Source organism: Rhodococcus sp. PSBB066 (genome assembly GCF_017068255.1).
Taxonomy (GTDB): domain Bacteria; phylum Actinomycetota; class Actinomycetes; order Mycobacteriales; family Mycobacteriaceae; genus Rhodococcus; species Rhodococcus aetherivorans.
In genome coordinates this window covers 5,945,302-6,002,113 of record NZ_CP070859.1, presented here as the reverse complement: position 1 = coordinate 6,002,113, position 56,812 = coordinate 5,945,302, and the positions used below count along the sequence as shown (strand labels likewise).

At 71.6% G+C, this 56,812-nt stretch carries 55 protein-coding genes (2 of these 55 running past the window's edge); 34 read left to right on the top strand and 21 right to left on the bottom strand.

The window, feature by feature from the left end:
- Together JYA75_RS27385 and JYA75_RS27380 are read right to left on the bottom strand one after the other, a co-directional pair.
- Window positions 1–85, bottom strand: the 5' portion of a protein-coding gene (locus JYA75_RS27385) for a hypothetical protein (protein ID WP_006942989.1). The gene continues 122 nt to the left of window position 1, outside the view; the window shows 85 of its 207 coding nt (coding positions 1–85); the start codon lies at window positions 83–85; its stop codon lies off the left edge, out of view.
- A 91-nt stretch (window positions 86–176) separates the two neighbouring features.
- A complete protein-coding gene (locus JYA75_RS27380) occupies window positions 177–1,361 on the bottom strand; it encodes an Ig-like domain-containing protein (RefSeq protein ID WP_006942990.1) in 1,185 nt (394 codons plus the stop codon).
- 139 nt (window positions 1,362–1,500) lie between these two features.
- Between JYA75_RS27380 and JYA75_RS27375 the strand changes: the two genes are divergently transcribed.
- The 3 genes from JYA75_RS27375 to JYA75_RS27365 are packed head-to-tail and all read left to right on the top strand — an operon-like array spanning window position 1,501 to window position 4,771.
- Window positions 1,501–2,208: a response regulator transcription factor gene (locus JYA75_RS27375; protein ID WP_006942991.1), complete on the top strand. Its 708-nt coding sequence runs from the start codon at window positions 1,501–1,503 to the stop codon at window positions 2,206–2,208.
- On the top strand, window positions 2,205–3,614 hold the full coding sequence (locus tag JYA75_RS27370; RefSeq protein WP_161996382.1) for a HAMP domain-containing sensor histidine kinase: 1,410 nt from the start codon (window positions 2,205–2,207) through the stop codon (window positions 3,612–3,614). The genes JYA75_RS27375 and JYA75_RS27370 overlap by 4 nt, the downstream gene beginning before the upstream one ends.
- Window positions 3,615–3,667: 53 nt before the next feature.
- The gene (locus JYA75_RS27365; protein WP_168579158.1) at window positions 3,668–4,771 is read left to right on the top strand and encodes an alpha/beta hydrolase; all 1,104 of its coding nucleotides are present in this window, start codon (window positions 3,668–3,670) and stop codon (window positions 4,769–4,771) included.
- On the opposite strand, the gene JYA75_RS27360 is transcribed toward JYA75_RS27365, so the two are convergent.
- The gene (locus JYA75_RS27360; RefSeq protein ID WP_029541228.1) at window positions 4,733–5,158 is read right to left on the bottom strand and encodes an HIT family protein; all 426 of its coding nucleotides are present in this window, start codon (window positions 5,156–5,158) and stop codon (window positions 4,733–4,735) included. The two genes, JYA75_RS27365 and JYA75_RS27360, sit on opposite strands and share 39 nt — an antisense overlap.
- 53 nt (window positions 5,159–5,211) lie before the next feature.
- Between JYA75_RS27360 and JYA75_RS27355 the strand changes: the two genes are divergently transcribed.
- The 7 genes from JYA75_RS27355 (at window position 5,212) to JYA75_RS27325 (ending at window position 11,705) form a co-directional block, all read left to right on the top strand.
- On the top strand, window positions 5,212–5,952 hold the full coding sequence (locus JYA75_RS27355) for a nucleoside/nucleotide kinase family protein (RefSeq protein WP_050034606.1): 741 nt from the start codon (window positions 5,212–5,214) through the stop codon (window positions 5,950–5,952).
- A gap of 10 nt (window positions 5,953–5,962) precedes the next feature.
- Window positions 5,963–7,213 carry a phosphoribosylamine--glycine ligase gene (purD, locus tag JYA75_RS27350; RefSeq protein ID WP_029541231.1) on the top strand — a complete coding sequence of 417 codons (1,251 nt, stop codon included), beginning with the start codon at window positions 5,963–5,965 and terminating at the stop codon, window positions 7,211–7,213.
- A gap of 50 nt (window positions 7,214–7,263) precedes the next feature.
- Complete coding sequence (locus tag JYA75_RS27345; RefSeq protein ID WP_203329550.1) at window positions 7,264–8,442, top strand: pyridoxal phosphate-dependent aminotransferase; 1,179 nt, start codon at window positions 7,264–7,266, stop codon at window positions 8,440–8,442.
- Between the two features lie 84 nt (window positions 8,443–8,526).
- Window positions 8,527–9,144, top strand: coding sequence for a TetR family transcriptional regulator (locus tag JYA75_RS27340; protein ID WP_029541237.1), 618 nt, complete (start codon window positions 8,527–8,529; stop codon window positions 9,142–9,144).
- A gap of 24 nt (window positions 9,145–9,168) precedes the next feature.
- A complete protein-coding gene (purB, locus tag JYA75_RS27335) occupies window positions 9,169–10,590 on the top strand; it encodes an adenylosuccinate lyase (protein ID WP_161996379.1) in 1,422 nt (473 codons plus the stop codon).
- A 111-nt stretch (window positions 10,591–10,701) separates the two neighbouring features.
- On the top strand, window positions 10,702–11,280 hold the full coding sequence (locus JYA75_RS27330; RefSeq protein ID WP_006931853.1) for a TetR/AcrR family transcriptional regulator: 579 nt from the start codon (window positions 10,702–10,704) through the stop codon (window positions 11,278–11,280).
- Entirely contained in the window at window positions 11,277–11,705 is a 429-nt protein-coding gene (locus JYA75_RS27325; RefSeq protein WP_006931860.1) for an HIT family protein, read from the top strand. The genes JYA75_RS27330 and JYA75_RS27325 overlap by 4 nt, the downstream gene beginning before the upstream one ends.
- Before the next feature lie 21 nt (window positions 11,706–11,726).
- Here JYA75_RS27325 and JYA75_RS27320 read toward each other — a convergent pair whose 3' ends face one another.
- On the bottom strand, window positions 11,727–11,915 hold the full coding sequence (locus tag JYA75_RS27320; protein WP_029541253.1) for a hypothetical protein: 189 nt from the start codon (window positions 11,913–11,915) through the stop codon (window positions 11,727–11,729).
- A 36-nt stretch (window positions 11,916–11,951) separates the two neighbouring features.
- Between JYA75_RS27320 and JYA75_RS29165 the strand changes: the two genes are divergently transcribed.
- Entirely contained in the window at window positions 11,952–12,278 is a 327-nt protein-coding gene (locus JYA75_RS29165) for an adenosine-specific kinase (protein WP_338020987.1), read from the top strand.
- 59 nt (window positions 12,279–12,337) lie between these two features.
- On the top strand, window positions 12,338–13,537 hold the full coding sequence (locus JYA75_RS27310; protein WP_161996378.1) for a serine hydrolase domain-containing protein: 1,200 nt from the start codon (window positions 12,338–12,340) through the stop codon (window positions 13,535–13,537).
- Window positions 13,538–13,609: 72 nt separating this feature from the next.
- Here JYA75_RS27310 and JYA75_RS27305 read toward each other — a convergent pair whose 3' ends face one another.
- On the bottom strand, window positions 13,610–14,896 hold the full coding sequence (locus JYA75_RS27305; protein ID WP_202917287.1) for an MFS transporter: 1,287 nt from the start codon (window positions 14,894–14,896) through the stop codon (window positions 13,610–13,612).
- 249 nt (window positions 14,897–15,145) lie between these two features.
- Window positions 15,146–15,652 carry a MarR family transcriptional regulator gene (locus tag JYA75_RS27300; protein WP_029541264.1) on the bottom strand — a complete coding sequence of 169 codons (507 nt, stop codon included), beginning with the start codon at window positions 15,650–15,652 and terminating at the stop codon, window positions 15,146–15,148.
- 245 nt (window positions 15,653–15,897) lie between these two features.
- On the opposite strand from JYA75_RS27300, the gene JYA75_RS27295 reads away from it, so the two are divergent.
- From JYA75_RS27295 to JYA75_RS27260, 8 genes are read left to right on the top strand one after another with little or no spacing between them, the layout of a single operon-like run.
- A complete protein-coding gene (locus tag JYA75_RS27295; RefSeq protein WP_006931869.1) occupies window positions 15,898–16,422 on the top strand; it encodes an MSMEG_0572/Sll0783 family nitrogen starvation response protein in 525 nt (174 codons plus the stop codon).
- An 11-nt stretch (window positions 16,423–16,433) separates the two neighbouring features.
- A complete protein-coding gene (locus JYA75_RS27290) occupies window positions 16,434–17,495 on the top strand; it encodes an MSMEG_0568 family radical SAM protein (RefSeq protein WP_161996376.1) in 1,062 nt (353 codons plus the stop codon).
- 1 nt (window position 17,496) lies between these two features.
- Entirely contained in the window at window positions 17,497–18,930 is a 1,434-nt protein-coding gene (locus JYA75_RS27285; protein ID WP_029541271.1) for an MSMEG_0567/sll0787 family protein, read from the top strand.
- Window positions 18,927–19,874 carry a carbon-nitrogen hydrolase family protein gene (locus tag JYA75_RS27280; protein WP_006931873.1) on the top strand — a complete coding sequence of 316 codons (948 nt, stop codon included), beginning with the start codon at window positions 18,927–18,929 and terminating at the stop codon, window positions 19,872–19,874. Before JYA75_RS27285 ends, JYA75_RS27280 begins: the two co-directional genes overlap by 4 nt.
- Window positions 19,867–20,211, top strand: a complete 345-nt coding sequence (locus JYA75_RS27275) for an MSMEG_0570 family nitrogen starvation response protein (protein ID WP_044475640.1) — start codon at window positions 19,867–19,869, stop codon at window positions 20,209–20,211. Before JYA75_RS27280 ends, JYA75_RS27275 begins: the two co-directional genes overlap by 8 nt.
- A complete protein-coding gene (locus JYA75_RS27270; protein ID WP_029541279.1) occupies window positions 20,208–21,464 on the top strand; it encodes an MSMEG_0569 family flavin-dependent oxidoreductase in 1,257 nt (418 codons plus the stop codon). The genes JYA75_RS27275 and JYA75_RS27270 overlap by 4 nt, the downstream gene beginning before the upstream one ends.
- A 10-nt stretch (window positions 21,465–21,474) precedes the next feature.
- Window positions 21,475–22,323: a carbon-nitrogen hydrolase family protein gene (locus JYA75_RS27265; RefSeq protein WP_006931879.1), complete on the top strand. Its 849-nt coding sequence runs from the start codon at window positions 21,475–21,477 to the stop codon at window positions 22,321–22,323.
- Window positions 22,320–23,453: an MSMEG_0565 family glycosyltransferase gene (locus JYA75_RS27260; protein ID WP_065923012.1), complete on the top strand. Its 1,134-nt coding sequence runs from the start codon at window positions 22,320–22,322 to the stop codon at window positions 23,451–23,453. Before JYA75_RS27265 ends, JYA75_RS27260 begins: the two co-directional genes overlap by 4 nt.
- On the opposite strand, the gene JYA75_RS27255 is transcribed toward JYA75_RS27260, so the two are convergent.
- Both JYA75_RS27255 and JYA75_RS27250 read right to left on the bottom strand, forming a co-directional pair.
- Window positions 23,432–24,139 (bottom strand): response regulator, encoded by a 708-nt coding sequence (locus tag JYA75_RS27255; protein ID WP_029541286.1) that lies wholly within the window; start codon window positions 24,137–24,139, stop codon window positions 23,432–23,434. The two genes, JYA75_RS27260 and JYA75_RS27255, sit on opposite strands and share 22 nt — an antisense overlap.
- A 2-nt stretch (window positions 24,140–24,141) precedes the next feature.
- Entirely contained in the window at window positions 24,142–25,767 is a 1,626-nt protein-coding gene (locus JYA75_RS27250) for an ATP-binding protein (protein WP_065923011.1), read from the bottom strand.
- A 67-nt stretch (window positions 25,768–25,834) separates the two neighbouring features.
- Here JYA75_RS27250 and JYA75_RS27245 point away from each other — a divergent pair, with 67 nt between their 5' ends.
- From JYA75_RS27245 to JYA75_RS27230, 4 genes are read left to right on the top strand one after another with little or no spacing between them, the layout of a single operon-like run.
- Window positions 25,835–26,824 carry a tripartite tricarboxylate transporter substrate-binding protein gene (locus tag JYA75_RS27245; protein WP_006931886.1) on the top strand — a complete coding sequence of 330 codons (990 nt, stop codon included), beginning with the start codon at window positions 25,835–25,837 and terminating at the stop codon, window positions 26,822–26,824.
- Window positions 26,821–27,345 carry a tripartite tricarboxylate transporter TctB family protein gene (locus JYA75_RS27240; RefSeq protein WP_006931888.1) on the top strand — a complete coding sequence of 175 codons (525 nt, stop codon included), beginning with the start codon at window positions 26,821–26,823 and terminating at the stop codon, window positions 27,343–27,345. The genes JYA75_RS27245 and JYA75_RS27240 overlap by 4 nt, the downstream gene beginning before the upstream one ends.
- Before the next feature lies 1 nt (window position 27,346).
- Window positions 27,347–28,897: a tripartite tricarboxylate transporter permease gene (locus tag JYA75_RS27235; protein ID WP_006931890.1), complete on the top strand. Its 1,551-nt coding sequence runs from the start codon at window positions 27,347–27,349 to the stop codon at window positions 28,895–28,897.
- Window positions 28,894–29,286: a universal stress protein gene (locus tag JYA75_RS27230; RefSeq protein ID WP_029541295.1), complete on the top strand. Its 393-nt coding sequence runs from the start codon at window positions 28,894–28,896 to the stop codon at window positions 29,284–29,286. The genes JYA75_RS27235 and JYA75_RS27230 overlap by 4 nt, the downstream gene beginning before the upstream one ends.
- A 23-nt stretch (window positions 29,287–29,309) precedes the next feature.
- On the opposite strand, the gene JYA75_RS27225 is transcribed toward JYA75_RS27230, so the two are convergent.
- The 4 genes from JYA75_RS27225 to JYA75_RS27210 form a co-directional block, all read right to left on the bottom strand.
- Window positions 29,310–29,999: an alpha-ketoglutarate-dependent dioxygenase AlkB gene (locus JYA75_RS27225; protein ID WP_161996680.1), complete on the bottom strand. Its 690-nt coding sequence runs from the start codon at window positions 29,997–29,999 to the stop codon at window positions 29,310–29,312.
- A complete protein-coding gene (locus tag JYA75_RS27220; RefSeq protein WP_006931895.1) occupies window positions 29,975–30,235 on the bottom strand; it encodes an Ada metal-binding domain-containing protein in 261 nt (86 codons plus the stop codon). The genes JYA75_RS27225 and JYA75_RS27220 overlap by 25 nt, the downstream gene beginning before the upstream one ends.
- Window positions 30,232–30,960, bottom strand: coding sequence for a 2OG-Fe(II) oxygenase (locus JYA75_RS27215; RefSeq protein ID WP_161996681.1), 729 nt, complete (start codon window positions 30,958–30,960; stop codon window positions 30,232–30,234). The genes JYA75_RS27220 and JYA75_RS27215 overlap by 4 nt, the downstream gene beginning before the upstream one ends.
- A gap of 158 nt (window positions 30,961–31,118) precedes the next feature.
- Window positions 31,119–31,556, bottom strand: a complete 438-nt coding sequence (locus JYA75_RS27210; protein ID WP_006931898.1) for a winged helix DNA-binding protein — start codon at window positions 31,554–31,556, stop codon at window positions 31,119–31,121.
- A 76-nt stretch (window positions 31,557–31,632) separates the two neighbouring features.
- Here JYA75_RS27210 and JYA75_RS27205 point away from each other — a divergent pair, with 76 nt between their 5' ends.
- Window positions 31,633–33,468, top strand: coding sequence for an ABC transporter ATP-binding protein (locus JYA75_RS27205; protein ID WP_180987026.1), 1,836 nt, complete (start codon window positions 31,633–31,635; stop codon window positions 33,466–33,468).
- A 17-nt stretch (window positions 33,469–33,485) separates the two neighbouring features.
- Here JYA75_RS27205 and JYA75_RS27200 read toward each other — a convergent pair whose 3' ends face one another.
- The 4 genes from JYA75_RS27200 to JYA75_RS27185 are packed head-to-tail and all read right to left on the bottom strand — an operon-like array spanning window position 33,486 to window position 37,783.
- Window positions 33,486–34,139, bottom strand: coding sequence for an isochorismatase family protein (locus tag JYA75_RS27200; RefSeq protein WP_203329549.1), 654 nt, complete (start codon window positions 34,137–34,139; stop codon window positions 33,486–33,488).
- 37 nt (window positions 34,140–34,176) lie between these two features.
- The gene (locus JYA75_RS27195) at window positions 34,177–35,826 is read right to left on the bottom strand and encodes a (2,3-dihydroxybenzoyl)adenylate synthase (protein WP_006931905.1); all 1,650 of its coding nucleotides are present in this window, start codon (window positions 35,824–35,826) and stop codon (window positions 34,177–34,179) included.
- Window positions 35,827–35,846: 20 nt separating this feature from the next.
- Window positions 35,847–36,617, bottom strand: coding sequence for a 2,3-dihydro-2,3-dihydroxybenzoate dehydrogenase (locus tag JYA75_RS27190; protein WP_006931907.1), 771 nt, complete (start codon window positions 36,615–36,617; stop codon window positions 35,847–35,849).
- Window positions 36,614–37,783: an isochorismate synthase gene (locus JYA75_RS27185; RefSeq protein ID WP_029541313.1), complete on the bottom strand. Its 1,170-nt coding sequence runs from the start codon at window positions 37,781–37,783 to the stop codon at window positions 36,614–36,616. The genes JYA75_RS27190 and JYA75_RS27185 overlap by 4 nt, the downstream gene beginning before the upstream one ends.
- Window positions 37,784–37,958: 175 nt before the next feature.
- Between JYA75_RS27185 and JYA75_RS27180 the strand changes: the two genes are divergently transcribed.
- On the top strand, window positions 37,959–45,701 hold the full coding sequence (locus JYA75_RS27180) for a non-ribosomal peptide synthetase (RefSeq protein ID WP_185713842.1): 7,743 nt from the start codon (window positions 37,959–37,961) through the stop codon (window positions 45,699–45,701).
- Between the two features lie 159 nt (window positions 45,702–45,860).
- Here JYA75_RS27180 and JYA75_RS27175 read toward each other — a convergent pair whose 3' ends face one another.
- A complete protein-coding gene (locus tag JYA75_RS27175; RefSeq protein WP_006931915.1) occupies window positions 45,861–46,313 on the bottom strand; it encodes an Lrp/AsnC family transcriptional regulator in 453 nt (150 codons plus the stop codon).
- Between the two features lie 122 nt (window positions 46,314–46,435).
- Between JYA75_RS27175 and JYA75_RS27170 the strand changes: the two genes are divergently transcribed.
- Window positions 46,436–47,068: a LysE family translocator gene (locus JYA75_RS27170; RefSeq protein ID WP_308936531.1), complete on the top strand. Its 633-nt coding sequence runs from the start codon at window positions 46,436–46,438 to the stop codon at window positions 47,066–47,068.
- Window positions 47,069–47,088: 20 nt separating this feature from the next.
- Here JYA75_RS27170 and JYA75_RS27165 read toward each other — a convergent pair whose 3' ends face one another.
- From JYA75_RS27165 to JYA75_RS27150, 4 genes are read right to left on the bottom strand one after another with little or no spacing between them, the layout of a single operon-like run.
- A complete protein-coding gene (locus tag JYA75_RS27165) occupies window positions 47,089–47,523 on the bottom strand; it encodes a hypothetical protein (protein ID WP_198163317.1) in 435 nt (144 codons plus the stop codon).
- Complete coding sequence (locus tag JYA75_RS27160; RefSeq protein WP_198163315.1) at window positions 47,520–48,101, bottom strand: MBL fold metallo-hydrolase; 582 nt, start codon at window positions 48,099–48,101, stop codon at window positions 47,520–47,522. Before JYA75_RS27160 ends, JYA75_RS27165 begins: the two co-directional genes overlap by 4 nt.
- Window positions 48,095–48,877 carry an enoyl-CoA hydratase/isomerase family protein gene (locus JYA75_RS27155; RefSeq protein WP_065923007.1) on the bottom strand — a complete coding sequence of 261 codons (783 nt, stop codon included), beginning with the start codon at window positions 48,875–48,877 and terminating at the stop codon, window positions 48,095–48,097. Before JYA75_RS27155 ends, JYA75_RS27160 begins: the two co-directional genes overlap by 7 nt.
- Before the next feature lie 46 nt (window positions 48,878–48,923).
- Window positions 48,924–50,546, bottom strand: coding sequence for an AMP-binding protein (locus tag JYA75_RS27150; protein ID WP_065923006.1), 1,623 nt, complete (start codon window positions 50,544–50,546; stop codon window positions 48,924–48,926).
- 164 nt (window positions 50,547–50,710) lie between these two features.
- On the opposite strand from JYA75_RS27150, the gene JYA75_RS27145 reads away from it, so the two are divergent.
- The 7 genes from JYA75_RS27145 to JYA75_RS27120 all read left to right on the top strand — a co-directional run.
- Window positions 50,711–51,571, top strand: a complete 861-nt coding sequence (locus JYA75_RS27145) for a LuxR C-terminal-related transcriptional regulator (RefSeq protein ID WP_065923005.1) — start codon at window positions 50,711–50,713, stop codon at window positions 51,569–51,571.
- 186 nt (window positions 51,572–51,757) lie between these two features.
- Window positions 51,758–53,119: an MFS transporter gene (locus JYA75_RS27140; RefSeq protein WP_065923004.1), complete on the top strand. Its 1,362-nt coding sequence runs from the start codon at window positions 51,758–51,760 to the stop codon at window positions 53,117–53,119.
- A 32-nt stretch (window positions 53,120–53,151) separates the two neighbouring features.
- Window positions 53,152–53,322 (top strand): hypothetical protein, encoded by a 171-nt coding sequence (locus JYA75_RS29005; protein WP_232334113.1) that lies wholly within the window; start codon window positions 53,152–53,154, stop codon window positions 53,320–53,322.
- A 78-nt stretch (window positions 53,323–53,400) separates the two neighbouring features.
- Window positions 53,401–53,685 (top strand): amidohydrolase family protein, encoded by a 285-nt coding sequence (locus JYA75_RS29000; protein ID WP_065923003.1) that lies wholly within the window; start codon window positions 53,401–53,403, stop codon window positions 53,683–53,685.
- A gap of 68 nt (window positions 53,686–53,753) precedes the next feature.
- A complete protein-coding gene (locus JYA75_RS27130) occupies window positions 53,754–54,734 on the top strand; it encodes a nitronate monooxygenase (RefSeq protein WP_203329548.1) in 981 nt (326 codons plus the stop codon).
- A gap of 272 nt (window positions 54,735–55,006) precedes the next feature.
- Complete coding sequence (locus JYA75_RS27125; protein WP_006931919.1) at window positions 55,007–56,023, top strand: ABC transporter substrate-binding protein; 1,017 nt, start codon at window positions 55,007–55,009, stop codon at window positions 56,021–56,023.
- Between the two features lie 81 nt (window positions 56,024–56,104).
- On the top strand, window positions 56,105–56,812 hold the beginning of the coding sequence (locus JYA75_RS27120) for a non-ribosomal peptide synthetase (protein ID WP_203329547.1). Its footprint extends 8,565 nt past the window's final position; the window shows 708 of its 9,273 coding nt (coding positions 1–708); the start codon lies at window positions 56,105–56,107; the stop codon falls past the right edge of the window.

The window sequence follows — 56,812 nt, the reverse complement described above, 5'->3', positions numbered from 1 at the left end:
CGGTGCATTCCACGGGCACCGTCGCGTGCACGACGAGGGTGCCGTGACAGTGGTCGAGATCGGATCGGCACGCCCGGCACGTCATGGGCGGGACCTCCTTCGCGGTGGCTGTCTTCGTCCCGTAATAGCATCACGCGCCGACAAGGTGGTGGACGTGCGGGGCGTGTTACGCCGGATCAGCGCCGCCTGCGCCGGGCGACGAGGGCGACGGCCAGCGCGCCGGCGATCACCCCGATCCCGGCTGCGACCCACCAGCCGGGTGTGCTGTCGGATCCGGGAACCGTCACGGCGACGGGTTCGGATGTCGCGCCCGCCGCGCCGGGCGCGCCCGAGTAGACCGCCGTGATCGTGTGGCTCCCGGCGCCGGAGACGCGGTGCTCGGTGGTGGCGCGGCCGTCGACGACCGCCACCGGTGGACCCAGGTCGGTGCCGCCGTCCCGGAACAGGATCGTGCCGCCGTCGACGTCCGGTGACACCGTCGCCGTGAGCGTGACGACCGTCCCGTCGTCGACCACGTCCGGGGCGTCGACGGTGACCGTGGCGGGCACCTCGGCGGTGTCGGAGATGGTGATGGTCGCCAGCGGGCCGGCGCCGGCGTTGAGCGGACCGGTCATGGTGTCCCGCGGCGAGCAGCGGGTCGGTCCCCACTGGTTGGTGCCGAGGAACGTGGCCTGGGTGAGCGAGGTGTTGTAGTTGGCGTCGTCGTCGACCAGGCCCGCGGCACCGGCCGTGCGGAGCATCGGCGTGATCACGCCCGCGTCGCCCGCGATCATGGTCACCTCCACCGCCGGCAGCCGGAACCAGCTGTCGCCGACGGGGCTGGGGGAGCCGTCGAGCTGCAGCTGCGTCTTCGGCGCCCGGATCCCGGCCTCGCTGTCGGCACCGGACGTGGGGCTGTTGCCGATGACCTCGTTGTTTCCGGACAGGCGCAGGATCGTGCCCGCCGGGTCGGGGACGCCGTCCTCGTTCACCCGCAGCACACCGGGCGGCACGTTGTCCAGGTTGAAGGCGGTGCCGGGCACGACAGCGGCGTCGACGAACGTCGCGTTGGCGGGAATGGCGAAGTCGTTCTTCAGGCGGGAGACGCTGCGGGTGGTGGCGCCGCGGCTCGAGTCGGGGTACGCGACGGGCGCCGTCTGGATGCGGTAGGTGAACCGCTCGCCGGGACGAACCCGGGCGGGCGCGTCCACCGTGGCCGACGACCCGAGCAGCTCGTCGACGTCGATCACCGACCGCACCCGGCACGCGATGCCGAACGAGACCTCGACCGCCTCCGCGGCCGCGGGCGGGCAGACCGCGATCAGGGACACGGCGACGGCTGCGGCCGACGCCGCCCCGCGGCGCACCCACTTCGGCGACACGGCGGCTCCTCCCGGTGCGGACACGTCCATGATCCCCGATCGCCGTACTCCGACGGCCCGAATTCGGCAGGGCCGGCATACAGGAAGTTCCCAGGATTCTCGCAGCGGCATGCCAGAGCCCTCCGGGAGAATCGACGCCGTGACCGACAAGACCCCCGAAGCGCGGATCCTGATCGTCGACGACGAGCCGAGCATCGTCGAACTGCTCTCGGTGAGCCTGAAGTTCCAGGGTTTCGAGGTCGAGACGGCGGGAAACGGCGCCGAGGGACTCGACCGGGCCCGGGCCTTCCGGCCGGACGCGGTGATCCTCGACGTCATGATGCCCGGGATGGACGGGTTCGGGATGCTGCGCCGGCTCCGGGCCGACGGTTCGGACGCGCCGGTGTTGTTCCTGACGGCGAAGGACGCCGTGGAGGACAAGGTGTCCGGCCTGACCCTGGGTGCGGACGACTACGTCACCAAGCCGTTCAGCCTCGAGGAGGTCATCGCCCGGCTGCGGGTGATCCTGCGGCGGGCCGGCAAGGTGTCCGAGGACGAACGCTCGTCCCGTATCACCTTCGCCGACATCGAACTCGACGACGACACCCACGAGGTGTGGAAGGCCGGCAGGCCGGTGTCGCTCTCACCCACCGAGTTCACCCTGCTGCGGTACTTCATGGTCAACGCGGGCACGGTGCTCAGCAAGCCGCGGATCCTCGACCACGTGTGGAGCTATGACTTCGGCGGGGAGGTCGGCGTCGTGGAGTCGTACGTCTCCTACCTCCGCCGCAAGGTCGACACCGGGGACAAGCCGCTGATCCACACCCTGCGCGGGGTCGGGTACGTCATGCGGGAACCCCGCGAGTGAGCCGCATGCGGGCGCTGCCGCTGCGGTTGGCGCTGGTCGCGGCGCTGGTGTCGTTGTCGGGGCTGGGGCTGCTGGCGTCCGGGGTGGCGGTGACGTCCGCTTTGCAGGGTTCGCTCCTCGCCCGCACCGATCAGGATCTGCGCACCGCGGCGCAGACGTGGGCCAAGCCGCCCGGTGCCGGCCGCGAGCTGCCGCCGCCGGACGCCCCGAGTTCGAATCGCCCGCCGAGCCCGTTCTATGTGCGGGTCGTCGGCCCCGACGGGGTGGAGCGGTTCGTCGTCAACGACGAGTCCACGTCGCCGGCGCTGCCCGGCGAGCCGGCGGGGGAGCCGGTGACCGTGGGTTCCGTCGACGGTTCCGACGTGCGCTGGCGGGTGGTGTCGACCCGCAGCACCGCGGGCATCGTGACCACCGTCGGGGTCACGCTGACCTCGATCGAGGAGACCGTGGATCGGCTCGTCGTGCTGCAGGTCGGCATCGGCGCCGCGGTGCTGCTCGTTCTCGGGGTGGCCGGCTACTTCGTGGTGCGGCGCAGCCTGCGGCCCCTGGTGGAGGTCGAGCGCACCGCCGTGGCGATCGCGGGCGGGGATCTGCACCGGCGGGTTCCCGAACGGGATCCGCGCACCGAGGTCGGCCGGCTGTCGGTGGCGCTGAACGTCATGCTCAGCCAGATCCAGTCTGCGTTCGCGGCGACGGCGTCGTCGGAGGAATCCGCGCGCAGATCCGAGGAGAGGATGCGACGGTTCGTCGCCGACGCCAGCCACGAGCTGCGCACCCCGCTCACCACGATCCGAGGATTCGCCGAGCTCTACCGCCAGGGCGCGAGCAGCGACATCGCGATGCTGATGGACCGCATCGAGAGCGAGTCCCGGCGCATGGGGCTCCTCGTCGAGGATCTGCTCATGCTGGCCCGCCTCGATGCGCAGCGGCCGCTCGAGCGGAAGCCGGTGGACCTGCTGGCCCTGGCCGCCGACGCCGTGCACGATGCGCGGGCCGTCGCGCCCGATCGCGCCGTCGGGCTCGAGGTGTTCGACGGTCCCGGTACCCCGGAGGTGCTCGGCGACGACGCGCGGCTGCGGCAGGTCCTCGGCAATCTCGTCACCAACGCCCTCACCCATACCCCGGCCGACGCCCGCATCACCGTACGGGTGGGCACGATCGGATCCGATGCGGTGCTCGAGGTTCTCGACACCGGCCCCGGCCTGAGCGAGGCCGACCGTGCCCGGGTCTTCGAGCGGTTCTATCGCGCCGACACGTCGCGCACCCGATCGTCGGGCGGCAGCGGTCTCGGACTGTCGATCGTCGCGGCGCTGGTGGCGGCCCACGGCGGCCACGTGGAGGTGGAGTCGGCCGTGGGCGCCGGTTCCACGTTCCGGGTGCTCATCCCGCGGATGCCGGTGGAGTGACGATCCAGCCCTCGGCTACGGTGACGTAACTGACTTTCGAGTAAGGAGACGTCGTGGGACTGTCGGGGACGGCGCAGCGCGCCCTGCGCAACGCCTGGGCGCTGTTCGTCGGCGACGGAATCGAACCGCCGCACGCCACCGCGTCGGCCGTCGTCGCCGACGGACCGCACCGTACCCTGCGCCGCTACGGCGAGCCCGACGCGGGTGCCCCCGTCCTGCTCGTGCCCCCGCTCGCCGCGCCCGCACGCTGCTACGACCTGCGGCCCGGGCAGAGCCTCGTGCAGCACCTCGTCGACGCCGGCCGCAGCGTCCACGTCCTCGACTTCGGCACCATGGACCGTTCCGACCGGCATCTCGGCTTCGAGCACTGGGTCGACGACATCGTGCCCGAGGCGATCGCGCGGGTCTCCGAACTGTGCGGCGGCCGCGACGTCGACCTGGGCGCCTGGAGCCTCGGTGGGACCCTGTGCCTGCTCACCGCGGCCGCCCACCCCGGGCTGCCGATCCGCTCGATCACCGCGTTCGGCACGCCGATCGACTACGCGCGCATCCCCTTCCTGGGGCCGGCCCGCCACCTCGGACGCGCCGTGGGCGAGCCCGCCCTCACCGCCGTGACCCACCTGCTCGGCGGCGTGCCCGCCCCGCTGGTGCAGATCGGCTACCGGGCCACCGCCCTCGAACGCGAACTGACCCGGCCGTGGTTCGTCGCCTGCAACCTCGCCGACGCCGACACCCTGGCCCGGATGGAGGCGATCGACCGGTTCCAGGCCGACATGCCCGGCTACCCCGGCAGGCTGTTCCATCAGATGGCGATGCGCATCACGGTCGCGAACGATCTCGCGACGGGCCGGGTCCGCTTCGACGACCGGACGATCGACCTCGCCGACGTCTCCGTGCCCGTGCTCGCACTCGGCGGCAGCGACGACGTGCTCGCGCCCGTCCCGGCGGTCGAGGCGATCCGCCGGGTGCTGCCCGGCTCGCCCCACGTGCGGTTCGAGGTCGTGCCCGGCAGTCACCTCGGGCTGCTCGCCGGCCTCACCGCCTGCGGCACGTCGTGGGCGCACTTCACCGCGTTCCTCGACGACCCGTCGGCGCCGGTGCCGACGGGTCCCGGCGCGTCAGTCGGGGACGTTGTCCGCGTACCCGAGTTCTCGTAGCGCGGCCTTCAGCTTCGCCTGCGCCTCGTCGAGCGACTCCGGCGACGGGTCCTTCTCGGCCTTGCTGATGTCGAAGTCGCCGAGGTCGTACGCCGGAAAGACGTGCAGGTGCAGGTGCGGCACCTCGAGGCCCGCGACGAGCAGGCCCGCGCGCGGCGCGTCGAACGCCGAGCACACCGCCCGGCCCATGATGCGGGCGACGTCGCCGACCTTGCCCCACACGTCGGCGTCGACGCTCTGCCAGTGGTCCACCTCCTGACGCGGCACCACGAGCACGTGGCCCTGGTTCACGGGGTTGATGGTCAGGAAGACGACGACGTCGTCGTCCTGCCACACGAACCGGCCCGGCAGGTCGCCGGCGATGATCATGCTGAACACGGAAGCCATACCGGGGAGAATAGGCGGACCGCCGCGCGCGCCGCCTCTCGTATCCTCGTCGCATGTCGTCGCCGCAGCCGCCCCGGACGGGCCCGCTGCGCGCGCTCGTCGCCGACCTGATCGACCGGCACCTGCGCATCGTCGCGGCGGGGGAGCGGCGCGTGGTCGGGCTCTGCGGCCCACCCGGCGCCGGCAAGAGCACCGCCGCCGACCTGCTCGTCGGCCTCCTCCGCGACGCCGGCATACCCGCCGCGGCCGCGCCGATGGACGGCTTCCACCTGTCGAACCACCGGCTCGACGCCCGCGGCACCCGATCCCGTAAGGGTGCGCCGGAGACGTTCGACGTCGCCGGGTTCGCGGCGCTGCTGCGCCGCATCCGCGACGACCGCACGGAGACCGTCCACGCCCCCGAGTACTCGCGCCGCCTCCACGAACCGATCGCCGCGTTCCACGAGATCACCCCCGAGACCCGCGTCGTCGTCACCGAGGGCAACTACCTGCTCCTCGGCGACGGCGGGTGGGAGCGGATCCGCCCGCTGCTCGACCTCGTCGTCTACCTCGACGCACCGGGCGACGAGCTCGCCGCCCGGCTCATCCGACGCCATCGGGCCACCGGATCCACCGCCGAGCAGGCCGCCGAGTGGGTCCGCACGGTGGATATGCCCAACGCGCGCACCGTCGCGCGGACCCGCGACCGCGCCGACCTCGTGTGGTGCCCGGTGGAGGGGAACGACCGAGGCGCGGGAGCGGCCCGCTGGAGCCGCGCGGATGCGTCGGTCCGAGGCCCCGGACCGGTCCCGTAACCTGTGCTGCGTGCGCGTACTCGTTATCGGCTCCGGTGCCCGTGAACATGCCCTCGTCCTGGCCCTGACCCGCGATCCCGGCGTGACGGCCGTGCTGGCAGCCCCCGGCAACGCCGGCATCGGCCGGATCGCCGAGCAGTTCCCGGTCGACGCCGCCTCCGCCGAGGAGGTCGTCGCGCTCGCGAAGGAACAGAACGTCGACCTCGTGGTCATCGGCCCGGAGGTTCCGCTCGTCCTCGGTGTCGCCGACGCCGTCCGCGCCGCGGGCATCGCCTGCTTCGGCCCGTCCGCCGCGGCCGCCCGCATCGAGGGCTCGAAGGCCTTCGCCAAGGACGTCATGCAGACCGCCGGGGTCCGCACCGCGCACAGCGAGGTCGTCGACAATCCGGCCGAGCTCGACGAGAAGCTCGACCGCTTCGGACCCACCTGGGTGGTCAAGGACGACGGGCTCGCCGCCGGCAAGGGCGTCGTCGTCACCACCGACCGGGCCGCCGCCCGCGACCACGCGGCGGAGATCCTCGAGAACGGGCACCCGGTGCTGCTCGAATCGTTCCTCGACGGCCCCGAGGTCTCGCTGTTCTGCCTCGTCGACGGCGAGACCGTGGTGCCGCTGCTGCCCGCGCAGGACCACAAGCGTGTCGGCGACGGCGACACCGGCCCCAACACCGGCGGCATGGGCGCCTACACGCCGCTGCCGTGGCTGCCCGAAGGCATGGTCGACACGATCGTCGAGGACGTCGTCCGGCCCGTCGCCGCCGAGATGGTCCGCCGCGGATGCGGCTTCTCGGGCCTGCTCTACGCGGGCCTGGCCATCGGCAAGGACGGCCCGGCCGTCGTCGAATTCAACTGCCGCTTCGGCGATCCCGAAACCCAAGCCGTGCTCGCCCTGCTCGAGTCGCCGCTCGGGGAGGCGCTGAACGCGGTCGCGACCGGCACCCTGGCCGAGCTGCCGCCGCTGCGCTGGCGCGACGGCGCCGCCGTCACCGTGGTGCTGGCCGCCGAGTACTACCCGGCCAGCCCGCGCACGGGCGACGTCATCACCGGGGCCGACGCCGACGGGGTCCTCCACGCCGGCACCAGGCTCGCCGACGGATCGCTGGTCTCCGCCGGCGGCCGCGTGCTCAGCATCGTCGGCACCGGCGCCGACCTGACCGCCGCCCGCGACGAGGCCTACGCCACGCTCGCCGGCATCAAGCTGCCGGGCGGGCACTTCCGCAAGGACATCGGCCTCGCCGCCGTCGAGGGCCGGATCACCGTCTGACCGTCCCCGGCCGCCGGTCGCCCCCGGGCCCGCGACTACCGTCTGGTGACGTGCGGAGCGAATCGCAGCGATCCCGGATCCAGACCTTCCACGTCATGGACGTGTGGAAGGCCGCCACCGAGCGGCAGCGCACCCACGGCGACGTGCTGAGCCTGGCGGCGGGTCAGCCGTCCACGCCGGCACCCGCCCCGGTGCTGCGCGCCACCCACCGCGCGCTCGACGACGAGCTGCTCGGCTACACCGAGACGTTCGGGATCCTGCCGCTGCGCGCGGCGATCGCGGGCTACCACCGCGACCGCTACGGCATCGACGCCGACGCCGACGACGTGGTCGTCACCACCGGATCCTCCGGGGCGTTCACCCTGCTGTTCCTGGCCGCCTTCGACGTCGGCGACACGGTCGTCGTCGCCCGGCCCGGCTACCCCGCCTACCGCAACACCCTCGCCGCGCTCGGCTGCACGGTCGTCGAGCTGGACTGCGGGCCGCACACCCGCTACCAGCCGACCGTCGAGATGCTCGAGGCCCTCGACGGTCCGATCGCCGGACTCGTCGTCGCCAGCCCCGCCAACCCGACCGGCACCATGATCGAACCGGCCGAGCTGGCCGCGCTGGCCCGCTGGTGCGACGACCACGGCGCGCTGCTCATCTCCGACGAGATCTACCACGGCATCGAGTTCGGAACGCACGGTGCGCCCGCAACGAGCTGCGCGTGGGAGACCTCCCGCGAAGCCGTGGTGATCGGCTCCGTGTCCAAGTACTTCTCGATGACGGGATGGCGGCTCGGCTGGATGCTCGTGCCGGAGGGACTGCGCCCGCCGCTGCAGCGGCTGGCCTCCAACATGACGGTGTGCCCGCCGACGATCTCCCAGTACGCGGCCGTCGACGCGTTCGGCGCGGAGGCCCGGGCCGAACTCGACGGCCACGTCGCGCGGTACGCGGCCAACCGCGAGCTGCTGCTCTGGGGCCTGCCGGAGCTGGGGATCACCGAGCTTGCGCCCGCCGACGGCGCCTTCTACGTCTACGCCGACATCGGTCACCTGCTCCCGGCCGGCGAGAACTCCACCCGCTGGTGCGCCCGGCTGCTGCAGGAGACCGGAGTGGCGCTCGCGCCCGGCGTCGACTTCGACACCGTGCACGGCGACCGGACCGTCCGGCTGTCCTTCGCCGGTTCCACGGCGGACGTGCGGGCGGCGCTGGAACGGCTGCGCGCCTGGTTGCCCACACCGTGACGAAACCCGACAGATAGGTCCTACCTGCGAGTATTCGGGCCGTTTCCCTCAGGCGTGACCACCGGGACTGGCACCATGACAAGGGTGTCGATCGCAGCCACCCCGAAGGGCGAACGGCGCCGCCAGGCGCTCGTCGAGGCGGCGGCCGACCTGATCCTCGAGGGCGGGATCGATGCCGTCCGGCACCGCGCCGTCGCGCACCGCGCCGGACTTCCGCTCGCCTCGACCACCTACTACTTCCATTCCCTCGACGACCTGATCGCGAGCGCGGTGCAGCACAACGGGCGGCGCGAGCTCGACGCGATGCGCTCGCGGGTGCAGTGCGTCCCGCCGAGCGACCGCAGCCCCGAGTCCACCGCGGACCTGATCGTCGACCTGCTCGTCGGCCCCGGCGGGGTCGGCGAGATCGAACGCGAGCGCCTCATCGCCCGCTACGAACGGTGCGTCGCCACCGCCCGGCACCCCGAACTGCGCGACGTCCAGCATGAGTTGCGCGTGCAGATCGATCAGCTGCTCACGGACCTGCTGCAGCGGTGCGGGCGGTCGGTGCACGAGCCGCAGTTGCGGCGGCTCGTCGCGGTTGTCGACGGGGCCGTGCTCGGCGCGCTCGGCGATCTCGAGCCCGATCCGCGGGCCCTCGCGCGGGGCATCCTGCCCGACGTCGTGGAGCGGGTGGCACCGCCTGCCGAACAGGAGGCGTGACGGGGCGCCGTAAACTGATGTCCTGTGAGTCGCATCCCGAACGTTCTTGCCACCCGTTATGCCAGCCCGGACCTGACAGCGCTGTGGTCGCCGGAGCACAAGATCGTGCTCGAGCGCCAGCTGTGGCTGGCGGTCCTCCGGGCGCAGGCGGAACTCGGGATCGACGTCCCGCAGGAGGCCCTGGCCGACTACGAGCGGGTGCTCGAGCAGGTCGACCTCGAGTCGATCGCGGCCCGCGAGCGCGTCACCCGCCACGACGTGAAGGCCCGCATCGAGGAGTTCAACGCCCTCGCCGGCCACGAGCACGTGCACAAGGGCATGACCAGCCGCGACCTCACCGAGAACGTCGAACAGCTGCAGATCCTGCGCTCCCTCGAGCACGTGCACGCCCACGGCGTCGCGATCGCCGCGCGGCTGGCCGACCGCGCCGCCGAGTACTCGGCGCTGGTGATGGCGGGCCGGTCGCACAACGTCGCCGCGCAGGCCACCACCCTCGGCAAGCGGTTCGCGTCCGCCGCCGACGAGCTGCTCATCGCGCTCACCCGGTTGCGCGAGCTGATCGCCCGGTACCCGCTGCGCGGCATCAAGGGCCCCATGGGCACCGCGCAGGACATGCTGGACCTGCTCGGCGGCGACGCCGACAAGCTCGCGCGTCTCGAGGCGACGGTCGCCGAGCACCTCGGGTTCGCGAACGTGCTCACCAGCGTCGGTCAGGTCTATCCGCGCTCGCTGGACCACGACGTGCTCTCCGCGCTCGTGCAGGTCGCGGCCGGGCCGTCGTCGTTCGCGCACACCGTCCGCCTGATGGCCGGGCACGAGCTCGTCACCGAGGGCTTCCAGCCGGGCCAGGTCGGCTCGTCCGCGATGCCGCACAAGATGAACACCCGTTCCTGCGAGCGTGTCAACGGCCTGCAGGTGGTGCTGCGCGGGTATGCGTCGATGGCCGCCGAGCTCGCCGGCGCGCAGTGGAACGAGGGCGACGTGTTCTGCTCGGTCGTGCGGCGCGTCGCACTGCCCGACGCCTTCTTCGCCCTCGACGGCCTGATGGAGACGTTCCTGACGGTCCTCGCCGAGTTCGGCGCGTACCCGGCGGTGATCGAGAAGGAGCTCAACCGCTACCTGCCGTTCCTGGCCACCACCAAGGTGCTCATGGCGGCGGTGCGCGCGGGCGTGGGCCGCGAGACGGCCCACGAGGTCATCAAGGAGCATGCGGTCGCCGTGGCGCTGGCGATGCGCGAGCAGGGCCGCGAGCCGGACCTGCTGGACCGGCTGGCCGCCGACGAGCGGCTGCCACTGGATCGAGCGGCCCTCTACGCCGCGCTGGCCGACCGGTCGGCGTTCGTCGGGGCCGCGGAGGCGCAGGTCGCCACCGTCGTTGCGGCGGTGCAGGACCTCGTCGAGCAGTACCCGGACGCCGCGAAGTACACGCCGGCGCCGATCCTGTAGGGATCGTCCGGAACGGGCTGCCAGGGGGATTTGTCAGATGGGGGTAGCCGAAGTGCAGGGGAGAAGATGTTGGCTGGGAAGCCGGGTAATGCCGTACGAATTCGGGATGCGGTGCGGACACGAGCCGCGCTGCTCGACGCCGCGACGGAGGTCTTCCTCCGCGACGGATACGCCGCGGCGGCGACCGAGGAGATCGTCGCTGTCGCGGGCGTGACCCGCGGGGCGCTCTACCACCACTTCGCGAACAAGCGGGACCTGTTCCGCGGCGTCGTGGAACGGATGCAGGTGGAGACCGAGGAGACGCTCGCGGCGATCGAGGGGAACGATCCGTGGGACTCGTTCACCGCGGCGGTGCTCGCCTCGCTCGACGTCGTGTACGACCCGGCGATCCGCCGATTGCTGCTCATCGAGGCTCCCGCGGTGCTGGGCTGGGCGGAGGTGCGGGAGGGGCACCGCAAGAACACCATCATGATCACCGAGCGCGCGCTGCGGGCCATCGCGCGGCGCAGCGGTGAGCCGGCCCCGCAGTCCTCGGCGCTGGCGCACATGATCGTCGCGGCCGTCGAGGAGGCCATGCTCTACCTCGCCCACAGCGACGACCCGGTCCGCGAACGGCCGGAGGTGCAGGCGCAGCTGCTGCAGCTCCTCGAGGGCGTCCGGCGGCCGGCACCCGTCCAGGAGAGTGCGTGAGCGACTGCGTGTTCTGCGCGATCGTCGCCGGCACCGCGCCGGCGAGCATCGTGCTGGACGAACCGGACGTGTTGGCGTTCATGGACATTCGCCCGTTCACACCGGGACACCTGCTGGTGATCCCGAAGCGTCACGCGTCCGGTCTCGCGCACCTCGATCCGCAGGACGGCGCGCGGGTGTTCGACGCGGGCCGGCGCATCGCCACCGCACTGCGCGCGAGTTCGCTCCCGATCGAGGGGGTCAACCTCTTCCTGGCCGACGGCGTCGCCGCCGGCCAGGAGGTGTTCCACGTGCACCTGCACGTCGTTCCGCGGCGTCGCGGCGACGGGTTCGGGCTGCGGGCGGTGCCGCGCACCCCGAACCGCACCGTGCTCGACGGGACCGCCGAGACGATCCGCGCGGCGCTGAGTGTGGGTTCCGATTGAGGCCGGGTGAATCCTCCGGACTCACCCGGCCAGATCGTCCGGGCCCACTTCGTCGTCACGCCACGCCGACGCGCTGACGCCCTGGCCCGACCGCAGCCACAGGATGCCAACGGTCAGGGCCGAGGCGAGCGAGCCGACGAGGACGACAGCGCGGCCGGAACGTCCGCGCCTGCGGAGCCGGCTCACCGGGGAACGGGAGGAATCGGTCACCGCACCATCCTCCCTCATCCCTGATGCGGCGGACATGTGCCCGATGGGCGCCTGCCCCGGCCGGCGACTGCATTGCCCTCGTCTCCCGGGCGCGGGAGACTGTCTGTGGACGGCGACCCGGCGAGTCGCAGGCGTTCGAGGAGGCGGTCGTGGAGTTGCAGATCGTGGCGGTCGACGAGTCGGACGACACGAACGTCGTCGTCGGACCGGCCGTCAAGACCGGTCGAGATCATCGTCGCCGAGACGGAACTCGGCCGGGAGATCGCCGGGATGATCGACGGGCGGCCGCCTGCCCGCGTGGAGTCGAGTTCCGACGTCGCCGACCGTAAAGCCCTGCTGCGCACGATCGGCTACAAGCTGTGAGCGGCCCCGTGCCGGACCGTCGGTAACCGGGTGCCGAGCCCGCGCGAGAGGAGACGACCGTGTCCGCTCGAAAGTCCGTACATCCGGGGATTCACGGATACGCGCGCGGCGACTTCGCGGCCGTACGGCAGGCGTTCGCCGAGAACTTCGCCCGCCGTGGGGAGTTGGGCGCTGCCTGCTGCGTCTACTACCGCGGCGAGAAGGTGGTCGATCTGTGGGGCGGGGTACGGGACAAGGCGACCGGCGAATCCTGGGAACGGGACACCATGACGCTGGTGTTCTCCGCCACGAAGGGGATGGCCGCCATGACCGTCGCGCTGGCCCATTCCCGTGGATGGCTCGATTTCGACGAGCGCGTCTGCACCTACTGGCCCGAGTTCGCGCAGAACGGCAAGGAACGGATCACCGTCCGCCAACTGCTGGCCCACCAGGCCGGGCTGTTCGGTTTCGACGAGCCGGTGGATGTCGGGGTCATCGCCGATCCGGACCGGCTGGCCGCGATCATGGCTCGCCAGAGACCGGAGTGGGAGCCGGGGGCGCGGCAGGCCTACCACGCGATCAGCCTCGGCTTCTATCAGGGTGAACTCGTTCGCCGGGTCGACCCGCAGCACCGCACGCTGGGGCAGGTCTTCCAGGACGAGATCGCGACCCCGCTGGGGCTGGAGTTCTACATCCGTCTCCCGGCCTCCGTTCCCGACGCCCGACTTGCCCCGCTGGTGATGCGGAACCCCTTCCTGAACCTCGCTGAGCTGTCGCCGCGGCTGTTTCCGGCGTTCCTGAACAAGCGGTCGGTGTTCTACCGCTCGCTGGTCGCCAACCCGGGAACGCTCGTGGCAATGGACGCGGACACGATCTACGCACGCGATCTGGAGGCACCGTCCGGCGGAGGCGTGGGCACGGCACGCGCCCTGGCGCACGCCTACGGCGTCCTGGCCACCGGCGGTGCGGAACTCGGCATGCGCCCGGACACGCTGCACGAACTGACGGCCCCGCCGGTGCCGCCCCGGAACGGATTCCACGACGCGTGCATGCTCGGGGACATCCGGTTCTCCCTCGGTTTCATGCGCCCGAGTCCCGACTGGTCTTTCGGCGGGCCCCGGTCGTTCGGCGCGCCCGGTGCCGGCGGCTCCTTCGGCTACGCCGATCCGGATGCCGGGATCGGCTACGGCTACGTCTGCAACCGCATGGGCAAGTCTCGAAACGATCCGCGCGACGTCGCTTTACGTGCCGCGATGACCCGCGCCGTAACGTCGACCTGAGCCGGGGCGGTCGCGTACCCGGCCCCGGGGGGTCGATCGAAAGACCCCTCCGGAGAAGGTGTTCGGCGGATGTCAGGCCTTCGACAGCGCCGTCGAGTGGGGTTCGGTGTCGACGCCGGGGATGCCGCGCCCGCGCAGGGAAGCCCCGGCCGTCTCTGCCACGAAGTACAGCGCGACGAGGCCGACGACGCATGCCCCCATCATGTAGAAGGCGGGCACCAGGTCGTTGCCGGTCCGTTCCACCAGCCACTCGTTGACCGCCGGTGCGGTCCCGCCGAACAGCGACGTCGAGACGTTGTAGGCGATCGCGAAGCCGGCGAAGCGCACGTGGGTGGGGAACATGGCCGGGAATGTCGCCGAGATGGTCGACAGCTGCAGGACGTACAGCAGACCGAGGACGGTGAACGCGACGATCGCCCACCCGAAGCTGATGCTCATGAGCTTGTACATGGGAACCGCGAAGAGCAGCAGGCCGCCCATCGAGATCGTCCACATCGGCTTGCGGCCGATCCGGTCGGACAGGGCGCCCGCGAACGGGATGACGGCCATCATCGCGAGCTGGCCGATCACGACGAGGAACAGCGACGCGGTGTTCGACAGTCCGATGCGGTTCTCGAGGTAGGTGGGCATGTAGCTCAGCAGGGTGTAGTTGCAGACGTTGAGGGCGACGACCAGGCCCATCAGGGTCAGGATGGGCCGCCGGTACTGCACGAGCAGGTCCTTGAACTGCGTGCCGGTGTCGTGCTCGACGGCGCCCTCGGCTTCGAGTTCCCGGAACACCGGGGTGTCGTCGAGCCTGGACCGCAGGTACAGGCCCACCAGGGCGAGCGGTCCGGCGACGAAGAACGGCAGACGCCAGCCCCACGTGCTCATGAACGCGTCGGTGGAGACCAGGTCGACGAACAACACGATGAGCGCGCCGAACGAGAACCCGCCGAGGGTGCCGAACTCCAGGAAGCTGCCGAAGAACCCGCGCTTGCGGTCGGGGGAGTACTCGGCCATGAACGTCGCGGCGCCGCCGTACTCGCCGCCGGTCGAGAAGCCCTGGATCATGCGCAGCAGAACCAGCAGCAGCGGCGCCCAGAACCCGATGGACGCGTATGACGGGACGGCGCCCAGCAGGACGGTCGCGGTGCCCATCAGGATGATCGTGAGCGCGAGCACCTGCCGGCGGCCGAGGCGGTCGCCGAGGGGGCCCCACACCAGCCCGCCGAGGGGACGGACGAGGAAGGACACGGCGAAGACGCCGAGGGTGAGCAGGGTTGCCGACTCGAGATCGTCGGGGAAGAACGCGTCGGCGATGTAGGTGGCGGTGTAGGCGTACACGCCGTAGTCGAACCACTCGGTGAAGTTCCCCATGGCAGAGGCGCTGATGGCGCGCCGTAGATGCCCCGGTGGGACCTCCTGGGGCTCACCCTTCCGGCCGGCGTTGGTGGTGCTCACGACACTTCCCTTCGTTCGGACAACCGTCCCTGCGTACCCACAGAGCGCACGCGGGATCCGGTCGATGCGACGATGGAGAGAGTTCGTTACTGTTCCGTAATTGTTCTTCTGGGGTTTCCCGCATGGTGGACGCCGCCGCGCACGGGGGTGGGGGGTGCGAGCGGTTCAGTCGTGGTCCAGCGCGCCGGCCTTCAGCGCCGCGGCGTTGATGCGGGTGAGCACGTCGTGCAGTTCCTCCAGCTCGGCCAGGCTCACGCCGAGCTTGCGGACGACCGTCTCCGGGACCGTCGCGGCCCGCGCCCGCAGGGCCCGGCCTTCGTCGGTCAGGTCGACGACGAGTTGCCGCTCGTCCAGCGGGCTGCGGGTGCGGGTGATCAACCCGGTCGACTCGAGCCGCTTGAGCAACGGCGACAGGGTGGGGGAGTCCAGCTGCAGGGCCCGGCCGATCTCCTTCACCGACATCGGGGCGTCGCCCCACAGGGCCAGCATCACCAGGTACTGCGGGTGGGTCAGGCCGAGCGGCTCGAGCACCGGCCGGTACACCGAGAGCACCGCCCGGTTGGCGACGGCGAGCGCGAAGCAGACCTGACGGTCCAGGGCGAGCGGGTCGTCCGTCGCCCTCGCCGACCCGGCTTCGACCCCGGCCGACTGCGGGCGGGCCTCCGTGCTCATGGTCTCGATGCTACCCAACCGGTGACCTGCCCATTGCCGTCGCCTCGCACCCGCTGCCGCGCCCCCTCCCGGCGGCGGTGTTACGCGGCGATGACGGGATTCCGGCCGATGTGAGCTCCACGAAATGCGGCGTTGTTCCAGGGATGACCAACGCGAAATCGACTGCACGTCTACTGATTGCAGGCCGCAGCCGGGCGAGATCACCGGCGCGCCCGCCGAATCCACCGATCTCCGAGGAGAACTCAGTGACCGACATCGAGCAGACCATTGCCGACAACATCGCCAGGTCCCTGGCCGAGATCCCCCATCCGGCACTGCCCAAGGGCACCAACCTCTACGGCTCGACCAAGATCTTCCCCGACTATCGGGCCGAGGACGGCGAGTGCTACTTCACCCTCGTGCACGGCATCGCCCACGAGTCGTCGGTGAGCTTCGTCGCGGTCCTGCAGGCCACGCGCGCGCTGCGCAAGGGCTTCGAGTCGGCCATCTACTTCTACGGCACCGGAGCGATGAATGCCGTTGCCACACGCGGCTTCCCGACGACAGGTGACAACGGGTTCCCGGGTGAGCAGAACATCAACGACGCGCTGACCACCTTCATCACGGAGGGCGGCAAGGTCTTCGTGTGCCGGTTCGGCCTCGCGCTGCACGGGCACCGGGAGGAGGACCTGATCGAGGGCGCCATTCCCGCCCACCCCCTGGACGTGCAGGACGCGATCATCCACTACGCCCGCAAGGGCGCCATCATCAACTCCACCTACATGGTCTGAAGGGTGACACCATGAGCGGTCTCTCGACCCGGGTCGACCTGGCCGTCCGCGGCATCCGGTCCCTCGAGGCGCCGGTGCACAGGCGTTCCGGCGCCGGCCCGAGCGACGACGGGCACGTCCTGATCGGCGGGGTGGGCGGCGCGATCCCGATCCGGTCCGACAGCCCGTACACGGTGGACGGCACCCGGCTGCTGCTGGACGGAACGGACACGGGCCTCGACGTCGAGCCGGTGCGCCGGCCCAGGTTCTACGACCTGCAGACCGCGGACGGCGTCTCCTACGAGAAGATCGCCCGCCTGCACGGCGCCGACGTCCTGGCCACCACCGTGGTGCAGACCTGTATCCGGTACGACCCCGACCAGCGCTGCCGCTTCTGCTCGATCGAGGCGTCGCTGGCGGCGGGTTCGACGGTCGCGGTCAAACGTCCCGAGCAGCTCGCCGAGGTCGCCGCGGCCGCGGTCCGCCTCGACGGGGTCACCCAGATGATCATGACCACGGGCACCTCCGCCGGGACGGACCGGGGCGCCCGCCACCTGGCCCGCTGCGTGCGCGCGGTCAAGGCGGCCGTGCCGCACCTCGCCGTCCAGGTGCAGTGCGAACCGCCCGGCGATCTCGCCACCCTCACCGATCTGCGCCGGGCGGGCGCCGACTCGATCGGCATCCACGTCGAATCCCTCGACGACGGCGTGCGCCGGCGCTGGATGCCGGGCAAGGCGACGGTTCCGCTCGCCGAGTACCGGGCGGCGTGGGCCGAGGCCGTGCGCGTCTTCGGGCGCAACCAGGTCTCCACCTACCTGCTCGTCGGACTCGGCGAGGACGCCGACGAACTCGTCGCCGGTGCAGCCGAACTCATCGCGATGGGGGTCTACCCGTTCGTGGTGCCGTTCCGACCCCTCGCCGGCACCCTCGCCGTCGACGTCGACGGGGCGACGGCCCCCGACGCGACGCTGCTCGAGGACGTCACCCGGCGCGTCGCCGCGCAGCTGCGGGCGGCGGGCATGGCCGGCTCCGACCAGAAGGCCGGATGCGCCGCGTGCGGCGCGTGCAGCGTGCTGCAGAACGCGGGAGGCTGACATGACATCCGAATCCGGTTCCCGGACCACCGAACTGTTCGACCCCGCGGTGCTCGCCGGTCCCGCACCGGCGCCGCCGCCCGGCTTCCTCGTGCGCGCGGCGGCCCACGCCGGCGACGTGGCCGCCTACCACCGGCTGCGCCGCGAGACGTTCGTGCTCGAGCAGGGACTGTTCGCGGGCAGCGACCGGGACGACCTCGACGACGATCCCCGCACCGTCGTCCTGGTCGCTGCCGCACCCGACGGCGCCGTCCTCGGCGGGGTGCGGCTCGCCCCGGCCACCGACGGCGTGGACCTCGGCTGGTGGACCGGCAGCCGCCTGGTCGTCGACAGCCGCAGCCGCCACGGCGGCGGCATCGGCCGGGCCCTCGTCCGCGCGGCCTGCGCGTACGCCGAGTCCCACGGCGTGCTGCGCTTCGACGCGACCGTGCAGGCACCCAACGAGCCGATGTTCACCCGACTCGGTTGGGTCCGCCGGGACGACGTCGTCGTCGCCGGTGCCCCGCATGTGCTGATGCAGTGGCCGCTCGACCGCATCGAACGGCTCGTCCGGTCCACGAAATCGGTCCTGGCGCAGGTCTTGGCGCCGTTGGACCGGGATCCGGACGGGCTCGGTGGCAACGGGTTTCGTGGCGACGACGGTGCGCCCGTCCCCGGCAGCGACCTCGTCGCGGCGTGCGACGCGATCGTGCCGGCGATGGTCCAGCGCGATCCCGAGTGGGCGGGCTGGTGCGCGGCCCTGGTCAACCTCAACGACCTGTCCGCGATGGGTGCGACGCCGGTCGGGATGCTCGACGCCGTCGGCGCCCCCAACCGCTCGGTGCTCACCCGCGTGCTCCGCGGGCTGGCGCACGCCGGCCGGATGTGGAACGTGCCGATCCTCGGTGGCCACACCCAGCTCGGCGTCCCCGCCGCGCTGTCGGTCACCGCGCTCGGCGCGGCGGCCGAGCCGATCCCGGCGGGCGGTGGCTCCGCGGGCCACGACCTCCGCCTCACCGTGGACCTGCGCGGCCGGTGGCGACCGGGATACACCGGACAGCAATGGGATTCCACCTCGACGTGCACGTCCGAGGAGCTCGCGCTGCTCGGGTCCTTCGTCCGCCGCGCGCGGCCGGCGGCGGCCAAGGACGTGAGCATGGCCGGACTCGCCGGCACCGTCGGGATGCTGGCCGAAGCGAGCGGCGTCGGCGCCGTCCTCGACGTCGCGAGGATTCCCCGGCCGGCGGGCCCGACGATGGGCGACTGGATGGCGTGCTTCCCGGGCTTCGCGATGGTGACCGCGGACCGGCCCGGACGCCCCACGCCGCCGAGCGGACCGGCCGTGTCCGCGGTGTGCGGGGAACTGACCACACGACCGGGGGTCGGCCTGCGCTGGCCCGACGGCATGATCACGAACGCGGTGCACGGCACCGTCACAGGATTGGGAAGAGCATGAGCGAGATCGGAATCTCGGTCGCGGCGGCGGAATTCGGCCGCGACATGGAGCAGTCCTACGCGACGATCGCGGCACTGATCGACCAGGCCCGCGCCCGCGGCAGCGACCTGCTGGTGCTGCCCGAAGCGTGCCTCGGCGGGTACCTGCCGAGCCTCGGCGGTGGCGACGAGAGCGAGGCGGCGCGGGAGCGGCGCCTGCGCGCGCTGCCGCCGGCGCTCGCACTCGACGGACCGGAACTGCGGCGGGTCGTGGACCTCGCCGGCGACCTCGTGGTGACCCTGGGCTTCTGCGAAGCCGACGGGCCGACCCGCTACAACGCGGCCGTGACGCTGCACGGCGACGGCATCCTCGGCTCCTACCGCAAGGTGCACCAGCCGCTGGGCGAGAACCTCTGCTACGACGCCGGCGACCGCTACGCGGCGTTCGACACGCCGATCGGCCGGATGGGCATGCAGATCTGCTACGACAAGGCGTTCCCCGAGGCGGCCCGCGCCCTGGCGCTCGACGGCGCGGAGATCGTCACGTCGCTGTCCGCCTGGCCGACGGCCCGGACCGCGCAGGCCGCCGCTCTCGCGGACGATCGGTGGACGCAGCGCTTCGACATCTACGACCGGGCCCGGGCCACCGAGAACCAGGTGGTGTGGGTGGCGTCCAACCAGGCCGGCACCTTCGGGTCGCTGCGGTTCGTGTGCAGCGCCAAGATCGTCGGGCCGGGTGGGGAGATCCTGGCGACCACCGGCACCGACCCCGGCCTCGCGTCCGCCCGGCTCGACGTGCGCGCCGAACTCGACGCGATCCGCGGCGGCGGCATGTACAACCTGCGGGACCGGCGGCCCGAGGTCTACGGCGACGTGGTGGCCCCCAACCTGGTGACCGGGACGCAGCTGAGCCGCGAGCAGCGGCCGGCGTCCCTCCGCGGGGCAGGGGTGCCGGCCCATGCCTGAAATGACCTACACGGTGCGGTGGCCCGACGGCCGCGCCGGCGAGTACTACTCGCCGTCCCTGGTGATGCACGACCATCTGACCGCGGGCGCGGAGTACGCCGTCCGGGACTTCGTCGACCGCACTCGCCTGGCCCTCACCGAGGCGAGCGAACGCGTGCGCGCCAAGTTCGGCATGTACTGCACCTCCGCGGCCGCGACGCTCGCGGAGATCGAGGCGGCGGCCGGTCGTTACGAACCCGATGCCGTCGTGCGGGTGCTGGCCCTGGATCCGCCCACCGTCGACGCCGCGCCGGGCGGCGCCGGCGCAGCCCACCGACCGGAAGGAACAGTCCGATGATCGAGAACCGTGACGTCGTCGTCGTGGGCGGGGGCCAGGCCGGTCTGTCCGTCAGCTGGCACCTCGTGCAGCGGGGCATCGACCATGTGGTGCTCGAACGGGACGGCATCGCCCACGAGTGGCGCGACAGCCGGTGGGACAACTTCACCCTCGTCACCCCCAACTGGCAATGCAACCTGCCCGGCTACAGCTACCGCGGCGACGATCCGGACGGGTTCATGACCCGCGACGAGACGTACGCGTTCGTCCGCGGCTACGCCGGCACCTTCCACCCGCCGGTGCGCGAGGGCGTCGCGGTCACGTCGGTGACGCAGGCGGCCGGCGGCGGCTTCGATGTGCAGACCACCGCAGGCCCGATCCGGGCGCGGCAGGTCGTCGTCGCCACCGGCGGCTACCACGAGCCCGTGGTGCCGCGGTACGCGGAGAAGCTGCCCGCGCACCTCACCCAGCTGCACTCCTCGCGGTACAGGTCGGCGTCCGCGCTGCCGGACGGTGCGGTGCTGGTGGTCGGCAACGGGCAGTCCGGCGCGCAGATCGCCGAGGACCTCATGCTCGCCGGCCGGCAGGTCCACCTGGTGACCGGGAGCGCACCGCGGGTGGCGCGGTTCTACCGCGGGCGGGACTGCGTGGCCTGGCTGCACGACATGGGCACCTATGACGTGCCCATCGCCGAACACCCCGGCGGAACCGCCAAACGGGAGAACACCAATCACTACGTCACGGGCCGCGACGGCGGTCGCGACATCGACCTGCGGTCCTTCGCCCTCGAGGGGATGCGCCTCTACGGCAGGCTGCTCGGTGTGGACGACGGAGTGCTGCGTGTGGCGCCCACCCTCGGCGCGTCGCTCGACGCGGCCGACGCCGTGGCCGAGAGCATCAAGGACATGATCGACGACCACATCGCGCGGGAGGGCATCGACGCCCCGCCGGAGGAGCGGTACGTCCCGGTGTGGCGACCCGCCGAGGAACCCACCGGCCTGGACCTGGACACCGCCGGGATCGGCTCGGTGATCTGGTCGATCGGATTCCGGACGAACTACCGCTGGCTGCACGCCGGGGTCTTCGACGGTGCCGGTCTGCCGTGCCACAATCGGGGCGTGACCTCGGTGCCCGGCCTGTACTTCCTGGGCCTGCCCTGGCTGCACACGTGGGGATCGGGACGGTTCGCCGGAATCGCGCGCGACGCCGAACACCTCGCGGACCGGATCGAGCTCGAGGCCGGACTGCGGGCCTCGATCGGCGCCCCGGCCTGACGGGCGCCGCATGACGCGCATCGCCGCCCTGGCCGGTCACTTCGGACGCGACGTGCCGCGGGCCCTGCTCAAACTGGAGACCCTGATCGAGTCCGCGCGACGGGACCGCATCGAGCTGCTGGTGCTGCCCGACGCGTGCCTCGGCGGGTACATCTCGGACCTGCGCCGGCCCGACCCGGACGACCTGCCGCCCGCACTGTGGCGGGACGGACCCGAACTCGACGCGCTCGCCCGGATGGCGGGCGAGATGACCGTGTGCGTCGGCTACACCGAACGGGACGGGGATCTGCGGTACAACGCCGCCGCCTGCGTCACCGGCGACGGGATTCTCGGCACCCACCGCAAGGTGCACCAGCCGGCCGGGGAATTCCTCGCCTACGCGCCGGGCGACCGGTTCGAGGCCTTCGACACCCCGGTGGGCCGCATGGGGATGCTGATCGACTACGACAAGACGTTCCCCGAGTCCGCCCGCACGCTGGCGCTGGACGGCGCACGGATCGTCGCCGCGCTGTCGGCGTGGCCCGCGAGCGTCACCGACCGGGCGGCCCGGCTGCCGCAGGACCGGCAGTCCCGGCTGTTCGACCTGTACGACGCGGCCCGCGCCGCCGAGAACCAGGTCGTGCTCGTCTCGTCCAATCAGACCGGGATGCAGGGCGGCATGCGCTTCCTCGGGCAGGCGAAGATCGTCGGCCCGGGTGGCGAGGTGCTCGCCCGCACGGGCACCAAGGGCGGGCTCGCCGTCGTCGACATCGACGTCGAGGTCGAGGTGGAACGGGCCCGCCGGGTGCTGCACCACCTGGCCGAGCGGCGCGTGGACACCTATCGGGGACTGCTCGACGAGAAGGGGGACATCGGGTGAGGATCGCTCTGCTCACGTACTCCACCAAGCCGCGCGGCGGTGTCGTCCACACCCTCAATCTTGCCGAGGCCCTGGCCCGGACGGGCCACGACGTCGCCGTGTGGACGCTCGGGCGCGGCGGCGACGACGGGTTCTTCCGCGCCGTCGACCCGGCCGTGCGGGTGCGCGTCGTCCCGTTCGCCGGGGTGGAGGGGGAGGGGGTCGGGGAGCGCATCATGCGTTCGATCGCCGCGCTCGGCGCGGCGTTCACCCCCGGCAGGTACGACGTGGTGCACGCGCAGGACTGCATCAGCGCCAACGCCGTCGGAAACCGGTGCATCCGCACGATCCACCACCTCGACCGGTTCACCACGCCGCAGCTCGCCGCCTGTCACGAACGGGCCGTCGCCGAACCGTATGCGCGGATCTGCGTCTCGCGTGCGGTCGCCGAGGAGGTCCGCGCGGGCTGGGGTTTCACGCCCACGGTCATCGCCAACGGCGTCGACGCGCACCGCTTCTCGCGCGCCGAGCACGACAGGGCGGCGCGGGCCCGGTGGCGGGCGCAGCTGGGGGAGTACGTGCTGGCCGTCGGTGGCATCGAGCCCCGCAAGGGCAGCATCGATCTGGTGGAGGCGTTCGCCCTGCTGCGCCGTGAGCGGCCCGGGATGCGGCTGGTGTTCGCCGGCGGCGAGACGTTGTTCGACTACCGGCCGTACCGAGCCGAATTCGACCGTCGCTGCACGGAACTGGACGTGGATCCGACGATCCTGGGGACGGTGGCCGAGGACGCGCTGCCGGCGTTGGTCGCGCAGGCGTCGGTGTTCGCGTTCCTGTCCACGAAGGAGGGCTTCGGGCTCGCCGCGATGGAGGCCCTGGCCGCCGGAGTGCCCGTGGTGGCGCGGGATCTGCCGGTGCTGCGCGAGGTGTTCGGCGACACCGTCCGGTTCGCGTCGACGCACCGGGGGATGGCCGGCGCCCTCACCGAGCCGCCCGACGCCGCGCGGACACACCGGGGGCGGGCGCTCGCCGCGGCCCACACCTGGGACGACGCGGCGGCCGCGCACCTCGCGTTCTACCGCTCCGTCGTGCACCTGCAACCCGCGGAACACTCACGGGATGCGGCCCGGGGTCAGTGCCCGGCGGGCCGGTAGCGGCGGACCGGCCGGCCGGTGCCGCCGTATTCGAGACGCAGTTCGAGCAGGCCTGCGTCCAGGTAGTGCTCGAGGTAGCGGCGCACGCTCACCCGCGACAACCCGGCCAGCTCCGCGCACTCGGTGGCGGACAGTTCGCCGCGGGCGCGGACCGTGTCGAGGATCAGCCGGCCGGTTTCGGCGCTCAGTCCCTTCGGCAGCCGTACGGGTTCGGCGGCCTTGCCGCCGGCACCGAACAGGGAGTCGATGAACGTCTGGTCGGCGCTCGTCTGGGTCGCGAGCTCGTGCGCTCGGCGCCGGAAGTGCTCGAGCTTCTCCCGGAGCTGCGCGTACTCGAACGGCTTGACCAGGTAGTCGGTCGCTCCGCCGTGCAGGGCGCGACCGACGGTATCGATCTCCCGGGCGGCGGTGATCATGATGACGGCGACGGCGTCGCCCTCGGCGCGCAGCCGCTGAAGGACGTCGAGTCCCGACATGTCGGGCAGGTAGACGTCGAGCAGGAGGAGGTCGGGTGCGGTGGTCCGCGCGGCGTCGAGCGCCTCCGCGCCGCTGTGTGCCACCGCAACCGTGGTGAATCCCTTTGTCCGGTCCACGAATCGACGGTGGATCTCCGCGACCATGAAGTCGTCGTCCACGACGACGACCTTGTGCGTCGCCGCCTCGTCCGATCCTGGACGGTCGTGCATGGTCAGCCATCCTTACTGCGCGGGATGTGGACGGTGAACAAGGCGCCGCCGGTGACCGGGGCATCGGAGACGGTAGCCGATCCGCCGTGCTGGGCGCTGACCAGTCGCACCAGCGCCAGTCCGACCCCGCGTCCCCCGGGCGTGTCGGGTTTGGACGTGACGCCCCGGGCGAAGATCTCCTCCCGCAGGGAATCGGGCACGCCGGGACCCGAATCGGCGACCTCGACCGTGATGCCGTCGGAGTCGGTGATGCGGACGGAGATCCGCGCGTCCCGCCCGCCCTGCGACACGTCGACGGCGTTGTCGACGAGATTGCCGAGGACGGTGATGACGTCGGTGGCGAGTTCGGGGTCGAGGGCCCGCAGGCGCGAATCGGGCTCGAGGACCAGGGTCACTCCGGTCTCCGCGGCGAGCGATGTCTTCGCGATGAGCAGGGCGGCCACGGCGGGGTCGGAAATACGCTGCGTCACAGCGTCACTGATTTCCGCTCGGCGCCTGGTGAGAGTTCCGACGAAGTCGGTGACGGCGTCGTAGTCGCCGAGTTGGGTGAGCCCCGAGATGGTGTGGAGCTGATTGGCGAATTCGTGGGTCTGGGCCCGGAGGGTGTCGGTGACACTCTTGTGCGACGACAGCTGGCTCTGCAGCGACGCCAGCTCGGTGCTGTCGCGCATCGTGGTGACGGTGCCGATCCGCTGTCCCCGGCTCGTCGCGGTCCGGCGACTGAGCGCCAGCACCCGGGACGCCGTCGACAGCACGACGTCGCCGCTGTCGTCCCCGCTGAGCAGGTACTGACGGACCGCGGGTTCGAGGTCGACGTCGTCGACGCGGCGGCCGACGGCGTCCGCGGTGAGGTCGAGCAGCTCCTGTGCGCTGTCGTTGAGAACGGTGATGACGCCCTCGGTGTTCACCGCCACCACGCCCTCGCGGATGTTGTGCAGCAGCGCCTCGCGGTGGTCGGCGAGGTTGGCGATCTCGGCGATCTCGAGCCCCCGGGTGTGGGTCTTGATCCGTCGCGACAACAGCCACGAGCCGAGGAGCCCGAGCCCGGCGCCGATGCCGAGATACAGCAGCAACCGGGCTCCGGCGCTGCTGAGGAGGTCCCACAGGGACGGGTAGTCGTCGCTCACCGCCACGATCGCGAGCACGGACCCGGCCGGCGACAGGATCGGGACGTGTCCCGCGATGGCCCGACGGCCGTCGACGACCACGTCACCGGACCAGGCCCGGCCGCTTGCCACGTCGCTGGCCCCGAGTTCCGCAGCCGCGCCGAGCCGGGTCGGGTCCGACGACACGAGGACCGTGCCGTCGGCGGTCACGATCTCGGCGAGCGTCGCCCCGGACAGGTTCACGGCGCGGTCCACTTCGGGCGCGAGAACCGTGCCGGCGGACGGTGCGGACAGCAGTTCCCGCACCACGGGCGTCGAGGCCACGTTCTCGGCGACCGCGATCATCCGCTGACCCTGCAGGTCGCGGAATCCGACGGTCGACTGGTGCACCGACACCGCGGCGACCGCCAGCAGCACCACCGCCACGACGGCGAGCTGAAGGAGCAGAACCTGCCCGGCGAGGCTGCGGATACGGAGGGGACGTGGTGACCACAATGAACTCAAGTTCCGTTTCGTACTCAAGAGTGACGTGACTCACTGACGGGTTCAGTATTGCCGAAGGTCACATTTTTCGGCGAAAGAAGGAACGATGTCCAGGACAGCCGGCGGAGGCCGCGTACGTGCGGTCCTACTGCTCGTGCTCGCGGGGATTCTCGTTGCCGGATGCGGCGTCACCCGCGGCGAGGACGAGGGTCTGCACCGGGTGCGGATGATGGTTCCCAACAGCCCCGGCGGAGGCTACGACCTCACCGCCCGGACGGCGGTGAAGATCATGGAGGACGACGGCATCACCGGCCGCGTGGAGGTCTTCAACGTCATCGGCGCAGGCGGAACGGTGGCGATGGCCCGGCTCATGAACGAGGCGGGCAACGACGACCTCATGATGATGATGGGCCTCGGGGTGGTCGGCGCCGGCTACACGAACGGCTCGACGGCCCGGGTGTCCGACGCTACGGCCCTGGCCAGGATGGTCGAGGAGCAGGAGGGCATTCTCGTCCCCGCGGACTCGCCGTTGCGCACCGTCGACGACTTCGTCGCCGCGTGGCGCGCCGACCCGTCGGCGATCACGATCGGCGGTGGATCGTCACCCGGAGGTCCCGACCACCTGTTCCCGATGGAGACGGCACGTGCGGTGGGAGTGGATCCGAAGGCAGTGAACTTCGTGTCCTACGACGGCGGCGGTGATCTGCTGACCGCGCTGCTCGGCGAGAAGATCACCGCGGGCACGTCGGGGCTCGGCGAGTACGTCGACCAGATCGAGGCGGGCCAGGTCCGGGTCCTCGCGGTGTCGGGCAACGAGCGCGTTCCCGGCATCGACGCACCGACGCTCCGTGAGGCGGGCATCGATCTGACCTTCACCAACTGGCGCGGAATCCTTGCGCCGCCCGGAATTTCGGACGAGGCCAAGGCGGCAATGGTGGAGGCGCTCGCGAAGTTGCACGACACCCCGGCATGGAAGGAGGCTCTGGTGAAGAACGGGTGGAGCGACGCGTTCGCGACCGGACCGGAGTTCGAGCGGTTCCTCGAAGAGCAGGACGAGCGGGTTTCGTCCACGCTGTCCGAGCTGGGGCTGGCATGAGTACGCGGGCAGCGGCCGATGCGACGCCGGCCCGCCGGATGAAGGATCCGGCCCAGTTCGTCGTCTGCGGTGTGCTCGTGGCGGTGGGAGTCTTCCTGATCGTCGACGCGCTCACTCTGACAGCGGGTTTCGTCAAGGTCGACCCGGTGGGGCCTCGGCTGTTCCCGATGGTCGTCGGCACCGGACTCGTCGTCTGCGCGGTGGCGCTCGCAGCGGCGATCCTGTGGGGATCGACCGGCGAGGAGGACGGCGGAGAGGACGTGGACCTGTCGTCGCCCGGGGACTGGCGCACGGTCGGGCTGCTGGTCGCGTTGTTCGTCGCGACGATCGCCCTCGTCGGCCCGCTGGGGTGGGCGATCACCGGAACCCTGTTGTTCGCCGGCGCCGCGACGGTCCTGGGAAACAGGCACTACGTGCGCAGTCTCGTGATCGGGGCGGTCCTCGGGTTCGGCAGCTTCTACGCATTCTACGTCGGGCTCGGAATACCGCTGCCCGCAGGCATTCTGGACGGAATTCTGTGACATGGACACATTGACCTGGCTGCTGCAGGGGTTCGAGCAGGCGGCGACCCCGATGAACCTGCTCTACGCGTGTCTCGGTGTCCTGCTGGGGACCGCGGTCGGAGTACTGCCGGGCATCGGGCCCGCGATGACGGTGGCGCTGCTGCTGCCCGTCACCTACAACGTGAGCCCGAGCGCCGCGTTCATCATGTTCGCCGGCATCTACTACGGCGGAATGTACGGCGGGTCGACGACCTCGATCCTGCTCAACACCCCGGGGGAGTCGTCCTCCGTGATCACCGCGATCGAGGGCAACCGGATGGCGAGAGCCGGGCGCGCGGCGCAGGCCCTCGCCACCGCCGCCATCGGCTCGTTCGTCGCCGGATCGATCGGCACGATGCTGCTGGTGCTCTTCGCTCCCGCGGTGTCGCGCTTCGCCGTGACTCTCGGTGCGCCGTCGTATCTGGCGATCATGCTGCTCGCGCTGGTCGCCGTCACCGCCGTCCTCGGCAGTTCCAAGCTCCGGGGCTGCATCTCGCTGTTCCTGGGCCTCGCGATCGGACTGGTCGGAATCGACTTCCTCACCGGGCAGCCCCGCGCCACCTTCGGCATTCCGCAGCTGTCCGACGGCATCGACATCGTCGTCGTCGCGGTCGCGGTGTTCGCGGTCGGTGAGGCGCTGTGGGTGGCCGCGCACCTGCGCCGCCGCCCCGCCGAGGTCATCCCGGTCGGCCGTCCGTGGATGGGCCGCAGCGACTGGAAGCGGTCGTGGAAGCCGTGGTTGCGCGGCACCGCATACGGATTCCCGTTCGGCGCGCTGCCGGCGGGTGGTGCCGAGCTGCCGACCTTCCTCTCGTACATCACCGAGAAGAAGCTGTCGAAGCACAAGGACGAGTTCGGCAAGGGCGCCATCGAAGGCGTCGCGGGACCGGAGGCGGCGAACAACGCCTCCGCGGCGGGCACCCTCGTGCCGATGCTGTCGCTGGGTCTGCCGACCAATGCGACCGCCGCGGTGATGCTGACCGCCTTCGTGTCGTACGGAATCCAGCCCGGGCCGACGCTGTTCGAGAAGGAACCGCTGCTGATCTGGACGCTGATCGCGAGCCTGTTCATCGGCAACTTCCTCCTGCTCGTCCTCAACCTTCCCCTTGCCCCGCTGTGGGCCAAGCTGCTCCGCACGCCCCGGCCGTATCTGTATGCCGGCATCCTGTTCTTCGCCGCGCTCGGCGCGTTCGCCGTCAACCTGCAGTGGCTCGACCTCGCCCTGCTGCTGACGTTCGGCCTGCTCGGGCTCATGATGCGCCGGTTCGGTCTTCCGGTCCTGCCGTTGATCATCGGGGTGATCCTCGGGCCGCGCATCGAACGCCAACTCCGCCAGAGCTTGCAGCTCGGGGGCGGCGACTGGGGCAGCCTCGTCACCGAACCCGTCGCCATCGTCGTCTACATCGTCATCGCACTGCTGCTCGTCGCGCCGCTCGCCGCCCGGTTCGTCCACTCGCGCCGGCCTGCCGTGATTCCGGCCGGCACCCCCGGTGACGACTCCAGCGAGACCCGAGAGAAGGCCCACGCATGATCGTCGTCGGATTCACCCCGGACCGGTACGGCGGAGCCGCCGTCGACCACGGCATCGCCGAGGCCCGGTTGCGCGGCACCTCACTTCTCGTGATCAACACCTCCAGGGGCGATGCCCTCGCCGACCGGTCGTTCGCCGCCCGGGCACAGCTCGAGGCGCTGGAGGAGAAGTTGTCCGGAAGCGGCGTCGAGCACGAGATCAGGCAGACGGTCGGCGACGAGACCGTCGACGTGATCCTGGACGCCATGGAGCCCGACGAGGCGCAACTGCTGGTGATCGGGGTCCGCGACCGCACACCCGTCGGCAAGTTGCTTCTCGGCAGTACCGCCCAGCGGCTGCTGCTGTCCTGCCGCAAACCGGTGCTGGCGGTCAAGCCCGAGGAGGGGTGAGGCTCCTCGCCGCTCCGGGTAGCTCACCCGCCGAGCCCGGTGACCCGCATCGTGAGGTTGAGCCGGCCCCGCGTCATCCCCGACGCGGGGTCGGCCGTGCCGGGAAAGACTTTGGGCACACCGTGATACGCGAGCCGCGACGGACCGCCGAACACGAACAGGTCGCCGGATTCGAGCCGGACGTCGCGGTGGGGCCGGCCGCGGCTCTCGGTGTTGCCGAACCGGAAGGTGCACGCGTCGCCGATGCTGAGCGACACGATGGGGGCGTCGCTGCGTTCGTCCTTGTCCTGATGCATGCCCATGCGGGCGTCGCCGTCGTAGAAGTTGATCAGCGCGGTGTCGGGGGTGTAATCGTCGCCGGCGTGCGGGTCGTCGTACGCGGCGACGAGGGCACGCCGCCCGAGGTCGCCCAGCCGGTCCGGGAAAGGGGCGACGGGAGCGTCGTTCACGTCCACCGCGGTGCGGGTGTAACGGTACGGCGACCAGTGCCACCCGAGGCAGACGGTCTGCACCGACATCCGGCCCCCGCCAGGCAGGGCGGTGTGACGGATCGGCACGGGCCCGCGCGCCCAGTCCCGGCAGGCGGCGACGAGGCGGCGTTGCTCCTCGACGTCGAGCCAGCCGGGCACGTGCACGGCGCCCGGGGCGATCTCGACGCGGGCGCGCGGCACGGGGAACAGGGCGTCGCTCACGGGTGCCGCCTCGTCTGCCATTCCCGGTAGCGCCCCGGAAGGCACACCGCGCACGGGCGGTATCCGGCTGCGACGGCATCGGATTCGTCGGCGAAGAAGACCCGGTCCCGGACGTACCCGCCGCGGGCGATCGCCCGCAGCGCCGCGCGGCAGTCGAGGCGACCGTAGATCCGGCCGCGCCGGTGCCCACCGACGGACCCGGGGATCGGGCTGCGGTAGGGACGGCCGTCCGCGCCGAGCAGCGTGTAGCCGGTCATCGGGCGTCGTGCAGGACGAGGCCGAGGGTGCGGCGGACGCCGGCGCGGACGGTGCTGACCCCGTGCCGGACGGGGGAGCGGGTCCAGCCGCGCGCGGAGGGGGTGGGCCGGTCGCGGGTGGTGAAGATCAGCCCGTGACCCTGCTGCAGCACGGTGACGGTGCCGCGGGACTGTGCGCGGGCGCGTTGCTCGACGAGGAGGAACTCGCCGCCGAGGTGGTCGTGGCCGGGCCGGTCGAGGCCGATCACCACCTGCAGCGGGAACACCAGGTCGCCGTAGAGGTCGCGGTGCAGGGCGTTCCAGTCGCCGGTCGTGTAGCGCAGCAGGATGGGCGTCGGCCTGGCCTGTCCGGCGGCGTGGCAGGCGTCGAGCCAGTCGCCGAAGTCGTCGGGCCAGGGCGCCGGGTCGCCGAGCCGCTGCGCCCAGTCCCGTGCGACGGGCAGCAACCGGTGGTAGAACGCCGCGCGCAACCGGGTGATGCCCTCGGGTACGGGGTCGCCGAAGTAGCGGTAGGTGCCCTTGCCGAAGCGGTGCCGTTCCATGTCGATCGTGCTGCGGAAGCGGCGGTCGTCGTCCCACATCGCGGCGACGCGCGCGCACTCGTCCGCGGTGAGCAGCGGCCCGGTCTGCGCGCACCCCGTCGCGTCGAGTTCGGCGACGAGCGCCGGCCAGTCCTGAGCATCGACCCGCGCGGTGAGCGAGTCGGTCCGGTTCCCGGTGGTCATGGTTCCTCCTCCGCCCGGGCTGTCCCACCCGGCCCACCGGGTAGACGTCCGTCGGGCGGGGAACGTGAGATCCGAGCGGGAGGTTGTCGCGCCGAGGGGGCGGTTGTCGGGCACGCCACTCGCACGTTGCCACAACAACCTCCCCTTCGTCGCGGGAGTCACCCGTCGGCGAGCTTGGTGAGGAGGCGGGCCAGTTCGGTGCGTTCGGGGCCGTCGAGGTGGGCGAAGAACTCGGTGGCCTCGGCGTCGCGGGCCGCGTCGAGTTCGGCGGCGATGCGACGGCCCTCGTCGGTGAGGTGGACGCACACGGCGCGACGGTCGGCGGGGTCGGCGACGCGACGGGTCAGGCCCCGGGCCTCGAGCCGGTCGATCACCTCGGTGGCCGATCGCGGCGCGATGCGCAGCGCCTTGGCGACGTCGCCGAGGCGCAGCGGCTGAGCGGAGTGGCCGACGACGTGCAGCGCGCGGTGCTCGTGCGGGGACAGTTCCCACGGGACGAGGGTGGCGTGCCAGCGGCGTCGCAGCGTGCGGGTGGCCGTCATCAGCAGGTCGCGCAGCGCCGGGTCGGTGGGGGCGTCGGACATGATGCGGATCATACCTCACTTGACGGCTGCCTCTTAGTGAGGCAACCTCAACAAGTACGTTTCGTGCCTCACGAAGGAGGTGATGGGCATGATGCAGCCTCCGCCCGGCGGCGGGCCGGGACCGATGCGGCACGCCAAGCCCGACCCGCGCGACCGCGCCCAGCTCGAGGAATCCCCCGTGAGCGTGCGCCGCATCGGCGCGCTCTTCGCGCCCTACCGCTGGCAGGTCGCGCTCGTCGTCGCGCTCATCGTGGTGTCGTCGGTGATCACGCTCGCCAACCCGTTCCTCGTCCGCACCCTCATCGACCACGCGATTCCCGACCAGGACGTGCCGTTGCTGCTCGGCGCCGTCGGCGCGATGCTCGCCGTCACCGTCGTCGCCTCGATCCTCGGGGTGGTGCAGACGTGGATCTCCACCACGGTGGGCCAGCACGTCATGCACGACCTGCGCACCCGCGTGTTCGACCACCTGCAACGGCAGTCCCTCGGCTTCTTCACCCGCACCCGCGGCGGGGAGATCCAGTCACGCCTGACCAACGACATCGGCGGCATGCAGAACGTCGTCACCTCCACCGCCACCTCGATCGCCGCCAACGTCACCACCGTCGTCGGCACGGCCGTCGCGATGGCGGTGCTCAGCTGGCGGCTGTCGCTGCTGTCCCTGCTGGTGCTGCCGCCGGCGATCTGGCTCACCCGCAAAGTCGCCCTGATGCGCCGCGAGATCACCGCCGTGCGCCAGCGTCGCCTCGCCGACATGCAGACCCAGATCGAGGAGAGTCTCTCGCTCAGCGGCGTCCTGCTCGGTAAGACCCTCGGCACCGGCCCGGCCATGTCGACACGCTTCGCCCGCACCTCCACCGAACTGGCCGACCTCGAGGTCCGTTCCCAGCTGTCCGGTCGCTGGCGCATGGCCACGATGAACATCGTCTTCGCCGCCATCCCCGCCCTGCTCTACCTCGTCGCCGGCCTGCCCGCGACGTCGGGCGGGATGACCATCGGCACCCTCGTCGCCTTCACCGGCCTGCAGGCCACCCTGTTCCGGCCGCTGATGAGCCTGCTCGACGTGGGCGTGTCGGTCACCGGTTCGCTGGCGCTGTTCAGCCGCATCTTCGAATACCTCGACCTGACCGTCGAGATCGGCGAACCCGCGAACCCGGTGCGGCTCGACCTCGACCGGATCGCCGGCGCCGTGCGGTTCGACGACGTCCGCTTCCGCTACGACGGCGCCGACCGGGACGCGCTGGCCGGCATCACCCTCGACGTGCCCGCCGGCTCACACGTCGCTCTCGTCGGCGAAACAGGTTCGGGAAAGACGACTCTCGGGTCGCTCGTCGCGCGGCTGTACGACCCCACGTCGGGGCGGGTGACGATCGACGGCGTCGACGTGCGCGACCTTCCGCTCGCCGACATCGCGAGCCTGGTCGGGGTCGTCTCCCAGGAGACGTACCTGCTGCACGCCACGGTCCGGGAGAACCTGCGCCACGCCAAGCCCGACGCGACGGACGCCGAGATCGAGCAGGCCGCCCGCGCCGCGCACATCCACGAGCTCCTGTCCTCGTTGCCGGACGGCTACGACACCGTCGTCGGGGCGCGCGGACACCGCTTCTCCGGCGGCGAGAAGCAGCGCCTCGCCATCGCCCGCACCCTGCTGCGCGACCCGCGCATCCTGGTGCTCGACGAGGCGACGAGCGCGCTCGACAACGAGACCGAACGCGCGGTGCAGCAGGCCCTGGACGCGGCCCGCCGCGGCCGCACGACCCTCACCGTCGCGCACCGCCTCTCGACGATCCGCGACGCCGACACGATCGTCGTCCTCGACCGCGGCCGCATCGTGGAGCAGGGCAGCCACGACGAACTGCTCGCCCGCGGCGGCAGATACGCCGCGCTCGCGGCCCGCACGGAACCGCAGGAAGTCGGCGTGTAAGCGGCGCTCCCCGCGGATCAGCCGGACACCGAGAGGACGCTGGTGCGCAGGCGCCGCACCGCGTCCGCCGCCGGCACCACGGCGGCGCACCGCGCCGCGAGGTAGTGCAGCGCCTCGGTGTGCTCGCGCCGGGAGAAGTCCGCGACGCCGTCCGCGACGACGAAGACCTGCACGTCCTGCATGAATCCGTCCAGCGCGGTGCTCAGGCACCCGATGTGGGCGTAGACGCCGGTGACGACGAGCTGGTCCCGGCCCCACGCGCGCATCCGCTCCCGCAGGTCGGTGCGGATGAACGCGCTGTAGCGCCACTTGGTGAGCTGCACGTCGTCCTCGCGCGGCGCGAGGTCGGCGACGACGGACGTCAGGGCCGGATCGTCGGCCAGGCCGGGACCCCAGAAATCGGTGAGCAGCGCCCGCTCGGCCGGATCCTGGTCGCCGGGCTGGGCGGTGTAGACGACGGGAATGCCCGCCTCGTACGCCGACCGCCGGATCGCGTCGATGTTCGGGACCACCGTCGCCAGCGGATCCGCCGCGCGGTCGAAGGCCCGCACGAAGTACTCCTGCATGTCGTGCACGAGCAGTACCGCCCGCCGCGGGTCGATGGTCCAGTCGACGGTGTTGGCGGGCAGGTCGGTCGGCAGGGGATAGGACACGGACTTCGGCAGGGCCATCGCAGGATTCGCTTTCTGTGGTCGAGCGGAGTCGGGATCAGTGCTGCAGGGTGGCGGCGAGCGCGCGACGCAGTCCGGCGCGGCTGGTCTTGCCCACACCGGTGCGGGGGAAGGTGTCGACGAAGACCACCTTGTCGGGGATCTTGTACGCGGCCAGGCCCCGCTCGCGCAGGAAGGTCCTCAGCGCCGGGGCCTTCGGGGCCTCGCCGTCGGCGACGACGAACACACACGTGCGCTCCCCGAGGTAGGCGTCGGGCACGGCCACCACCGCGGCGTCCAGGACCCCGGGGTGGGCGAGCAGGTGGTTCTCCACCTCCTCGGCGGCGATCTTCTCGCCGCCCCGGTTGATCTGGTCCTTCGCGCGGCCCTCGACGACGACGTAGCCGTCCTCGGTCAGCCGCACGAGATCTCCGGTGCGGTAGAACCCGTCGGCGGTGAACGCCGACGCGTTGTGCCCGGGCGCGTCGTAGTAGCCGCGGATCGTGTAGGGACCGCGGGTGAGCAGGTGGCCCGTCGCGCCCGGGGCGACGGGACGGTCGGCGTCGTCGACCACCCGGATCTCGTCGTGCGGGCTGATGGGCCGGCCCTGGGTGCCGACGATGGTGGCCTCGGGGTCGTCGAGCCGGGTGTAGTTGACCAGGCCCTCGGCCATCCCGAACACCTGCTGCAGGGTGCAGCCGAGTTCGGGCGTCACGCGCGCGGCCGCCTCGGCGCCGAACTTCGCGCCCCCCACCTGCAGGACCTGCAGCGACGACAGGTCCCGGTCGATACGGGGCCGCGCCGACAGCCACGCCAGTGCGAGCGGGGGCACGAGCGACGCCATGGTGACCCGCTCGCGCTCGATCAGCGCGAAGGCGGTGTCGGGGCTCGGGTCCGGCGCCAGCACGATCGTGCCGCCGGCGTGCAGGACCCCGAGGATCCCGGGTGAGCTCATCGGGAAGTTGTGCGCCGCCGGCAGTACCACCAGCATCCGGGTGCCGGCGTCGACGCCGCAGATGCGGGCCGACTCGCGCACCGAGTACAGGTAGTCGGTGTGGGTGCGCGGGATCAGCTTCGGGGTTCCGGTGGTGCCGCCCGAGAGCTGCAGGAAGGCGACGGATTCCGCTTCGACATCGGCGAATTCGCCCGGCTCGTGCTCGCGCAGCGCGTCGAGCGGGGTGAACTCCTGGGCGTCGCCGGCGACGACCACGACCGGCGGACGGTCGAGGTTCGTGCACACCTGCCGGGCCAGGCCGCGGTAGTCGAATCCGCCGTGCTCGCCGGCGATCACGTACGCGGCGGCGTCGGTGAACCGGCAGAAGTACCCGATCTCGGCGCTGCGGTGCGCGGGCAGCGCGAACACCGGCAGCGCACCGAGCCGGAACACCGCGAAGACCACCTCGGTGTACTCGACGATGTTGGGCAGCTGCACCAGCACCCGGTCGCCCGGCCGGACGCCCGCGGCCGCGAGCCCGGTGGCGATCCGGTCCGCGGCGCCGGTGAGTTCGCGGTAGGTGAGGCGGCGTTCGGTGCCGCGGGCGTCACGGCCGACCACGGCGACGCGCTCGCCGTGGCGGTCGGCCCGCACGGACAGGAACCGGACGAACGTCTCGTCCGTCCAGTAGCCCGCGGCGCGGTAGAGTTCCGCGAACTCCTGGGGGTAGCCGGCGGTGGCAGCCAGGGGAGTCCGGGTGGCGGCGATCGTCACGGAGTTCCTTTCGATCCGGTTCAGGCGCGCAGCGTGGCGCCGCCGTCGACGTACAGGGTCTGCATGGTGATGTGGCGGGCACGGTCGGAGAGCAGGAACTCGACGGCGTCGGCGATGTCGGCAGGGTCGGCGATGCGGCCCAATGGAATCCCCACCTTGAACGAGGCGGCGTCGCCGTCGATCGCGGTGCGGGCGCCCGCGTCGTCGGCCGGATCCGGCCACAGGGACCGTTGCATCGCCGTGTCCGTGGAGCCCGGGGCGACGACGTTGGCGCGGACCCCGAACCGGGCCAGCTCGAGGCCGAGCACACGAACGATCATGTGGGCGGCGGACTTCGACGCGCCGTATGCGCCCATTCCGGCGCGGGGCACACCCGCCGAATTGGAGCCGACCGTGACGATCGCCCCGCGGCGACGCTCGCGCATCCCGCGACCGACGACGCGCAGCACGTTGATCAGGCCGGTGACGTTGACGTCGAACATCCGCTGCCACTCGGCGGGATCGGAGTCGAGCACCGACCCGGTGGTGAAGACGCCCGCGACGTGGGCCAGCGCGTCGACCGGCCCGTGCTCGGCCTCCACTCGTGCGACCGCCTCGGCGACGCCGGCCGCGTTGCACACGTCGAGACCGTGCACGGGGGCGGCCACGTCGAGCAGCGCGGCGGTCTCGGCGAGGCCGTCGACATCGCGGTCGGCGAGGACGACGCGGTGCCCGGCCTTCGCGAGGGTCAGGGCGGTGGCGCGGCCGATGCCCTGGGCGGCGCCGACGACGAGGGTGACGGACCGGCTCACCGCCGCACCCCCAGCGCCTCGAGCACCGTGCCGAACTTCGTTGTGGTCTCCGCGAGTTCGTCGAGCGGATCCGACCCGGCGACGATGCCGCCGCCCGCGTGGGTCGTGAGCGTGGTGCCGTCGGCGTCGAGGACGGCGCAGCGGATCGTCACCATCCATTCGCCGTCGCCGTCCCGGTCGGCCCAGCCGACGGCGCCGGCGTAGAAACCGCGGTCACCCTCCAGTTCCTGGATCAGCGCCCGGGCGGGGGCGGTCGGCGTGCCGCAGATTGCGGGGGTCGGATGCACGGCGAGGGCGAGGTCGAGGGCGGTGACCGACCGGTCCCGCAACCGGCCCGAGATCGGGGTGCCCAGGTGCCAGAGCTGCCGGGTGGTCGTCAGGGTCGGCGAACCGGGGATGTCGAGGTCGGTGCACAGCGGTTCGAGGCTCGCGCGCAGGGCGTCGACGACGTGGGCGTGCTCGGCGAGGTTCTTCTCCGACGCGGCGAGGCGCCGGCCGGTGCGCCGGTCGACCTCGGGGTCCGGGTGCCGGGGCGCCGAACCGGCGAGCGGATGACACGTGACGAGGTCGCCGCGGCGCCGGACGAGCACCTCGGGACTGGCCCCGACGAGGTGCCGGCCGGTCCACGGTCCCCCGGCGGCGGTGAGGTCGACGACGAATCCGTTGCCGGAGGGGTCGTTTCCGGCCAGGCGGGCGAGCAGCGACGCCGGGTCGACGGGTGCGTCCGCCCGCAGGAGCAGCGCGCGGGCCAGCACCACCTTCGCCAGGTCGTCGGCCGGGTCGCGCAGTTGCCGCAGCGCCGTGGCCACCCGGTCGAGATGTTCGTCCTCGGTGGGCAGCGTCGCGGCGATCCGCACCGGCGGCAGCGCGACGGTGACGTCCCCGACGGGGTCCGGCTGGTGCCGCAGCGCGACGGGCGCGGTGAGGGCGGCGTGGTGGTCGGGTGCGAACGGCAGCGCGCCGACGACGGCGGCCACCGAGCCGGCGCGCAGCGCCGCCGCGGCCTCGCCGGCCGAGTCGAACCGGGCGTCGACGCCCTCCGCCACGACGGTGCCGTGCGGACGCGACAGCACGAACGGGGCGGCGGACCCGATCTGCCGCGGGGCGGCGGTGCCGATCTGCCGCGGGGCGGCGGTGCCGTGCGCGGCGACGGCCGGTGCTTGCATGTGCGCAGACCTCTCGTAGTGGTGACAGGGACGGTCGCGGTGCCGTGCACCCGACCCAGCAGAACATATACGGTTAGCCTAACCTTTGGTATCGTCACGTTTCGCGCCGGACCGGCTTCACCTCTCGTGATGCGATACGGCACAGTCGAATTCGACCGTAGAAAGGGGATCGATCGTGCCCACGTCCGGCCCGTCGACCTCGGCATTTCCGCTGACGCGGGCCCAGTCCGGCGTATGGTTCGCCCAGCAGCTCGACCCCGCGAACCCCGTCTTCAACACCGCGGAATGCGTCGAACTCCGCGGCGACGTCGACGTCGCCGCGGTGACGCGGGCGGTCCGGGAGGCCGTCGCCGAAGCCGAGGTGCTCACCGCGGCCTTCGCCGTGGAGGCCGACGGATCGGTCCTCATCCGTCCCGGCGCGCACGAGGCGCCGGAGCCCGCCGTCGTCGATCTGCGCCGCGAGCCCGAGCCGGAGGCGGCCGCCCGGCGCTGGATGGCCGGCGACCACACGCGCGTGCTGGATCCCGCCCGCGAGCCGTGCCTGCGCGTCGCCGTGCTCCGCCTCGGCGACCGGCACGCCGTCCTCTACCTGTGCATCCACCACCTGGTGATCGATGCCTACGGCTTCGGCCTGCTCACCCGGCGCATCGCCGAGCGCTACACCGCCGACGTGCTCGGGCTGCCGGTCCCACCGGCCAGGTTCGCCCCACTCGCCCCCGTCGTCGCCGAGGAAGCCGCCTACCGTGCGTCCGCGGACTTCGCCGCCGACCGGGACTTCTGGGCCGGCTACCTCGACGGCGCCGAGGACGCCGTGACCCTCGCCGACGGTCCCGGCGGCATCGCCGTCCGCTGCCGCGGCGTGCGCCTGACCCTGACCGCCGAACAGCAGCAAGGGCTCTCGCGGATCGGCAAGGCCACCGGCGCGAGCTGGGGCGACGTCGTCACCGCCGCCGTCGCCGCGTTCCTGCGCGCCGCGACGGGACGCGGCGACGTGATCGTGGGATTCCCGGTGATGAACCGGCTCGGCAGCGCCGCGACGACCGTGCCGATGTCCGCGGTCAACGTCGTGCCGCTGCGCCTGCGTCCCGAACCCGCCCGCACCCTCGCCGATCTCGTCGCCGAGGTGCGTGCCGCCGTGGCGGACTGCCGCCCGCACCACCGCTACCGCGGGGAGGACATCCAGAACGACCTGCGCCTGCCCGCGGGCTCCCGGGGCGTCGTGGGGCCGTCCGTCAACGTCAAACCGTTCGGCGACCGGCTGCGCTTCGCGGACCTGCACGCCGCGGTGCACTCCGTGGCCCGGGGCCCGCTGCAGGACTTCATGGTGACCGTGCGGCCGCTCGACCACACCGGCGGCCTCGAAGTCTGGGTGGACGCGGATGCCGACGCCTACACCGCCGACGACCTCGCGCGGCACGCACGCCGTCTCGAACTGCTCCTCACCCAAATCGCCGCGCTCGCCGATCCGCACCGGCCGCTGGCCCGGCTGCAGATCCTCGGCGCCGGCGAGCGCCGCCGCCTCCTCGTCGAGCGCAGCGGCGACGACCTGCCGGTGCCGACGGACCTCACGCTGCCGGACCTGCTGGCCGCGCAGGTGGCCCGTGACCCGGACGCACCCGCGGTGCGCGATGCCGCCACCGCCCTGACCTTCGGCGAACTGGCCGCGCGCTCGCGCCGCCTCGCCCGTCACCTCCTGAGCCGCGGGCTCGGCCCACAGCGGCGCGTCGCCGTCGCGTTGCCGCGCCGCGCCGACACGCTGGTTGCGCTGTTCGCCGTCCTCGAGGCCGGCGCCACGTGCGTTCCGCTGGACCCCGACCATCCCGCCGAGCGGCTCGCCCACGTGCTCGCCGAGACCGTACCCGGTGTCGTGCTCACCGGCGGCGACGGCGCCGCACGTATCGCCGAGATCTCCTGCACCGCGGGCCTGCCCGATCCGGTGAACCTCGACGGGCTGGACCTGTCCGGCTACGACGCCGAGCCGCTGACCCGCGCCGAACGCGGCCGCCCGCTGCACGAGCTCGACGTCGCCTACGTCATCCACACCTCCGGTTCGACCGGCCGGCCCAAGGGCGTGGAGGTCCCGCACCGCGGCGCCGTCAACCTGTTCCACAGCCACCGCGAGCGCGTCTTCTCCCGTGCCCGCGCCGAGGCCGGCCGCGACCGCCTGCGGGTCGGGCATGCCTGGTCGTTCGCGTTCGACGCCTCGTGGGGCCCGCATCTGTGGCTGCTCGACGGACACGAGCTGCGCATCGTCGACGAGGCCACCCAGCGGGACCCGCACCGGCTCGCCGAACTCGCCGGCAGCGAGGGCTGGCACTTCGTCGAACTGTCGCCCGCGCAACTCGAGCAGATCGTCGAGGCCGACCTGCTGCCCGCCGGTACCGTGCCGACGCTCGGCTTCGGCGGCGACGCCGTCACCGACGCCCTGTGGCGGCGTCTGCGTGAGCGCGACGGCGCCGCGTTCAACTTCTACGGCCCCACGGAGGGCACCGTCGACGTCCTCGTCGCCGAGGTGGGGGACGCGGCGGAACCCGTGATCGGCCGGCCGGTGGCGAACCTGCGCGCCTACGTGCTCGACGCCGCGCTGAACCCGGTCCCGGAGGGCGTGGACGGCGAACTGTACGTCGCCGGCCCCGGCGTGGTGCGCGGCTACCTCGGCGCGCCCGGCGCGACCGCGGCGCGGTTCGTGGCGAACCCGTTCGGCGACAGCGAAAGCCGCATGTACCGCACCGGCGACGTGGTGCGGTGGACCGCGGACGGCCACCTCGTCTACCGCGGCCGCCGGGACGACCAGGTCAAGATCCGCGGCTTCCGCGTCGAACTCGGCGAGGTCGAGGCGGCGCTGCAGGAGCTGCCCGGCGTCGCGCGGGCCGTCGCCGTGGCGCGTCCCGACGCGACCGGCACCGCGCGGCTCGTCGCCTACCTGGTGGGCGGCGACGGTGACCCCGCGACGGCCCGCGAGCTCGTGGCGCGGTGGCTGCCGGCGCACATGGTGCCGTCGGCGTTCGTGTTCCTCGACGCGCTGCCGCTCACCTCCAACGGGAAGGTGGACCGCACGTCGCTGCCGGAACCGGACTTCGGGGCCCTCGTCGGCGGCCGCGCGGCCGCCACCGAACGCGAACGCGTGCTGTGCGCGGTGTTCGCGGACGTCCTGGGCCTCGACACCGTCGGCGTCGACGACGACTTCTTCCTCCTCGGCGGTCACTCCCTCGCGGCGGCCAAGCTGATCGCGAAGGTCCGCGACGCGCTCGGCGTGGAACTGCCGATCCGCACCGTCTTCGACCACCCGACCGTCGAGGGGCTCGCCGCGCAGTGCCCCGACGATGCCGCGGCCCTGCGGATCCCGCTGCGCCCGGTCGAACGCGGCGACCGTGCACCGCTGTCGGCGGGGCAGCAGCGGCTGTGGTTCCAGTTCCGGCTCGAGGGCCCGAGCCCGACCTACAACGTCCCGCTGACGCTGCGCCTGCGCGGCGTCCCCGATCCGGCGGCGCTGCACGAAGCGGTGCGCGCGGTGCTGGACCGGCACGAGGTCCTGCGCACCGTGCTCGAGGACCACGACGGCGTCGGCATGCAACGCGTGCTCGCCGCACCCGGCGTGCCGTTCACCGCCCGCACCGTCGCGGGGGCCGACCTGGACGCGGCGGTGGCGGCCGCGGCGCGGCACGTGTTCGACCTCGAACGCGAGATCCCGATCATGGTGATGCTTTTCGAGGGCGGATCCGCGGAGGCCGTGCTGCTGGTGCTCGTGCACCACGTCGCCGCCGACGAGTTGTCCGCCCCGATCCTGCTGCGCGAGCTCGGCGCGGCCTACGCCGCCGCGGCCGCCGGGAGTTCCTGGACGCCGGCGCCGCTGCCGGTGCAGTACGCCGACTTCGCGGTGTGGCACCGCGAGATCCTCGGCGACGGCGACGGACTCGCCGCCCGCCAGCTCGACTACTGGCGCGCCCGGCTCGACGGGATGCCGGAGGAACTCGACCTGCCCACCGACCGGCCCCGCGGCGCGACGGCCACGTTCGCGGGCGGCACGGTCGAACGGCTGGTACCGCCGCACGTGGCCGATGCGCTGCGGGCCGTCGCGCGCGGTGCGGGCGCCACGATGTTCATGCTCGTGCACACCGCCGTCGCCGTCGCCCTCGCGCGCAGCGGCGCGGGGGAGGACATCCCGATCGGCTCGCCCACCGCGGGCCGCCCCGCCGCCGAACTGGACGACCTCGTCGGGTTCTTCGTCAACATGGTGGTTCTGCGGACGGACCTGTCCGGCGATCCCACGCTCGCCGAACTGCTCGCCCGGATCCGCAGCACCGACCTCGACGCCTACGCGAACCAGGACCTGCCGTTCGACCGGCTCGTCGAGGCCCTGAACCCCTCCCGCAGCGCCGGCCGGCACCCGCTGTTCCAGGTGCTCGTGCAGCACCGCACCCCGCCGGTCGTCGACGCCTTCGCCGGCCTGGAACCGCGGGTGTCCACCGTCGACACCGGCGCCGCCCTGTTCGACCTGACCTTCGACGTGGTCGAGGACGCGGGCGTCGGCCTGCGGGTGCGGGTGGAATACGCGCGGGACCTGTTCGACGCGGCCACCGCCGACGCGCTGGCCGCCCGCGTGGTGCGCGCCTTCGCGGCGCTCGCGAGGGATCCGCGGACCCGGCTGTCCGCGCTCGACCTGCTCGCCGACGACGAGCGCGACCGTCTCTGCTCCGGCAGCCCGTACGTATGTATGGACGACGTCGAAGACGTCGGCGTGGACACCCTGGGTGAGCTGTTCACCCGCCAGGCGCGGCGCACCCCGACCGCGACCGCGCTGGTCACCGCTACCGGGACGCTCACCTTCGGGGAACTGCACGCCCGTACCAGTCGGCTCGCGCGGCACCTGATCCGCCGCGGCGTGGGACCCGAGACGGTGGTCGGGCTGATGCTGCCGCGCGGCACCGACGCGATCGTCGCGGCCCTCGCGGTGTGGCAGGCCGGCGGCGCCTACGTCCCGATCGATCCCGGGTACCCGGCCGAGCGCATCGAACACATGCTCGCCGACTCGAGGCCCGTCCTCGTCCTCGACGAGGCCGCGCTCGCCGCGGTGGACCCCACGCTCCCGGACACCCCGCTCGAGCCGGGCGAGCATCTCGGCGCAGTCTCCGGCGACGGGGCCGCCTATGTCGTCTACACCTCCGGCTCGACCGGGCTCCCCAAGGGCGTCGTGGTGCCGCACCGCGGCGTCGTGAACCTGGTCGCGACCCAGCGGCGCCGGACCGTCGGCCGCGCGGAGGACCGGCCGCTGCGGGTGCTGCTGACCTACGCGCTGTCGTTCGACTCCTCGATCGACCCGCTGCTGTCCATGCTCGCCGGGCACACCCTGTACCTGCCGGACGCCGACCTGCTCGCCGACGCCGCCGCCACCGTCGCCTACGTGCGCACCCACCGCATCGACGCCGTCGACTGCGTACCGCTGCTCATGACCGAACTGCTCGCCGCCGGCCTGTGCGAGCCCGCGGCGCCGCACCGTCCCAGCCTGCTCGCCGTCGGCGGCGAGGCCGTGTCCGCGGACCTGTGGTCGGCGCTCGGCGCGTTCGACGGGGTACGGGCGCTGAACATGTACGGCCCCACCGAATGCACGGTCGACGCCACGGTCGCCGAGATCCGCGGGGCGCGCCCGCACATCGGGGCGCCGATCGACGGCGCCCGGGTGTACGTGCTCGACGACCGTCTGCGCCTCGTCGCGGCGGGCGTGGCCGGAGAGCTGTACGTCGGCGGGCCCGGCGTAACCCGCGGCTACCTGAACCGCCCCGGGCCGAGTGCGGCCCGCTACGTGGCCGATCCGTTCGGCGCTGCGGGCGCCCGGCTCTACCGCACCGGAGATCGGGTGCGGTGGATCGACGCGGGCGGCGACCGTCCGGTGCTCGAGTACCTCGGCCGCAGCGACGATCAGGTCAAGATCCGCGGGTTCCGCATCGAGCTCGGCGAGATCGAGGCCGCGTTGTCGGCGCACCCGGCGGTCGCGGGCTGCGTGGTCGTGGCCCGGGAGGACGAGCCGGGCCGCCGCCGGCTCGTCGGCTACGTCACCGGCGCCGGAGCAGATCCGGAAGTGGTGCGGCAGCACGTGTCCCGTAGTCTGCCCGAGCACATGGTGCCGGCCGCGATCGTGGTGCTCGACGAGTTCCCGGTCACCCCCAACGGTAAGGTCGACCGGCGGGCGCTGCCCGCCCCGGTCTTCGCGCCCGCCGGGGCGTCCCGGGCCCCGGCGAACGACCTCGAGCGGCGCCTGTGCGCGGTGGTGGCGGAGGTGCTGCGCCTGGACACGATCGGACCCGACGACGACTTCTTCTCCCTCGGCGGTGATTCCATCGTCTCGATCCAGCTCGTGTCGAGAGCCCGGGCGGCGGGACTGCGCTTCGCCGCCCGCGACGTCTTCGAGCACCGCACCCCGGCGGGCCTGGCCCGCATCGTGCAGGTCGACACGGCACCGGACGAGACGGAACGCACCGCCGCCCTGGGTCTCGTCCCGGCGACCCCGATCGTGCACGACCTCCTCGACCGCGGCGGCCCCTACCGGGGATTCGCCCAGTCCCGCCTCCTGCACGCGCCCGTCGGGGTCGACCTCGGCACCCTGGTCGCGGCGGTGGGCCGGGTGCTCGCGGTGCACGACGCCTTGCGTGCCGTGTTCGATCCGGCGGCAAGGACATTCGACGTCCGTGCCGCGGACACCGTCGATCCGGCCACGCTCGTCACGCGGGTGGACGTCCGGGGACTCGACGAGCGGTCCCGCTCGACGGTGCTGTCCGAGGAGACCGACGTCGCCTGTGCCGCCCTGGATCCCGAGACCGGTGACATGATGCGGGTGGTCTTCTTCGACGCCGGCCCAGGGCGTCCGGGCCGGATCCTGGTGGTGGTGCATCATCTGGTGATCGACGGGGTCTCGTGGCGGATCCTGGTCCCGGACCTGGCCGTCGCGTGCGAGGGCACCGAACCGGCCGGCGGGGGAACGCCGCTGCGGACCTGGGCGCGGGGGCTGCTCGACCAGGTTCCGGCGCGGCGCGGCGAACTGGGGTTGTGGCGCCGCGCCCTCGAACCGGCCGGATGCGTGCGGATCGCGGGGCGGCGGGTGGATCCCGCGCGCGACACGATGGCGACGGTCTCGCGGGTGCAGGTGCAGGTCCCGGCGTCGGTGACCGAGGCGCTGCTGACGACGGTGCCGGAGCGCTTCCGCGCCGGCGTCGACGACGTGCTGCTCACCGCGCTGGCGCTGACGGTGGGCCGGGTGTGCGGCGGTGGGGCGGTCCCGGTGGACCGGGAGGGGCACGGACGCGAGGAGCAGGTGGTGCCCGGCGCCGACCTGTCCCGCACCGTCGGCTGGTTCACCAGCCTGTATCCGGTCCGCCTCGACGTCTCCGGGGTGGATCTCGCCGAGGCGTTCGCCGGCGGCGACTGCGCCGGGGTGGCGCTCAAGCTCGTCAAGGAGCAGTTGCGGGAGATCCCGGACAACGGAATCGGGTTCGGCATGCTCCGCCATCTCGATCCCGAGTCCGGGACCGAACTCGGGGCCGCACCGGCACCGGAGATCGGGTTCAACTATCTCGGCCGGCTGACCCTCGGCGAGGGGGACGGCGGACCGTGGACGGCCGCTCCGGAGGCCGGCGTGCTCGGCGGCACCACCGACGAGGCGATGCCGGTGAGCCACGCGATCGAGGTCGGCGCCGTCACCGAGGAGACGCCGGCCGGACCGGTGCTCCGCGCGACGTGGGGTTACGCCACCGGGGTCGTGCCGGCGTCCGTCGTCGCCGAGTTGGCGCACGGCTGGGTCGCGGCGCTGTGTGCGCTCGCCGACCACGCCGCGCGCGACGACGCCGGTGGCTTCACTCCCTCCGATCTGACGCTGAGCGACCTCGACCAGTCCGAAATCGACGATTTCGCACTGGAATTCGGGTGAGTGCCTCGGCGCTGGGCCCGGAGGTGCGCCGCATCATCGATGCGGACCGTCGACAGCGGAGTAACGACGTGTTCTTCGATCGGGACGGACAGGACACCGTCCTTCCTGGGGCGTCGGTACGCTCCGGACCGCGTAGGCCACGGAGCAGTGGTCGGGGTCCTACAGGGGCAGGGGACGGTTGTCTACCACGCTTTTCATGACGAGAGTGGAGCTGAGGCGCCCGACGCCGGGGAGGGTGGCGAGGGATTCGTCGTAGAGCTTCTGGAAGGCGGGCAGGTCGCGGGTGATCACCCGCAGGAGGTAGTCGGGGTCGCCGAACAGTCGTTGCGCTTGCAGGACATGGGGTATGGCGGCGACGGCCGGTTCGAATGCCTCGAGGGTGTCGCGGTCGACGGTGCGCATGGTGACGAAGACGAGCGCCTCGAACGTCAGGCCCAGGGCGCCGGCGTCGAGCTGGGCGCGGTAGCCGGTGATCGCGCCGGAGCTCTCCAGCGCGCGTAGGCGGCGGTGGCAGGGCGAGATGCTGAGTTGGACCCGATCGGCGAGTTCGGTGACGGTGAGCCGCCCGTCTTGTTGGAGCTCGGCAAGGATCTTTTTGTCGACGTTGTCCATGTGGAAGATTTTCCCCCAATTACACGGTTCTTGTGAAAACTATGGGAACGAATTCCAGGTCGATCTCCCTAATCTCTCTATCGGGAACCGCCAGGCGTCCTGGCGGTCCGAGAGTGTGAAGGATGAGTGAGGTCATGGCGGTCGGTACCGTTGCTGCGTTCTGGGCGGTGTCGTTTCTGTTCGTGCTGACGCCGGGGGCGGATTGGGCGTACGCGATCGCGGCGGGGCTGCGGCACCGCACCGTGGTGCCCGCGGTCGGTGGGATGTTGTCGGGGCATCTGGCAATGACCGCGGTGGTGGCGACCGGCGTCGCGGCGCTGGTGGCCCGTTCGCCGTTGGTGCTGACCGCGTTGACGGCGGTCGGGGCGGCGTACCTGGTGTGGCTGGGGATCGCGATGCTCGTCAAGCCCTCGGCTCTGCCGCAGGCCGGGGCGGAGCAGGCGCCGGAATCGTGGGTGCGGCAGGCGGTCAAGGGTATGGGGACCAGCGGGCTGAATCCGAAGGTGCTTCTGCTGTTCCTGGCGCTGCTGCCACAGTTCACCGACACGGACGCGCGGTGGCCCCTCGCGGTGCAGATCGTGCTGCTGGGTGTGGTGCACACGGTCAGCTGCGCGGTGGTCTACACGGGGGTGGGGACGGGGGCGCGGGTGGTGCTGCGCACCCGCCCCGCCGCGGCGCGGGTGGTGACCTGGATTTCCGGTGCCGCGATGATCGGAATCGGTGCGGTACTGCTGATCCAGCGGGTGGTCGGATAGGACTCGGCGACAGCACGCGTTCACGTGCGGTCCGGAACGGCGCGTGCGCGCGACGCCGACCATTTCCGGGGAAACGGCACCTGCAGCGTTCCCGGCGTGACCGGGATGTGTTCGGCGGCGGCATGTAGTCGATTGTTCCGCGCGACGACGGCGCCGCCGCGGATCATCGTCTCGACCAGTTCGGCGGCGAGCGCCTCGGGTGTGAGGCACAACAACCGTGCGGCGTCGGTCAGCCAGGCGCGTGCATGCAGGTAGGGCTCGACCTCGTCGGCGGGAATGCCGCCTCGAATCATCAACGCGAAGACGAAAATTCGACGTGCGCCGTACCGCACCGCGCCGTCCGGGTCGTCGACGTGACGCTGGCCGCGACGCCGTGCACTGGCCAGTGCTCCGTCGGTGTCGGCGGGAATCGGTCCGTGCGCGGGCAGCAGCACCCGTGGCCGAAGGTCGGTCAACCGGTGCAGCGATTGCAGGGCCGTGCGGGCCGCGTCAGGGCCGTCGAGGGCACTGTCGACCCAGCCGACGTCGTAGTCGGACAGCGCGTCTCCGACCACCAGTAGTCGCTCCTCGGGCTGCCACAGCGCCAGGTGGCCGGGTGTGTGGCCCGGGGTGCGGACACCTCCCAGTCGGTGTCGCCGAGCCGGAGCACCTGCCCGTCGTCGAGCGGTTCGTCGACGGTGTACGGGGCGACCGGCTGGTCGAGGTATTCGGCGAGACAGCAGCCCGGGTCGCGTCGGGCGACGGCGTCGGCGTCCGGGGCGCCGGCCGCAATACCGGCACCCCTCGCCTGCGGTAGCGCGTTGCCGCCGACGTGGTCGGCGTGCCAGTGCGTGTTCACGACCCGGGTGAGATTGTCGCTGTGCGCGTGCACCCATTCGGCTGTCTGCTGCGCATGGCCGACGAAACCGCTGTCGACGAGCGCCGCTTCCCGCCCGTCGAGCAGAAGCAGGTTGGTATCGGGAAACGGCCGCTGCCGCCAGATCACCCAGGCGGGCAACTGCTCGTCCGCGCCGCCGTCCACCCTGGTCACCATCCCGCGGGGCGGCCCTTGAGCTGTTCCCAGTACCGACGGTGGGCGCGCCGGGACGGCTCGCTCGTCATGCCGGCGGCCAGCTCCTTGCGGTCGAGCGGGTCGCACAGGTCCGCGATGTCGCGCAGGGCGGGGGCCTGCAGGGCGCGCTTGGTGTAGGCGTAGTTCTCGATGCAGTCTTCGGGGGTCAGTTCGGCGATGGCGACGGCGCGGCCGAGCAGTTCCTCCGCCGGTACCAGCTCGTGCACGATGCCCATGGCGTGCGCCTCGGCCGAGGTGAAGATCTCGCCCTGCAAACAGGTTCGCGAGGCCACCGGTTCACCCCAGGCGTAGGCCAGCATCCGCAGATATACCGCGGGCATCGGGATGCCGATCGGCACCTCGTTGATCCCGAACCGGGCCCCGTCGGGGACGGCGACCCGGCGGTCACACACGGCGGCGGTGATCAGGCCCCCGGCGAATGCGTGCCCGTTCACCGCGGCCACCGTCGGCCGTGGATAGGTGAACAACCGCATGTTCGTCGCCCGGTAGTCCTGGAACCACGACGCGACCTCTGCCTCGTCCCCGGCGAAGAGCGGAAAGTGCTCGGCGAGATCGAGTCCGGCCGAGAACCGGGTGCCGGTGCCGGTCAGCACGACCGGGGACTGTGGGTGGTCGCGTTCGAGTCGATCGAACGCCTCGTGCAGGTCTGCGAAGAAGGCGCGGTTCTGTGCGTTGACCGGATTGGTGTTCATCGTCACGACGGCGACGCGTCCGCGGCGTTCGATGGTCCAGCTCATGTCGGTTCCTCCGTATCGAAGGTGAGTGTGTCTCGTGGTGTGGGTTTCAGGCTTCGAGCCCGAGCATGTCGATGGCGTGTTCTCGCATTTCCACCTTGCGGATCTTCCCGGTCACGGTCATGGGGAACTGGTCGACGCAGTGCACGTACCGGGGGATCTTGTAGTGCGCGAGCCGGCCTCTGCAGAATTCGCGGAGCGCCGCCGCGTCCCAAGGTGCGGCACCGTCACGCAGCCGCAGCCACACCATCAGCTCCTCGCCGTACTTGGCGTCGGGCACCCCGATCACCTGGGCGTCGAGAACGTCCGGATGGGTGTAGAGGAACTCTTCGATCTCCCGCGGGTGGATGTTCTCGCCGCCGCGGATCACCATGTCCTTGATCCGCCCGGTGATGGCGACGAAGCCCGCTTCGTCCATCACCGCCAGGTCACCGGTGTGGATCCAGCCGTCGGCATCGACCGTCTCGGCGGTCTTGTCGGGCTGGTTCCAGTAGCCGAGCATCACCGAGTAGCCCCGGACGCACAGCTCCCCGGGTTGCCCGGAGGGCACGGTCTCACCGGTTGCCGGGTCGACGATCTCGAGTTCCACGTGCGGGTGGGCCCGCCCGACGGTGGAGACCCGTCGGTCCAGGGAGTCGTTCGCCCTGGTCTGGGCGGAGGCGGGGGACGTCTCGGTCATCCCGTAGGCGATGGCCATCTCGGGGGCCCATTGGGTGACCTGCTTCATCACTTCCACCGGGCACGGCGAACCGGCCATCGCCCCGGTGCGGATCGAGGACAGGTCGTAGGAGTCGAAGCCCGGGGCATCGAGCAGGCTGATGAACATCGTCGGCACCCCGTACAGGGACGTGCATCGCTCCTCGGCACACGCGCGCAGCGTCGCCACCGGGTCGAACGCCGGGGCCGGGATGACGACACACGCGCCGTGCGTGCTGGCCCCGAGGTTCCCCATGACCATGCCGAAGCAGTGGTAGAACGGCACCGGCACGCAGATCCGGTCCTGTTCGGTATAGCCGAGGAGTTCACCGACGAAGAACCCGTTGTTGAGGATGTTGCGGTGGGAGAGGGTCGCGCCCTTGGGAAAACCGGTGGTCCCCGAGGTGTACTGGATGTTGATCGGATCGTCGGGGGTCAACCCGTCCTGCACCTCGGCGAGCCGGTCCGGCGAGGCCTGAGCGCCCCGGCGCAGCAGCGCCGCCCACTCCTCGCCGCCCAGGTGGACCACCTTCTCGAGACTCCGGCACCGGGGCGAGACCTGCACGATCATCGCCGCGTAGTCCGAAGTCTTGAACGACGGGACCGCGAACATCAGCCGGATTCCCGACTGGGTGAGGACGTACTCGAGTTCGTGGGCGCGATAGGCGGGGTTGACGGTCACGAGGATCGCGCCGACCTTCGCCGTGGCGAACTGCACGATCGTCCATTCGGCGCAGTTCGGGGCCCAGATCCCGACCCGGTCACCGAGGGTGATTCCCTCCTCGAGCAGCGCTCGTGCCAGAGCGTCGACGTCGGCCCGAAGGTCGGCGTACGTCCACCGCCGCCCGGTAGGTACGTCGACCAGAGCCTCGCGGTCGGGAAACCTCGCGACGGTCCGGTCGAAGTTGTCACCGATCGTCATCTCGAGCAGTGGCTGCTCGGCCGGACCGACGGTGTGGCTCAACCTGGTGTTCATGTGTGTTCCTCCGTTCTCGAGGAGGAATATGGCCTGGGAGAGGACCGGTGCGGGACCCCCGAAGGTAGGTCCGGCGGCCCGGCACCCACCTTCGGGGGTACGACGTTGCCACGGTGTGACGGCACTCACTAGCTTCAATGGCAGATGCGTAGTTGGAGGCCCACATGATCACGTCATTCGAATCAGGTACGCCGGTCGAACGGCGCATCCTCGCGCGCTCGCTGGAGACTCTCCGCAAGCACGCCGGAATGGACATGGTGTTCGGCGGGCCGGTGCAGCACGGCGCCGTGGCGATGGAGATCACCGACCTGACCGGCGTCCGCACCCGCTCGGCGGTGAACCTGGTGGTCCGCAACGGTGAGGGACTCGGCGGAAAGGCGCTGATGCTCGCCCGCCCGGTCTCGGTGGCCGACTACTTCTCGGCCCAGGGCATCACCCACGTGTACGACCACGCCGTGCGCCCGGAGGCGATCGAAACCCTGGCCGCCTTACCGATCATCGTCGACCGGATACCTCGCATCCTCATCTACCTGGCGGCCCGTACCCACGTGCGCCTGGGCGACCGCTGGTTCGACAGCTTCACCCCACTCGTCCGGCGACTCGAGCGCGACATCGCCGTCGAGGACGAGGTAGGGCGGCGTCTCAGCTTGATGCGGACCGATATCCAGGCCGACCGGCCGGCGCTCAGCCGCGCCGACCTGCACGACATCGCTCAGGAACTGGCGGACCTGGCCGGGCAGATCGAGGACGACGTCCTGCGTGCCCGGATCGAGGCGGTCGGGAACCGGTTCGCGCCCGTGCTGACGCCGGCTGCATCGCAGGAACCACCCACTGTGCTGCGGCCCCGCGAGATCGACGTGCTCGAACACGTTGCGCGGGGTCTGAGCAACCGGGAGATCGCCGAGACCCTCGGCCTGTTGCCCAACACGGTCAAGTCCTACCTCAAGAGCGCCATGCGCAAGCTGCACGCGAGCAACCGCGTGCAGGCGATCCTCGCCGCCCGCGAGCGCGGCCTCATCCGCTGACCCCTCTCCGCCCGCAGCCCCGCACCTCCAGCGGACATTCCCTGCCCACGACGTACCCACGAAAGCAGCTACCCGGCAACACAACCCACTTTGGGGGGTGTAGCGGTCGGTGTAACGGCGCTCACACTGCTCGTCGTACCCCAGCCCCTCCGCCAGCCGGACGGGCCCACCGAGCAGGAGATCACGATGTCCCGAACCGTCGACACGGTGACGAGCCCACCGACCACCCCGATGCGCCGCGTCGCCATTGCAAGCTGCACCGGCACCACCATCGAGTTCTACGACTTCTTCATCTATGGCACCGCGGCAGCGCTGGTCTTCCCGAAGGTCTTCTTCCCCGCCCTCGGTACCGCCGCCGGCACCGTCGCCTCCTTCGCCACCTTCGCCGTCGCGTTCGTCGCCCGCCCCCTCGGAGCCGCGATCTTCGGCCACTTCGGCGACCGGATCGGCCGCAAGAAAACGCTGGTCAGCACCCTGCTGCTGATGGGTATCAGCACCGTGCTCATCGGACTGCTCCCCGGCGCCGCCACGATCGGCGTAGCCGCACCGCTCGCGCTGATCGCACTGCGGATCACGCAAGGCCTCGCCGTCGGCGGTGAATGGGCCGGGGCGACCCTGCTGGCCACCGAATACGCCCCCACCGACAAACGGGGCCTGTACGCGGTATTCCCACAGCTGGGACCGTCACTGGCCTTCGCGTTGTCCAACGGCACCTTCCTGGCGGTCAACCTCTTCGTCGGCGAGACCTCGCAGGCGTTCCTCGACTACGGCTGGCGAATCCCCTTCATCGCCAGTGCCCTCCTCGTGCTGATCGGCCTCTACGTCCGGCTCGCGGTCGAGGAAACACCGATGTTCGCCCGGCGATCCACCCAGGCCCGCCGCGCCGGCGCCGGACCCCTCCTCGGAGTCTTCAAGAATCAGCCCCGTGAGCTGCTCCTCGCCGCCGGATCCTTGGCGATGATGTTCGCGTTCTTCTACATCGGCACCGCCTACCTCACCTCGTACGCCACTGCCACCCTCGGCCTGAGCCGCACCACAGTGCTCTCCCTCGGCCTCCTCGCCGCCGCCGTCTTCTGTGCCGCGATCATCCTGTCCGCCATCCACTCCGACCGCATCGGCCGCCGAAAAATGGTGCTCGCCTCCTGTCTCGTGGCCATCCCCGGAGGACTGGTGCTCTTCCCCCTCCTCGACACCGGCTCCCCGGTCGCGTTCCTCGCCGGCCTGGCCCTCACCCTGGCCATCATGGGCGTCTCCTACGGGCCCGCGGGCGCACTGCTGCCGGAGATGTTCCACACCGAGTACCGCTACACGGGCGCCGGCATGGCCTACGCCATCGCCGGGGTCATCGGCGGCGGCACCGCTCCCATGCTGGCCGCGCACCTCACCTCCCAGTACGGCAGCGCCGCCGTCGGGTGGATGCTCGCGGGCTTCGGTCTCCTGAGTCTGTTCTGCGCACTCATGCTGCCCGAAACCCGGCACCGCGACATGGAAGAGACCGGAACCGACGAGGACAGCCGAGCGGCCCACCCCGTTCCCGAAACCGCCTGATCCGACACCACCGACACGAGAAAGGGAAAACGATGACAGACACGATCGATGCCTGGATGCAGCACCCGACCCAGCGATGGCTGGACATGCCCTTCCTGGACTCCCTGCGCCGCTGGTCGAAGGGAACCATCCCCGAGGCCGAACCGCCGGTGTTGTGGACCCTCGACCGCATGGACGAAGCGGGCGTCGAACTGGCATGTTGAGCGCCCGGTACGCCCCGGCGGGACCGCTGATCAGCAACGACAAGGTCGGCGACATCGTCGAACGTCACCCGGGTCATCGTGGGTCACATCGGCGTGCCATGGACACATGAAGCCATTTCACTGGCCACGAAGTACCCGAACGTCTACATCGACACCTCCGCATACAAGACCTCCCGCTATCCGGCGGAGATCGTCGACTACCTCCGCGGACACGGCCGGCACAAGGTGCTCTTCGGTTCCAACCACCTCGCCTGGCCGGCACCCGACTGCCTGTCCGGGTTGGACAAACTCGAGTTCGACGAGAAGACCCGTACGGCGTTCCTGCGCGAGAACGCGATTCGCGCATTCAATCTCCCGTTCTGACCGAAGCAGACATCGCTGAGCAGTCCGGTCATCCGCCAATCGGCGGTCAACCCACACCGAGGAAGCATTTGTTCACCAATATCTTCACCGAGACCTTCGGGATCGAGCACCCCATCGTGTGCGGCGGCATGACCGCCGTCGGCACCGCGGACCTGATCAGCGCGGTGGCCAACGCCGGAGGACTCGGGTTCCTCACCGCCCTGACCCAACCCACCCCTGAGGCGCTGGTCAAGGAGATCGCCCGCTGCCGCGACCTCACCGACAAGCCGTTCGGCGTCAACCTGACGATCCTCCCGACCATCCGGCCGGTGCCCTACGACGAGTACCGGGACGCCATCGTCGACAGCGGCATCACCATCGTCGAAACCGCAGGCGGCAACCCGCGACCGCACCTACCTGCGTTCAAGGCCGCCGGTGTGAAGGTGATCCACAAGGCGGTCTCGGTGAGGCACGCCCTCAAAGCCGAACAACTCGGCGTCGACGCGATCAGCATCGACGGCTTCGAGTGCGCAGGGCACCCCGGCGAGGACGACGTCCCCGGGCTCGTGCTGATCCCCGCCGCGGCCCGGGCACTGTCCATCCCGATCATCGCCAGCGGCGGAATCGCCACCGGCGCCGGTCTCGTCGCCGCCCTCGCGCTCGGCGCCTCCGCGGTGAACATGGGCACCCGTTTCATGGCGACCACCGAGGCACCCATCCACGACAACGTCAAACAGCAGATCGTCGACAACACCGAACGCGACACCGTCATCGTCTTCCGCGAGTTCCGCAACTCCGCCCGCGTCGCACGCAACTCGGTCTCCGAAGAAATCGCCACCATCTCACGCCGAACGGGTGCGACCTTCGACGACGTCGCCCACCTGGCCAGCGGTGCCCGTGGCCGCGAACAGGTGTACGGCAACGGCGACGTCGAAGGCGGACTCTGGTGGGCCAGCCAGGCCCAAGGCCTGATCCACGAGGTCGCCAGCTGTGAGGAAGTGCTCGGCTCGATACTCACCGAAGCCCGGCAGATCATCGCCGAGGAATTGCTCGGCCAGATCACCGGCTGAACCACCTTCACGATGGACCGAAGGGCGAGCGCGCCTTTCCGAAACTGCTACGAAGGCGCACGGACCGGCTACGGACCGTGCGCCTTCGTGGCCCCCTCATCCGGAGCGACGAAAGCTGTCCTCGCGTGCTGTCCCTCATGGGGCACGAGGATCGGCGCAGACAACTGTGCGCAGGACCGGGGACGTAGCGCTTGGCGCCCGCACCGAGTTCGGTTAGCCTAACCAATCAGGTCCGGGCGGGTGCCCGGCGAACAGACATGTGGGAGTAAGCGATGCGGGTTGAGGGACGGGGCCGGCTGCGCCGCGCAGCGGTGTTCGGCGCGACGGCGGTGCTGGCCGTGGGCCTGGTGGGGTGCGGCAGCGACGGTGGCTCCGGCGAGGAACCGGCCGCGGACGCCACGCGCACGTTCGAGGCGCAGAACGGGCCGATCGAGATCCCGTCCGACCCGCAGCGCATCGTCGCCTGCGGCTACGCGGTGCTACCGCTGCTCCAGGCCGACGCGAATCTCGCCGCCGCCTGCGAATGGACCCGCGAGCTCGACAACATGGACGCGGAGACCAAGGCCGCGTACGAGGCGCTGCCCAAGGTGGCGCCGGACGGGGCCGTGAGCGAACTCGACTACGAGGCCGTCGCCGCCGCCGCGCCCGACCTGATCATCATGGGCGTGCCCGCGCGCGTGCAGTCGCAGCTCGACACGGCCAAGCTCGAGGCCCTCGCTCCGGTGGTCTTCCTCGGCCTGACCAACCCCGGTGACTGGCGCGGCCTCGGTGAGCAGTACGCCGACGCCGCGAACGTGTCCGACGCCTACGGCGAGTACAAGGAGCAGTACGAGGCACGCGCCGCGGAGATCGCCGGGAAGTACCGCGGCACCCTCGGGAACCTGACCTTCGCCGGCGTCTGCAACGTGTGCGGCACCGAGCCCGGTGAGTTCTTCCGCGAGTACGCCTCGTCGTACACCACCAACCTGTTCGAGGACCTCGACCTGCAGTTCCCCGGTCAGCCCGCCAACCCCGAGGACGTGCACGGCGAGTACCTCTCCGTCGAGGAGATCGGCCGGAACCTCGGGAACGTCGACGTCATCGTCTACGGCGTCGAGGCCGACGGCTCGGTCTCGCCCGAGCTGCAGGAGCTGATGGCCTCCCCGCTGTGGCAGTCCCTGCCCGCCGTGCAGGCCGGAAATCTGGTTCCGGTCAAACATTCCCACGCCGCGACCTACGAGACCGCGCTGCTCGCACTCGATTCCATCGACGAGGCGCTCGCCGCGCTGCCCGCGAACCGGCAGCAGTAGCCCTCCCGGCACCCACGGCCCCCGCGTCCGGCGACCCGGGGGCCGTGTTCGTCGCACCTCGCACCCGTTCGTTAGGCAGATATGACCCGCACCTCCGCGCTCGAAGACATCGTTCCCCTCTCGCCGCTGCAGCAAGGCCTGCTATACCTCAGCACCGTCGCCGCGCCCGACGACACCGCCCGTGCCGCCGGAGCCGTCGAACCGGACGCCTACACCGTGCAGTCCGTGCTGCGCCTGACCGGGCGGGTGGACGAGGACACCCTGCGGACCTCCGCGCAGGCGCTGCTGGACCGGCACCCCGCCCTGCGCACGTGCTTCCGCCCCCGCAAGGACGGCCGCACCGCCGGCCTCGTCGTGCGCGGCACCGAAGCCCCCTGGCGCAGCGTCGATCTGACCGGTCTCGAGCCGGACGTCGCGGAGCGTCACCTCGCGGACCTGCTCGCCGAGGATCTACGCGACTGGTTCGACCTCACGCGGCCGCCGCTGATCCGCTGGCTGTTCGTGCGATTCGGGCCGGACGACGTGCGGCTCGTGCTCACCGCCCACCACATCGTCGTGGACGGCTGGTCCACCCCGATCCTGGTGCGCGAACTCCTCGAGATCTACGCCGCGGGCGGTGCCACCACCGGCCTGCTTCCGGTCCGGCCCTACCGCGACTACCTCGCGTGGCTCGGCAGGCAGGACCACGACGCCGCCCGCGCGTTGTGGCGCGAATCCCTCGACGGGCTCACCGAACCGAGCCTCGTCGCCCCGCCCGGCGCCACCCGGGCCACGACGCCGACCGCCGCC

Bases quoted from the DNA above. Each gene is read 5' to 3' on its own strand.
- JYA75_RS27255 (WP_029541286.1), bottom strand. From the start codon at position 24,139: ATGCACGACCGTCCAGGATCGGACGAGGCGGCGACGCACAAGGTCGTC.
- JYA75_RS27215 (WP_161996681.1), bottom strand. From the start codon at position 30,960: ATGACCACCGGGAACCGGACCGACTCGCTCACCGCGCGGGTCGATGCT.
- JYA75_RS27245 (WP_006931886.1), top strand. From the start codon at position 25,835: ATGTCCAGGACAGCCGGCGGAGGCCGCGTACGTGCGGTCCTACTGCTC.
- JYA75_RS27275 (WP_044475640.1), top strand. From the start codon at position 19,867: ATGCCTGAAATGACCTACACGGTGCGGTGGCCCGACGGCCGCGCCGGC.
- JYA75_RS27205 (WP_180987026.1), top strand. From the start codon at position 31,633: ATGATGCAGCCTCCGCCCGGCGGCGGGCCGGGACCGATGCGGCACGCC.
- JYA75_RS27290 (WP_161996376.1), top strand. From the start codon at position 16,434: ATGAGCGGTCTCTCGACCCGGGTCGACCTGGCCGTCCGCGGCATCCGG.
- JYA75_RS27265 (WP_006931879.1), top strand. From the start codon at position 21,475: ATGACGCGCATCGCCGCCCTGGCCGGTCACTTCGGACGCGACGTGCCG.
- JYA75_RS27175 (WP_006931915.1), bottom strand. From the start codon at position 46,313: ATGGACAACGTCGACAAAAAGATCCTTGCCGAGCTCCAACAAGACGGG.
- JYA75_RS27140 (WP_065923004.1), top strand. From the start codon at position 51,758: ATGTCCCGAACCGTCGACACGGTGACGAGCCCACCGACCACCCCGATG.
- JYA75_RS27355 (WP_050034606.1), top strand. From the start codon at position 5,212: ATGTCGTCGCCGCAGCCGCCCCGGACGGGCCCGCTGCGCGCGCTCGTC.
- JYA75_RS27285 (WP_029541271.1), top strand. From the start codon at position 17,497: ATGACATCCGAATCCGGTTCCCGGACCACCGAACTGTTCGACCCCGCG.
- JYA75_RS27150 (WP_065923006.1), bottom strand. From the start codon at position 50,546: ATGAACACCAGGTTGAGCCACACCGTCGGTCCGGCCGAGCAGCCACTG.
- JYA75_RS29005 (WP_232334113.1), top strand. From the start codon at position 53,152: ATGACAGACACGATCGATGCCTGGATGCAGCACCCGACCCAGCGATGG.
- JYA75_RS27200 (WP_203329549.1), bottom strand. From the start codon at position 34,139: ATGGCCCTGCCGAAGTCCGTGTCCTATCCCCTGCCGACCGACCTGCCC.
- JYA75_RS27185 (WP_029541313.1), bottom strand. From the start codon at position 37,783: ATGCAAGCACCGGCCGTCGCCGCGCACGGCACCGCCGCCCCGCGGCAG.
- JYA75_RS27230 (WP_029541295.1), top strand. From the start codon at position 28,894: ATGATCGTCGTCGGATTCACCCCGGACCGGTACGGCGGAGCCGCCGTC.
- JYA75_RS27360 (WP_029541228.1), bottom strand. From the start codon at position 5,158: ATGGCTTCCGTGTTCAGCATGATCATCGCCGGCGACCTGCCGGGCCGG.
- JYA75_RS27220 (WP_006931895.1), bottom strand. From the start codon at position 30,235: ATGACCGGCTACACGCTGCTCGGCGCGGACGGCCGTCCCTACCGCAGC.
- JYA75_RS27155 (WP_065923007.1), bottom strand. From the start codon at position 48,877: ATGAGCTGGACCATCGAACGCCGCGGACGCGTCGCCGTCGTGACGATG.
- JYA75_RS27300 (WP_029541264.1), bottom strand. From the start codon at position 15,652: ATGAGCACGGAGGCCCGCCCGCAGTCGGCCGGGGTCGAAGCCGGGTCG.
- JYA75_RS27240 (WP_006931888.1), top strand. From the start codon at position 26,821: ATGAGTACGCGGGCAGCGGCCGATGCGACGCCGGCCCGCCGGATGAAG.
- JYA75_RS27235 (WP_006931890.1), top strand. From the start codon at position 27,347: ATGGACACATTGACCTGGCTGCTGCAGGGGTTCGAGCAGGCGGCGACC.
- JYA75_RS27160 (WP_198163315.1), bottom strand. From the start codon at position 48,101: ATGGTGACCAGGGTGGACGGCGGCGCGGACGAGCAGTTGCCCGCCTGG.
- JYA75_RS27270 (WP_029541279.1), top strand. From the start codon at position 20,208: ATGATCGAGAACCGTGACGTCGTCGTCGTGGGCGGGGGCCAGGCCGGT.
- JYA75_RS27280 (WP_006931873.1), top strand. From the start codon at position 18,927: ATGAGCGAGATCGGAATCTCGGTCGCGGCGGCGGAATTCGGCCGCGAC.
- JYA75_RS27305 (WP_202917287.1), bottom strand. From the start codon at position 14,896: ATGGGGAACTTCACCGAGTGGTTCGACTACGGCGTGTACGCCTACACC.
- JYA75_RS27210 (WP_006931898.1), bottom strand. From the start codon at position 31,556: ATGATCCGCATCATGTCCGACGCCCCCACCGACCCGGCGCTGCGCGAC.
- JYA75_RS27170 (WP_308936531.1), top strand. From the start codon at position 46,436: ATGAGTGAGGTCATGGCGGTCGGTACCGTTGCTGCGTTCTGGGCGGTG.
- JYA75_RS27225 (WP_161996680.1), bottom strand. From the start codon at position 29,999: ATGGCAGACGAGGCGGCACCCGTGAGCGACGCCCTGTTCCCCGTGCCG.
- JYA75_RS27125 (WP_006931919.1), top strand. From the start codon at position 55,007: ATGCGGGTTGAGGGACGGGGCCGGCTGCGCCGCGCAGCGGTGTTCGGC.
- JYA75_RS27145 (WP_065923005.1), top strand. From the start codon at position 50,711: ATGATCACGTCATTCGAATCAGGTACGCCGGTCGAACGGCGCATCCTC.